Source organism: Klebsiella sp. Lac1 (assembly GCF_009825425.1).
In the GTDB taxonomy this organism is placed as follows: Bacteria; Pseudomonadota; Gammaproteobacteria; order Enterobacterales; family Enterobacteriaceae; genus Klebsiella; species Klebsiella electrica.
Window position 1 is genome coordinate 913,785 of record NZ_VJZJ01000001.1, and the last position, 57,170, is coordinate 970,954.

The window sequence follows — 57,170 nt, forward strand, 5'->3', positions numbered from 1 at the left end:
AGCGGGCCGCGATAAAAACTGTCGAGGCCATCATCGACCAGTTGCTGAAGCGTCGAGGCCAGCGCGGGCTGACGAAACCGGCTACCGGTGACCGGCGGTTGTCCGTTGACCAGAAAGGTCTCCGCAAAACCTGGCAGGTCATGGAGTTCGGCGAGTTTTCCGGCACTGGCGCTGGACTGGGAGGCGGTCACCGGCGTACCGTCCGCGGCATAGCGAATCGCATCCTCCAGCAGGCGCGCCAGCGGCAGCGCTTTTCCGGTCAGGGTCTGCGAGACCTTGAGCGCTTCATCCCAGCCGCTGACGGTCCCGGCGACGGTCAGCGCCGCCTGCGGCCCGCGGTGAGGAATCTGCGCCAGCCCGGCGTAGGCTTGCGGCGTGGCCAGCGAACCTGCCGCACCGCTGGCGTCAATGGCTATCGGTTCGCCCTCCGGCGGCACGATAAGCCAGAAGCCATCGCCGCCCAGGCCGTTCATATGTGGGTAAACCACCGCAATGGTGGCCGCCGCGGCGACCATGGCTTCTATCGCGCTGCCGCCTTCGCGCAGCACGGCAACCGCACTTTGGCTGGCCAGATGGTGCGGGGCGACCGCCATCCCGTGGGCGGATACATTACTCTGCATGGGTTGTCCTCATGATCCAAACGTAATCTCAGCGCTGCAAAAGCTGTTCCACTTTGAGCGTAAAGTTTCATTCGTCGGGGGAGATGGCGCTTTTTTCTTAAACTGGCATGCATTATGAAAGGGCTCACATCATGTATAGTTTGATGAAACAAAAGTTACAGAGGCTGTATGGAACAACTGGATGAACGCTTGAAAGGGCAATATGCCTCATTGTCGCCTCAGGAACAGCGGGTGGCGGATTTTATTTTCGATCACTTCGACGACCTGATTAGCTATAACAGCGCCGAGCTGGCGCAGCTGAGCGGGGTGTCAAAAGCCACGGTGAGCCGCCTGTTTAAGCGGCTGGGCTACGAAAAATATAAGGATATGCGCGATGAGCTGCGCACCTTACGCCAGAGCGGAATGCCGCTGACCGATCATCGCGATGCGGTGCAGGGTAACACCCTGCTGGCGCGGCACTATAAACAGGAGATGGCGAACCTGACGCAGTGGGTCAATGCGCTCGACGCGCAGCAGTTTGCCGAGGCGATTAGCGGGATGGTCAACGCCCGGCGCATTGCGATCATCGGCATGCGCAACTCCTGGCCGGTGGCGCTGCATCTGCGCCAGCAGCTGCTACAGGCGCGCGGGCAGGTACAGGTTCTGCCGCAGCCAGGGCAGAGCTTAAGCGAGGAGCTGGTGGATCTGACGGCGGACGATCTGGTGGTGGTCATGGCCTTTCGCCGCCGTCCGCGCATCATCCGCCCGTTACTGCAGCAGCTCCAGCAGCGGGCTATTCCGGTACTGCTGATCTGCGAACCGCAGGCATACAGCCTGTTTCCGCTGTCCCGCTGGCAGCTGTGCGCCCCTCTGGATAGCGTTTCGGCCTATGACAGCTACAGCTCGGTAAACAGCTTGATCAACCTGCTGGCGAATGCGTTTTTGCACGAAATTCTCGATAAAGGCCGCCCGCGCATCCACGATATCGCCACCCTCTATCAGCAGCTGGACGAGCTTGAGCAACGATAATGGGGCCTCAGGCTGGTGCTTTGCTCTGTTTTGGTGCAATAAGATAGTGGGGAAATGAGCACCGTTTTCCCACTATTCTCCGCTATATCCTGTTTCCCCTCTCTTTTCTTGCACTTTTCTTGATGACCCTCGCATTTTTTGTATCTGGCACATTAGTTGCAGAAGTTTATTTAAAGAATCTTTTGTTTCATACTAACGTAACGGGTAAACATCATGAAAAAACTGCTGATCGCTCTGGCCGGAGCCGCTTGTCTGTTCACGCAAATCACAGCGGCAAAAGCCGACCAGTTGCAGGATATCGAAAAGCGCGGCGTGATTCGCATCGCGGTGCCGCAGGATTTTCCGCCGTTCGGTTCAGTGGGAACCGATCTCCAGCCGCAGGGTTATGACATCGATATGGCGCGTTATCTTGCCAGTCAGATGAAGCTCAAACTGCAGCTGGTACCGGTGACCAGCGCCAACCGGGTGCCTTATCTGCAAACCGATAAAGTTGACCTGGTTATCTCCAGCCTCGGCAAGAACGCCGAGCGCGAGAAGGTGATTGATTTCAGCCGCGCCTATGCGCCGTTCTTCCTCGGCGTGTTTGGCCCGAAAGGGGCGGAGGTCAAAGAGGCGGCGGCGCTGAGCGGCAAAACCATCGGCGTGACTCGCGGTGCGGTGGAAGATATGGTGCTGACCGGTATCGCGCCGAAAGAGGCGCAGATTAAACGCTACGAAGACAACAACACCACGCTGTCGGCGTACCTCTCCGGCCAGGTGCAGTACGTGGCGACCGGGAACCTGGTGGTGGCGGCGATCGCCCGCCAGAATCCGGCGAAAGCGCCGGTGCCGAGCTTTATGCTGAAAGATTCGCCGTGCGTGATTGGTCTGAAAAAGAATGAACCGGCGCTGAAAGCCAAAGTGGATGCGCTGATTGAGCAGGGACTGAAAGACGGCACTCTGAACGGGCTGTCTGAGAAGTGGCTGAAAGCGCCGCTGCCCGCCGACTTTGCCGCATAAGGTCAGTGAATGACGGAACAACTTCATTTTTCTGCGCTCTGGCCGCACTGGCCGGAGCTGCTGGCCGGGCTGTGGGTGACCATTCAGCTAACGGTTATGGCAACGGTCGGCGGTCTGGCTATCGGTATTTTCGGCGCCGCCATTCGCAGCGGGCGGCCATCGTGGTTCAGTCGGATTTGGGGCGGTTATGTGGAGCTTATCCGCAACACGCCGTTCGTGGTCCAGCTGTTTTTTATCGTCTTTGGGCTGCCTAACCTCGGGCTCAAGATGACGGCGGGCGAAGCCGCGCTGCTGGCGATGGTGGTCAACCTGGGCGCCTACAGTACCGAGATAGTCCGCGCCGGGATCCAGGTGACGCCAAAAGGCCAGTGGGAGGCCGGACGCGTGCTGGGGCTGAGCCGCACGCAGACTTTTATCCGGGTGGTGTTGCCGCCTGCGCTACAGCGGATTTACCCGGCGCTGGTCAGTCAGTGCATTATCGTGATGCTGGGATCGTCGGTGGTTTCTCAGGTCTCTTATGAAGAGCTGACCTTTGCCGCCAACCTGATCCAGTCGCGGACGTTTCTGAGCTTTGAGGTCTATCTGGTGACGACGGGGATCTACTTAGCGCTGTCGATAACAATGCGTCAGCTGCTGATGGCGGCAGGGCGGAAATGGTTGGGGGTGCAGGCATGATGGCCACCTTTACTGACTGGGACATTATTCGCAATCTGCTGCTGGCCGGACGCTGGACGGTACTGCTGTCGCTGGTGGCGTTTCTCGGCGGCGCGCTGGTGACGTTGCCGCTGCTGCTGCTGCGCCTGACCGGCGGACGCCAGGTCAAGCGCCTGATCCGCGGTTATATCGAACTGTTTCAGGGGACGCCGCTGCTGATGCAGCTGTTTCTGGCTTTCTTCGGCGTGGCGCTGTTCGGCATCGATGTTTCGCCGTGGACCGCCGCGTCGATGGCGCTGACCTTCTACACCAGCGCCTTTTTACTCGATATCTGGTTCGGCAGCATCCGTGCGTTGCCGAAAGGGCAGTGGGAAGCATCGCGTTGCCTGGGGCTGAATTTTGCCCAGACGCTGTTTCGCGTCATTGCGCCGCAGGCGCTGCGTATCGCCATTGCGCCCACCGTGGGGTTCGCGGTGCAGGTGGTGAAAGGCACCGCGCTGGCGTCGATTATCGGCTTCGTCGAGCTGACCAAAGCCGGCACGATGCTGACCAACGTCACCTATCAGCCATTTAAAGTCTTTGCGCTGGTGGCGCTGGGCTACTTCATTCTGTGTTACCCGCTGTCCCGCTACAGCCGCTATCTGGAGAATAAATTCAATGCCTCTCATCACCATTAATCAGATGCAGAAGTACTACGGCGACAACCACGTGCTGAAAGGTGTCGATCTGGACATCGAGATGGGCGAGGTGATTTCGATTATTGGCCGTAGCGGCTCGGGGAAAAGCACGCTGCTGCGCTGCATCAACGGGCTGGAAGGCTATCAGGACGGCAGCATCAAACTGGGGGGCATGACCATCACCGACCGCGATTCGCAGGCCCGCGAGATCAGCCGTTCCGTCGGGATGGTGTTCCAGAATTTTAACCTGTTTCCGCACATGACCGCGCTGGAGAACGTGATGCTGGCGCCGCGACGGGTGCTGAAAAAAAGCGCCGCCGAATGTCGTGAGCTGGCGCAGCGGATGCTGGAGAAGGTCGGTCTTGGCGATCGGCTGGACTATTATCCTTCCAGCCTCTCCGGCGGCCAGCAGCAGCGGGTGGCGATTGCCCGCGCGCTGGCGATGTCGCCAAAGGTGTTACTGTGTGACGAGATTACCTCGGCGCTGGATCCTGAACTGGTGGGCGAAGTGCTCAAGGTGCTTGAGCAACTGGCCGCCGAGGGCATGACGCTGATTCTCGTCACCCATGAAATGAATTTTGCCCGTGAAGTGGGCGATCGGGTGGTGTTTATGCATCAGGGACGGGTCTGGGAACAGGGCGACAGTAAAACGCTGTTTGCCAACCCGCAGACCAATGAACTGAAGCAGTTTATCTCCTCCGTTCGCGGCCTGAATTAATCAAAGGATTCTAAAATGGATATCGCTCAATTTTCGCAACTCAACCCGCCGCCGCGCCTGCTGATGGGGCCGGGGCCGATTAACGCCGACCCGCGCGTGCTGCGCGCCATGTCGAGCCAGCTGATTGGTCAGTACGATCCGGCGATGACCCACTATATGAATGAGGTCATGGCGCTGTACCGCGGGGTGTTCCGTACCGAAAACCGCTGGACGATGCTGGTGGACGGCACCTCGCGCGCGGGAATCGAAGCGATTCTGGTGTCGGCTATTCGTCCCGGCGATAAGGTGCTGGTGCCGGTATTCGGCCGTTTCGGCCATCTGCTGTGCGAAATCGCCCGCCGCTGTCGCGCCGAGGTTCACACCATTGAGGTCCCGTGGGGCGAAGTCTTCACCCCCGACCAGGTGGAAGACGCCATCAAACGCGTGCGCCCGCGCCTGCTGCTGACGGTGCAGGGCGATACCTCGACCACTATGCTCCAGCCGCTGGCGGAGCTGGGTGATATCTGCCGTCGTCACGAGGTGCTGTTTTACACCGACGCGACCGCCTCGCTGGGCGGTAACCCCCTGGAGACCGATGCCTGGGGGCTGGATGCGGTATCGGCGGGGATGCAGAAATGCCTCGGCGGCCCGTCTGGCACCTCGCCGATTACCCTCAGCGCGCGCATGGAGGCGGTGATTCGCCGCCGCAAATGCGTGGAGGAGGGGATCCGTACCGACGCCCATCTTGATGGCGTGGATGAGATAGTTTACTCCAACTACTTCGACCTCGGTATGGTGATGGACTACTGGGGGCCGGAACGCCTGAATCACCACACCGAAGCCACATCGGCGCTGTTCGGCGCCCGCGAATGCGCGCGCCTGATTCTGCAGGAGGGGCTGGATCAGGGGATTGCCCGGCACAAGCTGCATGGCGATGCGCTGCTCAAAGGCATTCAGGCGATGGGGCTGGAGACCTTCGGCGACCTGAAACATAAGATGAACAACGTGCTCGGCGTCGTGATTCCGCAGGGCGTCAACGGTGACCAGGTCCGCAAGCTGATGCTGGAAGATTTTGGTATTGAGATAGGCACCTCCTTTGGCCCACTGCACGGCAAAGTGTGGCGCATCGGCACTATGGGCTATAACGCGCGGAAAGATTGCGTGCTGACCACGCTCAGCGCTCTGGAGTCGGTACTGAATTACCTGAAATTCTCTACCACCCAGGGGGCGGCGATGCAGGCGGCGTGGGATCACTATGACAGCGAGAGTGCGCGATGAATCAATCAGCACGCCAGCAGGCGGAGATGATGGCGGCCGCGGAGCGGGTGATGGCCCGCGCCGATGCGCTGGCTGCGATCAGCGAAACGGCCGAAGGACTGACCCGGGTGTATCTCTCGCCGCAGCATTTGCAGGCCAATCAGCAGGTGGCGCGCTGGATGACGCAGGCGGGCATGACCGTCTGGCAGGATAGCGTCGGCAACATTTGCGGGCGTTATGAAGGCGAACAGGAGGGAGCACCGGCCATTCTGCTGGGGTCTCATCTGGATACGGTACGCAATGCCGGGCGCTATGACGGCATGCTGGGGGTGCTCACGGCGATTGATGTGGTGGAAAACCTGCATCAGCAGGGGCGTCGTCTGGCGAAAGCGATAGAGATTGTCGGTTTCTGCGATGAGGAGGGGACCCGTTTCGGGATTACGTTGCTGGGCAGCCGCGGCCTGACGGGAAGCTGGCCGGAGAGCTGGCTGACGCAGACCGATGCGCAAGGGATAAGCGTAGCGCAGGCGATGGTGCAGGCCGGGCTTGACCCTGCGCGAGTCAGCCTGGCGGCGCGCCCGACGGCGGATATCGCCGGCTATCTGGAGCTGCACATCGAGCAGGGGCCGCGTCTTGAACAAGCGGAGCTGGCGCTCGGGGTGGTGGAGGCGATCAACGGTGCCCGCCGCCTGAACTGCCGCTTTACCGGCGAAGCGGGCCATGCCGGAACGGTGCCGATGAGCCAGCGTCGGGATGCGCTGGCCGCCGGCGCCGAATGGATGGTGCTCATTGAGGCGACCACCCGGCAGCACGGGGGAGACCTGGTGGCTACGGTGGGGACGCTGCGCTGCGCCCCGGGCGCGGTTAACGTCATTCCCGGCGAGGTGGCGCTGACTCTGGATATTCGCGGCCCGCAGGATGGCCCGCTTGATGCGCTGCTCACCACGCTGCTGGACGCTGCGCAGACGATAGCCGCCCGTCGCCATCTGCACTTTGCCGCCGAAACGTTCTATCACATCGCCGCAACCGCCTGCGATCGGCGGTTACAGACGGTGTTGACGCAAGCCGTCAACGAGGTTCAGGGGCGCTCGCTGTCCCTGCCGAGCGGCGCCGGGCATGATGCGATCGCCATCGCCGAACGTTGGCCGGTAGGCATGTTGTTTGTGCGCTGCAAAGGCGGCATCAGCCACCATCCCGCCGAGTCCGTTACCGCCGACGATGTGGCATTGGCTATTGCGGCATTTCGCCGAGCGACGCAGGCGCTGGCCGAAAAGGCTTAAGTCGTCCCGACTGGCGTATGAGCGGTATCCTCCACGCAGGCGCCGCGCTGAAGGCCGGCGAGCGGCGGCAGCGAAGGGGGATTTTTACCCGAAAATAGCACGAAATGATAAATGTGCGGATGATGAACTCTATACCATCCGCGGCACTGACCCCGTCGCCATGGATTGGTAGTCAGTTGGAATAATTCCGCGGGGTCAGTCTGTTCTTCTTGTCAAGCATCGATGATACCCTTAACCCTCAGATAATTATCATTTTTACTCGCTGAAAATTCCCTGGTCGTTATGTTACCTTGTGAAAAGATTTGCTGCAGACGAGAGACGTGCCGATGCTGAATTCAGAAAAGAATATTAATATAAATGCGCAGTCCTCCCGTTCCTGGATGAACCTTTTCCCCGCATTGCTGGTGATTATCGCCGTTTCCACATTGTGCGTTGTGATTTCAAAACCCTTAGCTTCATGGGACCTCATCTTCACCAACGCCGGGCTGTATATTGATCTGTTAGCCCTATTGTTCCTGGTGTTTATGCTATGGATTTCGGCAAAGGTCAGAATGAGCCATGTCGCGGTGAACTGGGTGCGCAACGGACTGCTGCTCTGGATAGCCGGCGGCACCTTTGATTTCATGGACGAAATATTTGTCCAGCCGAGATGGATGGGCTATTACTGCGAAGATCTGCTCCGCCTCTCCGGCATGCTGATGACGACCATCGGCATCTACAAAATTATCGAGCGTATTAACGTGCTGTATGTCGACGCGCGTTCTCAATCGTTAAAAGACGAGCTGACCCAACTGCCTAACCGGCGCTTTTTCATTGATACCATCCGGGAAAAACAGGGCCACCAGCTGGCGCTGATGATTCTGGACATCGATTTTTTCAAGAAGATCAATGATACCTACGGCCATCTGGTGGGCGATGAGGTGCTTTTCGCCTTGGGTAAACAGCTGGCAAAATTAACCAGCGATAAAATTCTGCCGTCCCGGATTGGTGGCGAAGAGTTCGCCATTATTGTTGACGGGATGTCGGCCGAAGAGGTGCGCGAGCTGGCGCAGTCGATTCTGGAGAATGTCCGCTCGATTCTGATTAATCACGATTATCCGCTGTCGGTAAGCATTGGCGTCGGCATGCGTGAAAAAGATGAACCGCAGGATGTGTTTATTAAGAAGGTGGATGAGGCGCTCTACCAGGCTAAACATAACGGCCGCGGACGCGTGGAGTGGGCCGCATCCTGAGGCCGCTATCCCTGCTGCGCGCTGCGGCAGTGGCGGCGATATTCGGAAGGTGAGCGTTCGGTGTAGCGTTTAAACACCCGGCAAAAATAGTTGCTGTCGACAAAACCGCAGTTGTGGGCAATCTCTTTGACTTTTAAATCGTAGCCCCGCAGCAGTTTTTTGGCCTGCTCCAGCCGCACGCGGGTCAGGTATTCGTTAAAGCCGACGGAACCTGATTTCTGAAAAATGTGCGACAGGTAGTTTGGCGTGATATGAAAACGTTTCGCCACCGATTCGCGGGTTAATGGCTGGCTGAGATTCTCCTCCAGATAATCCTGTACCGCCATAAACAGATCGCGGCTGCGGCTGACCCGCATCTCCAGTCCGACCAGCTGTTCAAGGCAGTGACTCAGCAGCGCCGACACCACAAGCCGTGCGGTGACCGGGTCTGGCTGCAGACATATTTCGTTCAGCGCCAGCAGCAGATAAGAGCCTACGCGCGGCCCCAGGCGGGCGACGCTTTGCTTCTCCGTTCGCAGCTGTTTGCCGTCCCAGCGCTGGATGCAAAACCCCAGTTTTTGCCTGCCGAATAAAATACTTAAGGTCGATGCCGGACCGGTCCACTGCGGACAGGTCCATTTTCCCGCCGGTACATAAAGCACTTGCGATGTTACCAGCCGCATATCGGACAAGGGTAAGCCGTTCTCCCGCAGCTCCCCCTCCAGCACAATTTCCAGACGTGGAAATGCGACCTGATAGGCCAGTTCCGGGAGCGAAATATCCGGTTCCGGGAACCTGACCCGCAGCCTGTCTTTCTGATTGATCAGACGATTTAAAATATCCGGCAGATCTTCAATCATCCTTCACCCCGAGAGCGAACTATTATCCCGTTGAATATAATCTATTTCATACCCGCAGATCTCTTTTAGATAGCCTGATTGAACGCGCAGAGCCGACCTGCGGCCGTCTGCAGCTCAGAGTTTGATGAACATCACACTTTGTCTCCCCGCGTACGGATGTCCAGTTTTTCGTAGGAATCGCCTCATGTATTTCCCCAGGCCGACGATTAGAGTTTATTTCGTGTTATCGAAAGGTTAAGGAAAAAAATATGGAACATCAATCTGCTGTCTATCTGGATGCCCTTGGCGCCAACATCGCCTTATCCGATAAAATGAAACTGGAGCTGGATACGCTTGGCTACACCGTGGTGCATCATCTGGCCGACCCGGCGTGGCTGGCGGCGATGCGCGAGCTCATCGACGTGCTTGTCGAGAGCGAAGGGGACAACCTGGCCATGGAACACCATCAGGAGGCGACTGCAACGCGGATTGCCAATCTGGTGAATAAAGGGGTGATTTGGGAGAAGGTGTGGTCTCATCCGCTGGTGCTGTCGGCCTGCCGCTATATTTTTCAGGGCGACTTTAAAGTGTCCAGTCTGAATGCGCGCGAGGCGCTGGTTAACGGCGGCCACCAGCCGCTACACGCCGACTGGAAAAAACCGCGTCCCGATTTTCCCAAAGTGCATCTGGTGAATACCATTTGGGCGATCGATGATTTAAGCGCTGAGAATGGCGCTCCGCGAATTATTCCCGGCACGCATCTACGTCCGGAGCTGCCCGAAGAGGTCCTGAGCGACCCGGAACTGCCGCACCCGGAGGAGGTGGTATTTGCCGCCCCGGCAGGAAGCGTGATGATTTATAACGCACATACCTGGCACGGCGGAACCTGTAATACCACCGGCAGCAGAAGACGGGTGCTGCACGGTTTATACATCGACCGTCAGGACAATGCGCAGCAGGACCAGCGGCGCTGGTTAAAGCCGGAAACAGCCAGCCGCCTGACGCCGGCGCAAAAATGGCTGCTGGATGTGGAGTAACTTCCCTGGCGCCAGAAACTTGTCGTCCCGGTATCAAGTTGCCCGGTATCAAGTAGCCCCGGTAAGCGCAGCGCCACCGGGGAAAGGTTCCCGGGCGGCGGGATAACCCCTTGCCCGGGCTACATCCGGCATCAATTGTCGGCCTGGTATCAAGTCACCCATATCGAGTAGCCCCGGTAAGCGCAGCGCCACCGGGGAAAGGTTCCCGGGCGGCGGGGTAACCCCTTGCCCGGGCTACATCCGGCATCAATTGTCGGTCTGGTATCAAGTCACCCGGTATCAAGTAGCCCCGGTAAGCGCAGCGCCACCGGGGAAGTTCCCGGGCGGCGGGGTAACCCCTTGCCCGGGCTACATCCGGCATCAATTGTCGGTCCGGTATCAAGTCACCCATATCAAGTAGCCCCGGTAAGCGCAGCGCCACCGGGGAAAGGTTCCCGGGCGAAGGGATAACCCCATTGCCGGGTTACGGTCCGGCACAGATTGTCGGCCCGACATCAATTGTCACCCCGATGGCGCTGCGACGCTGTTCGGGCGACAAAGCGGCTGAGGCTAGCGGTTCTCGCCCCTGGGAGTGGAATAGCCCACTTTATTCTCAGGGGATATCTAAATAGACGATCGGTTTTTTCATGATGCTTTTTACCGCTTCAGCGATATGCTGCGGCTGGAGTAAAAACGTTTTGATGCTGGTTTTAATCGTGCGGTGGCCGCAAAAGCGCTTTGCGTCGTCGATTTCAATATCCGTGACCAGCAGCACGACATCGGCCCGGGCAATATCGTCAGGGGTGATTTTATTCTCAATCCCCAGCGCCCCCTGGGTTTCGATTTTGATCTGCCACTTTTCATGGTGGCCGACTTTTTGTAAACGTTCCGCCGCCATATAGGTATGGGCCACACCGCTCACGCAGGCCGTAACCGCAACGATCTTGAGATCCATAGCATCCTCCGGGCATTAGCCGCCGACAGTTACGCGAAAACCAGCTTGTTCAGCCATGATAGTGAATCGGTTAATTTCTGCTGCCGATGGCGCCTCGACCGTTGCCATCGCCCATCGCTTGCCGAGCAGCGAGTATTTCGGCTCGCCATATTGATGAAACGGCAGCAGATGAATGTCAGGCAGCGCAAACGGTGCCAGGAAGGAGAGAATCTGGCTGAAGTTCTTTTCACACAGGGTAAAGCCAGGAATGAGCGGCACCCTGGGGATGACGTGAACGCCATTTTCCACCAGCCGGCGGAAATTTTCCAGCACCCGAGGGAGATCCATGGCAAGCAGTTTTCTCGCCTGCCCGGGATCGATGATTTTCAGATCAAACAGCACTTCGTCGCACGCCTGGGCAAGAGGATAAATGCGGCTGAAGGCGGCGTCGCCCGCCGTTTCTATCGCCGTGTGGATCCCCCACTGGCGCAAGGTGCATAAGAAGCGGGTGGCAAACCCCGCCTGCATGAGCACCTCTCCGCCCGATAGCGTCACGCCGCCGCCCGAGGCGCGAAAAAAAACCTCATCTTTCAGGACCTCTTTGAGCAACGCTTCCTGAGTAACATCGCGGCCAATCTGCTCCCATGCGCCGGAAGGGCACTCTTCGACGTCCTGCTGGCAGCGCGCGCAGTGGAGGCAGCGGCTTTCCCGACGCACGGTTTCAATTTTGGGCGAGAGGGATTCCGGGTTGGCGCACCACGGGCAGGTGTGCGGGCAGCCTTTAAAAAAGACGATGGTTCTGATCCCCCGGCCATCGTTCAACGAGTAGCGCTGGAGATTGAAAATGCGCGCCCGGTCGGCGCGCGTCTCGATAACGTCACAGTTGATGCGTGGTGCGGTGGATAATGTCATCCTGGATCTCCTTCGATAACTCCACAAAGAAGGCGCTGTAGCCCGCGACGCGTACCACCAGACCGGCGAAATCCTGAGGGCGCTGCTGCGCTTCCCGCAGCGTCTGCGCGTTGACCACGTTAAACTGGATATGCTGAAGCTTCAGGCGGGTGAAAGCCTGTAAGAAATCGGCCAGCTTATTGAGCCCGCTCGCTCCGCTCAGGGTCGCCGGGGTGAACTTAACGTTGAGCAGTGTGCCGTTGGAGAGCAGGTAGTTATCCAGCTTGCTGACCGATTTCAGGACCGCCGTTGGCCCCTGTGAATCCTGGCCGACCATCGGCGACAGCCCGCCATCGGCTAGCTGCTCACCGGCCAGGCGACCGTCCGGGGTCGCGCCAACCACCGAGCCGAGCGGAACGTGCGCCGAGACAGTGTACGAACCGGGGGTGAAATGGCCGCCGCGCGGGTTGCGATACTGCTCCACCTCTTTACAGTAAAAGCGCAGCAGGTCGGCGCTGATATTGTCCACCTCGTCAATATCGTTGCCATATTTTTCAAAGCGATGAACCAGGCGGGCGCGGATTTGCTCGCCTTCCGGCGTCTGGAAATTCGCCTTAAGGACCTGAATCAGCTCGTCATAGCTCATGCGCTGCTGGTCGAAGACCATCCCCTTGAGCGCATGCAGGGAGTCGCTGAGATTGGCGATACCTATTCCCTGAACGCCGGAAAAGTTGTAGCGTGCGCCGCCTTCGGTGATGTCCTTGCCATGCAGCGCGCAGTCCTGAATAAACGAGGAGAGCAGGGGAACAGGTGCCTGATTCCGGTGGCCGAGGTCGCAAATGTTGCTGCCTTCGACCATCAGCTTGATGTAGTAGCGGGTTTTCTCGCGGATCTGCTGAATCAGCCCGTCCCAGCTGATATCGGGATTACCTTCATTCTCCAGCATCACGATCTCCATCACCTTCAGCAGGTTGAACATCGCAATATCGTGCAGCCCGTAGGTGCGCCCGGGGATAGAGAGCTCGACGCAGCCGACGACGGCATAATCCCGCGCATCCTCCAGCGAGACGCCGCGATTGAGAAAGGCCGGAATCACCACTTCGTCGTTGAAAATTTGCGGGATCCCGGTGCCGAGGCGGATCGTTTCCGCCGTTTTGTGCAGGAACGGGCGGTCAGTCAGTTCGTTGACGCGCACCCCGAGATTGGGCTGCGGCAGACGGACGTTCTGGTAGGTATCCAGCGCAAGAAAGGAGAGCACGTTTACCGCGCTGCGCCCGGTCTCGCTCAGGCCGCCGAGCAAGGCGGTGTAGCCCGTAGGGAAGCCGGCAAAGTAGCGGGCGCTGCTGGATGAGCGCAGCAGGACGATATCGTTGCACTTGACCCACAGCGATTCCAGCAGCGTTTTCAGAAACGCGGGATCCTCGCCGCGGGTTAACGACGCCTGATAAAACGGCAGCATATACTGGTCAAAACGGCCAAGCGAAATAGAACTGGCGTTGGACTCGTACTGCAAAATGATGTTCATGTACCAGAACAGCTGACAGGCCTGCCAGAAATTTTCCGGGCGATGCCCGGCGTTATGGCGCGAATGGGCGGCAATCGTCTCCAGCTCCTCGCGTCGCTGCGGATCGTCGCAGCGGCGGGCCATCTCAGCGGCGAGGGTGGCGTAACGCAAAATGTGGCGCTGTGAGGCCGCCAGTAAAATCACCACCGCCCGATAAAAATCGTTCTCCGGATGCTGCCGGGCCAGGTTTTCCATTTCCGCCGCCAGCGCCGCCAGTCCTTTATTCAGCAGAAGCGGATAGTCAATAATGATGTGCCCCTGGCCTTTGTCGGTCTGGTTGACGCTGAAAATCTGCGTGCGCACCGCCGCTTTTACCTCATCGGTCATCTGAGCGTTAATGACATCTTTCATCGAGCGTTTTTCCCAGTACGGGAACAGGGCTTCGCGGTAGATGCGCTTGTCTTCGTCGCTGATGGCGAAGCGATCCTGTGGCCGAGTGGGGAACCGATCCAGCTCGTTAAGCAACCAGTAGGGGTCCATCTCGGGCGAGACGATGCCGGCGCGCGGTTTGATTGTCCGGTTGCCGGCGATCAGTTCGTCATCGCGAATCGAAATCTGTACATGGTCAAGGATCCAGGCGGTGGCCTTCGCCCGACGAATCATCGTCGGCTCACCCTCGGTGCGTTGGTGGCTTTCGGTATAGAGCAGGGCGCGTTCGAGCGATATTTCCCGAGGGTGAGCGAACAGGCTCGCGATTAAGCGTTGGGTACGATTGGTCATGACAAACTCCATATGAACGCCTTTCTCCACGTGCGGGTTGAGGCAATTCGCGACGCGGTTTGCGCACGGACTGCCGGTCACCATGACGCTCGTGGAGCAAGGCGTTGAGTCGCGCGCCGCATCGCCGCGCGCGATGGTATTCAGGCTTTCTGCGAAAGATGACTGTCGATTTTGTTCATAATGGCGTCAGCCCGCTTCACGGCATCGCTGATATTGACGCGAACGATGGTTTTGCCGGCAAAACGCTCTTCACACTTGATGCCGATATCTTTGGTCAGAATCACGATATCGGCGCTGGCGACATCGTCTGCCGACAGCTCATTCTCAATGCCGATGGAGCCCTGGGTCTCCACCTTGACCTGCCAGCCTTTGGCTCTGGCGGCACTCTCCAGCGACTCCGCTGCCATGTAAGTGTGTGCGACTCCGGACGGGCAGGCGGTAACGGCGATAATGCTGGTCATAAAAGACTCCTTCTGACGTTTCAGTTAATTTCGAAATCAAGATCCAGTTCGTCATTGGCTTTGGCTTCTGGCGCTTTCTTCTTCGTGAGAGCTTTAAGCACGATGACGCAGGCGGCGCAGACAAATGCCCCGACCAGCAGGCCGATGATGAACCCGCCTTTACCCTGAACCACCGGCAGGACAATCAGTCCACCCCAGCCGGCGTAGCATTGAACGCCGAGCAGAGCGGTCGTCACGCAACCGCTGGCGGCGCCAATCATGATCGACGGGATAACGCGCAGCGGGTCGGCGGCCGCGAAGGGGATGGCGCCTTCCGATATGCCAACGCAGCCCATGACCAGGGCGGCCTTGCCCGTTTCTCGCTCCTCCGGGGTGAAATATTTGCGACCGATCAGCGTCGCCAGACCCATGCCCAGCGGCGGCACCGCGATCCCGACGGCAGCGATAGCCACCACGGTATACACGCCCTGGGAGACGCAGATCAGCATGAAGGCGTAGGCCACTTTATTGACCGGGCCACCCATGTCGAAGGCCAGCATCAGCCCCATAATGATGGCGAGGAGCACGATGCTGCCCTCGCGCATGCTTTGCAGCCAGGTCGTCAGACTGGCGGTGAGCGCGCCGACAGGCTCTCCCAGCCCCCACATCATGATCCCGGCCGTAATAAAGGTGCCGATAATGGGGATCACAAAAATGGGCATCACGGAGCGCAGTACTTTGTGGACGGGGATTTTCTTCAGGTAGTAAACCACCAGACCGCCGATCATCCCGGCGATCAGGGCACCGAAAAAACCGGCGCCAAAACTGTTGCCGACCCACGCACCAATGGCGCAGGGCGCCAGCGCCGCGCGGTCAGAAATGGAGTAGCCGATATAGGCCGCCAGAAAAGGCACCATCAGGGTCAGTCCGGCGACGCCAATATCAAACAGTTTTTTCAGGTTGGGATCCGTCGCGCTATCGGGCACGGCGCCCTTGCCGTACAGCATGACCGAGACGGCGAGCAGGATCCCCCCGGAGACCACAAAGGGGATCATATGTGAGACGCCGGTCATGAGATGCTGGCGTGTATTTTTTAGTATTTGCACCAGTTCGTTCATTGCTTGCTCCTGAGCGCGGTATCGCTCGTGACAGTATTGTTGCTTCAACAGTAGGAAAATGGCGGGGGAGAAAACAGTAGAGAAAAAGTGCATTTACTGGATATTTGTAAGATGCGCGCGAAATTGCGATCCATCTCAAATCTTAAGTGATATAGGGTCAGATCACGACAAAAAGAGAGATTTGTGATGCGGAACATAAAAAAGATCTCTGTGTACAATTTTCCAGTAATTCACTCTTTTCTCGCGTAGTCCCGGCCGCGTGCTTTCTTTACCGTTGAGGCCATGATGTCTTGCTCAGGAGAAAGCCAATGGCCCAGGTCATTAAATTTCGTTGCGATTTGCCAAATGGCGTCCACGCTCGTCCGGCCAGTGTGGTGGAAACGCTATGCAATACCTTTGTGTCTGCTATTGACTGGTGGAATACGCGCAGCGACCTGCGCGGCAATGCGAAAAGCGCGCTGGCCATTATTGCAACCAACACCATACAGGGCGATGAGTGCCAGTTAATGATCAGCGGTGAGGATGAGCAGCGGGCGTTTGCTGCGCTGTCGGCATTTATTGACGATCAATTTCCGCACTGCGATACGCCGTTGCCGACGGCGGAAAGCATGGAGGTTCAGCCGGTTCCGGAATCGCTGTCGCGGCTGAATCCCCTCCTGTTCCACGGACTGCCGGTGTGTGCCGGGAGCGCAGGGGGCATGCTTATCCATCTGAAATCCTTCGATCTGCGCGACCCGGGCCCGCTGCCAGCTGCCGGGAATGTTGAGCACGAGCAGGCGCTGCTGGATCAAGGTTTGCTGCTGCTGGTTAAAAATATCGAGCTGCGGCTGCTGGATAACGACGGAACCGCCGGCGCCATTCTGGAGGCGCATCGTTCGCTGGCGACGGATGCTTCTCTACGCCAGCATCTGCTTGGCGGGCTGCTGACCGGCCTGAGCTGCGCCCAGGCGATTGTCGCCAGCGGCGAGCACTTCTGCGCTCAGTTCAGTGGCTCCGGCAACCGCTATTTACAGGAGCGAGTGCTGGACGTACGCGATGTCTGCTTCCAGCTCCTGCAGCATATCTACGGCGAATCCCGTTTCCCGGCCCCGGGTAAGCTGACCGTCCCGGCGATTTGTCTTGCCGATGAGTTAACGCCCAGCCAGTTTCTGGAACTGGATAAAACGCGGCTGAAAGGCCTGCTGCTGAGCAGCGGCGGGACCACCTCGCATACCGTGATTCTGGCGCGTTCTTTTAATATTCCGACTCTGGTTGGCGTGGAGATGGCGGCGCTGCAGCCGTGGGTGGGGCAACCGGTATACATCGACGGCAATGCCGGGCTGGTGGCGGTGAACCCTGATGAAGCGGTGACGCGTTACTACCAGCAGGAGGCCTGGGCTGCGGCGCAGTTACGTCATCAGCAGCAGGCGTGGCTTGATAAAGACGGAGTGACAAAAGATGGGCTGCGTCTGGAGGTGGCGGCCAATATTGCCCACTCCGTTGAAGCCGCCGCAGCGTTTGGCAACGGCGCGCAGGCGGTGGGCCTGTTTCGTACCGAAATGCTGTATATGGACCGGCCCGGCGCGCCGTCTGAAGATGAACTTTATAATATTTTTTGCCAGGCGCTGGAACCGGCGAACGGTCGCAGCATGATTATTCGCACGATGGATATCGGGGGCGATAAGCCGGTGGCCTATCTTAATATCCCGGCGGAAAACAACCCCTTCCTCGGCTATCGCGCGGTGCGAATTTACGAAGAGTACCAGACGCTGTTTCGCACGCAGCTCAGGGCCATTCTGCGTGCCTCGGCGCACGGTCCGCTGAAAATTATGATTCCGATGATCTCCTCGATGGAGGAGGTTTTGTGGGTGAAAGAAAGACTGGCCGAAGCCAGGCAATCCCTGCGCGATGAACATATTCCGTTCGATGAGAAAATCCCGTTGGGTATCATGCTGGAAGTGCCGTCGGTGATGTTTATCATCGACCAGTGTTGCGAAGAGATCGATTTTTTCAGTATCGGCAGCAACGACCTGACGCAGTATCTGCTGGCGGTGGATCGCGATAACAGCAAGGTCAAGCGCCACTACAACAGCCTCAATCCGGCTTTTTTGCGCGCGCTGGACTACGCCGTGCAGGCGGTACATCGACAGGGGAAATGGATCGGCCTGTGCGGTGAACTGGGGGCGAAAGGCTCGGTGCTGCCGCTGCTGGTGGGGCTTGGGCTGGATGAACTGAGCATGAGCGCGCCGGCGATCCCGGCGACGAAAGCGCGTCTGGCGCGGCTGGACAGTCGGGCCTGCCGTCAGCTTTTGAACCAGGCCATGCAGTGTCGCACCTCGCTGGAGGTGGAACACGTATTAGCCCAGTTCCGCATGACCCAGCAGGACGCGCCGCTGATTACCACGCAGTGCATTACCTTAAACAGCGACTGGCGCAGTAAAGAAGAGGTGCTGAAAGGCATGACCGATAATCTGCTGCTGGCGGGGCGTTGCCGCTACCCGCGTAAGCTGGAGGCCGACCTCTGGGCGCGTGAAGCGGTATTTTCGACCGGGCTGGGCTTCAGCTTTGCCATTCCGCACAGCAAGTCGGAGCATATTGAGCAGTCCACCATCAGCGTGGCTCGTCTGGCCCGGCCGGTGGCGTGGGGAGATGACGAAGCGCAATTTGTGATTATGCTGACCCTCAATAAGCATGCCGCCGGAGATCAGCATATGCGTATCTTCTCTCGTCTGGCGCGGCGCATTATGCATGAGACGTTTCGTCACGCGCTGGTCACCGCCGACAGCAGCGAGGCCATCGCCGGGTTATTGCAGCGCGAGCTGGAGCTGTAGTTCGCAGCGGAGAATCCCCCGGTTGCGCGGTGCTTACCGGGGCTACGGATCGGCGTCGCCTGCGGTTTTATTGGTTTTGTTGCCCGGGTGAGGCGCTGATGTATCTGGCGTGGCTGACCCGTTGTTTTCGCCGCAGTGCGATGCTTACAAAGCGGAGCTGGTCGGGGAGTCGTCACCGTTCAGGCCGGGCAGGAAGAAAAGAATAAAAGCAGGCATAATGCCTGCTTTTATTCTTTTGTGATGCGTCGTGACACAATGTGGCGGCGCAACGTGGCGTATCGAGAGGGGCTATTTTTTCTTCTTATGGGTCGGGAGCTGGCTGGCGCGGCGTTCTTTGACGTATGACACCAGACTGTAAATCGCCACTCCCAGCAAAATGACCGCGACAACAATGAGAATAATACCAGACATAAGCGATCCTGGGCTTGAGTTGAAAACCATGAACTCTATTAAGTTACGTGTAAGATAGCATCAGGATGTGTCCGAAATATGACTCGCTTTTTTGTTAAAATCGAAAAAAATCAGAATGATAAAATCATACTGACCGGCGCAGCAGCGCCGTTTTGTCGGGCGGGTAACACTCCGTTAAGTGATTTTACAGACGTGGGATCCGCAGGCTGATACCCTGCATTTGAGTAAGAATTGTCTGAGAGTAATGCATGCGTAATCAACATATCGTCGGCCTGGTTGGGCTGACTCTTATCCTGGCTTCATTTGCCGTCGCGGCGGAGCCCGATCGCCAACAAACCCGCGAACGCATCGTCGATCAGGTGCTAAAACCTTGTGAAGGTAAAAAAGCGGGAGACAAAGTGGTGATGGTCGATCGCCGCGGCGGCGAACATGAGGCCATCTGCACGCTGGCGGCGGTACCGCTACCGGAGTAACGCCCGCCGCCGTCGGGTCAGTGATTTCCCGTACCGCCATCCACCCGCAGTTCGCTGCCGGGTACGTAGCTGGACTCATCCGATGCCAGATACAGGGCGGCGTTGGCCAGCTCCTGCGGCGTGCCCATCCGTCCTGGCGGCACCAGGTTTTTGATCTCCTCCTGCAGGTCGCTCAGGGCCTGGGCGCTGAGGCCCAGCTTATCCAGCGCCGGAGTGTGCACGGGACCCGGACTCAGGCCATTCACCCGGATACCGCGCGGCAGCAGCGCCTGTAGCAGGAAGAACGGGCCTTTGAGGTTGAGATTCATCAATCGATCCCACTCCGCTTCGCCCCAGTCGCCGAAGGGGGCGTGGATGACCCAGCACGGCCACCAGCTCAAACGTTAACTCCGGCGATAGCGCGGCGCCGGCTGGCCGTTGCGCGCGCTGCCAAACAGCGCGAGTCGCGCCTGGTCGAAATGACTCCAGAGCGCCAGATCGTGGACCGGCGGCAGGGTGATATTTTCGCCCTGATCAAGCCCGCTGAGCGCCGCGTCTACCAGATCTTCCGTGGTCATCACCGAGCCAGCGGGCAGCGCGTCAAGTGCGACGCCGGAGGTCGGCCACAGGTCCGTCGCGGTTGCCGCCGGGAGTACCGCCTGAATACGCAAACCGCTGTCGGCAAACTCCTCCTGAAGCGCACGGGTAAAGCTCAGCACCCACGCCTTGCTGGCGCTGTAGACGGCGCTGCCCGGTAGCGCATGCAGCGCAAGGATTGAGGCGATATTGATAAGCGTCCCCTGACCGCGAGGGCTGAAGGCGGCCAGCGCGGCATAGCTCAGGCGCAGCAGAGCGGTGGTATTCAGGGTATGAATCATTTGATGCTCGCGCACATCCGTGGTCAGCAATCCTCCCATTTTCGCCGTGCCGGCGTTGTTAATCACCAGCGCGATCGTCGGATCTGCCTGCAGACGCGCTTCAACGGCGCGGATACCGCTCTCTTCGCTCAGGTCTGCCTTTAGCACGTCGGACCGGATGCCATACTGGCTTTGCAACTCTTTGGCGAGAGCCTGCAAACGTTCTTCGCGGCGCGCGACCAGAATCAGGTGATAGCCGCGAGCGGCGAGACGTTCGGCATAGAGGGCGCCGATACCGGATGATGCGCCGGTAATTAAAGCGGTATGAGAAGGGGTCGTCATGGCGTTACCTCAAGTAATAAGGTTTCATTATTAAACCAATTTTAGCATGAGTTAAATAGTTTAATAATGCAACCAATTGACGAGGATTATTTTATTATGAGAAATGATTAAAAGTTAATAATAATTAAAATCAATCTGTTACTTGAAGTCGGGCGGTAATGTCGTCGGGCTGGAGCGTCCGGCCATCGGCGGCCTGCAGCACCAGTTTGCGCAGCGGCTGGCGCGTGAGATTATCAATTAACACGGTGGTGGGTTCGTCGGGCGTCAACAGATATTCGTCAGCCCATTGCGCCAGCGCCACCAGCACAGTTTGCAGGCCGCGTCCCTTTTCGGTAAGCACATACTCCTGCCACGCGCTGCCGTCCGAAGCGGGCTGCATCGTCAGAATACCTTCTTCCACCAGCATTTTTAGCCGCCCGGCGAGCATGTTTTTAGCAATGCCGAGGTGCTTTTGAAATTCGCTGAAGCGCCGGGTGCCCCCCAGGGCATCGCGGACAATGAGTAGCGACCACCAGTCGCCAATGACGTCAAGTGAGCGGGCAATAGGGCAACTGCTGTTTTCCAGACGGGTACGTTTCACGAGAGCTCCTGTGGATTCAGTTGTTTTATTATAAAACTATTTCCCTGGACGGAGAAAAGTTTCTCCCGTTGCGCGAGTTTGCGAGCCGTCGTGCGGAAAAATGTCATCAATTTGTCACAATGTAAGCGATGATAATCACTGACTGAGGATTAAGGGATGCAAAAGAGTCTACTCGCCAGCGTCGTGGCCGGCGCCATATTGTTATCGACGGCAGCCCAGGCAGAGGAACAGACGGCACCGCAGGGCTATCAGCTACAGCAGGTGTTGATCATGAGTCGCCACAACCTGCGCGCGCCGCTGGCCAACAACGGCAGCGTGCTGGAACAGTCGACGCCGAAATCATGGCCGGAGTGGGATGTGCCCGGCGGTCAGCTGACGACCAAGGGCGGCGTGCTTGAGGTCTACATGGGGCACTATATGCGTGAATGGCTGGCGCAGCAGGGGCTGGTCACCCGCGGTGAGTGTCCGCCGGAAAATACGGTTTACGCCTATGCCAACAGTCTGCAACGTACGGTGGCGACCGCGCAGTTCTTTATTACCGGCGCCTTCCCCGGCTGCGGCGTCACGGTGCATCACCAGCCGCAAATGGGCACCATGGACCCGACGTTTAATCCGGTGATTACCGACGATTCCGCCGCCTTCAGCGAAAAAGCCGTACAGGCGATGGAAAAAGAGCGGCAGACCATGCAGCTGGCCGACAGCTACAAGCTGCTTGAAGCGATGACGGACTATCAGAATTCTCCCTCCTGCAAAGAGAAGCAGCCGTGTTCTCTGAGCGATGGCAAAGACACCTTCAGCGCAAAATATCAGCAGGAACCGGGCGTTTCCGGGCCGTTAAAGGTGGGCAATTCGCTGGTTGATGCCTTTACGTTGCAGTATTACGAAGGCTATCCGCTGGATCAGGTGGCGTGGGGCGAGATAAAAACCGACAAACAGTGGCAGGTGCTGTCGAAGCTGAAAAACGGCTATCAGGATAGCCTGTTCACCTCGGCGGAGGTGGCGCGCAACGTGGCTAAACCGCTGGTGCAATATATCGATAAAGCGCTGGTCAGCGATCCCGCTCAGGCGGCGAAAGTGACGCTGCTGGTCGGGCACGATTCGAATATTGCCTCGCTGTTGACGGCGCTGAACTTCAAGCCTTATCAGCTGCATGACCAGTATGAGCGTACCCCGATCGGCGGAAAAATCGTTTTCCAGCGCTGGCATGATAGCGGCGCCAACCGCGATCTGATGAAAATCGAGTATGTATATCAAAGCACGGCGCAGCTGCGCAATGCCGAAACCTTAACCCTGCAATCCCCGCCGCAGCGGGTGACCCTGGCGCTGAACGGCTGTCCGGTGGATGCCAACGGCTTCTGTCCGATGGCGACGTTTAAACAGGTGATGAACGACGCGGCGAAATAGAAAAAACGGACCGACCATGGCTGGCCGGTCCGGGGATGATTTTACTGGCCCGGCCATGCGCCGGGCACACCGGGTTACACGTTTTTGCGCTCGATGGTCTGTTCGCCCCAGAAAAGGGCGTCTTTATCCGTTTTCGCGAAGGCCAAAGACAGCACTTCATCGCTGCCTTCTTCCCAAATTTTTTCTGCTAACTTTTCATCGTAATTGGCTAATTCAAAAATCGCTTCGGCGATCTCTAAAGAGGTATTTCGTAAACTTGCCCATTCGCCCACATGGTGGGCTTTCGCTTCTTGAGTTGGCATGCAAATCCTCCTGCTGAAGGTTAGCCGTGTAGTTTAACTGCCAGTCCTGCGACATGTTCACCCTGATAGCGGGCGATCGCCAGCTCTTCCTGACTTGGCTGACGGGAACCGTCTCCGCCGGCGATAGTGGTTGCGCCATACGGAGTGCCGCCGCGCACCGTTGACACATCAAAAAGCTCCTGGGCGCCGTAGCCGATAGGCACAATCACCATCCCGTGATGGGCAAGCGTTGTCCAGGTAGAGGTAATGGTCTGCTCTTGTCCACCGCCGGTACCGGTAGAACTAAAGACGCTGGCCAGTTTGCCGTACAGTGCGCCCGATGCCCACAGACCGCCGGTCTGATCGAGGAAGGTGCGCATTTGTCCGGACATATTGCCGAAACGGGTGGGGGTACCAAAGATGATAGCATCATACTCTGCCAGTTCCTGCGGCGTGGCGACGGGCGCATTCTGCGTTTTCCCGCCTGCTTTGGCAAACGCCTCAGCTTGCATAGTTTCCGGCACGCGCTTCACGACCACCTCAACGCCGTCGACTTTGTTTGCACCTTCGGCGACGGCATGAGCCATGGTTTCGATGTGTCCATACATTGAATAATAAAGCACCAGAATTTTAGCCATTTGCATCACTCCTCGGTTGCGTTAAAGATCAGTCAAGCGACTGGCTACCTTTAAAGATAAGGCCTCTGGCTAAGAGTGCAAATCTAACAATCATTTATTTGATTTATAACAAAATTGCAAAGAATGCGTTTGTCGCAAAAAGAAACATCTTTATCTGCCCGCTTTTCATCAGCCATAAGAGCCGCTTAGCGCGGCGCGGGCGGCGCTAAATCTGTCGTCGGCGTCAAAATATTACAGAATATTACTATTTACCTGGTAAATGAGTTTCATTCACTACGCTTAACAGTACGCAATACGAAAAATGGTCATGCCAGATGCCGCCGGGTTGCGGCCTCGTATTGTACGCAGCGCAAGATGATGTCTAACCAAGTGGAGGTCAGTGATGGCAAACCATCGTGGCGGTTCCGGCAACTTTGCTGAGGATCGTGAAAGAGCATCAGAAGCAGGTCGTAAGGGTGGCCAGCATAGCGGGGGCAACTTCAAAAACGATCCCGAGCGCGCCTCGGAAGCAGGTAAAAAAGGGGGAAAAAACAGTCACGGCAATCGTCATAGCTGATCCATGCGGCTGACTGTCTTCAATGTGGCTTTACGCTTCCTGGCGCCAGCCACATCCTCCTCGCCGCCGGCATCCGCCGGCGGTTTTTATTGCCCGCTGAGGTTTAAACGGGAGTGACGTCGGGCTGTTGCGCTTCACGCGCGCGGCGGTTAAGCAGCGCGTGAAGTAAAATGGCGCCGAAGGTGGCCGTACCGATCCCGCCAAGGGTAAAACCGCCCAGCGACAGAGCAAAATCTCCGGCCCCGAGTACCAGCGTGACCGCCACCATGATCAGATTGCTGTTCTGACTCAGGTCAACCCGATTCTGGACCCAGATACGGGCACCGGCGACCGCAATCAAGCCAAAGACCACGATCGACGCGCCGCCGATAACCGGCCCGGGAATGGTGTGGATCAACGCGCCAAACTTCGGCGAAAAACCGAGCAGAATCGCCATCGCCGCGGCGGCAACGAACACCAGGGTGGAGTAGACCTTGGTCACCGCCATCACGCCGATATTTTCCGCATAGGTCGTTACGCCGCTGCCGCCAACCGCGCCGGAGAGCATCGTCGCCAGCCCATCGCCAACGAACGCCCGTCCCATATAAGGGTCCATATTGCGTCCGGTCATGCCGGCGACCGCCTTCAGATGACCGAGGTTTTCCGCCACCAGAATCACCGCCACCGGAGCTATCAACATCATCGCCTGACCGTCAAAGGTCGGGGCGGTAAAGTGCGGCAGCCCGAACCACGCTGCCTGGTGCAGTAAGGTAAAATCGAGCGCTTTCCCCAGTCCGAAAACATTCGCCAGCAGCGCATACAGCCCACAGGCGACGATCAGGCCGACGAGAATCAGCAGTCGCTGGATCATCCCGCGGGTAAAGACCGCCACCAGTCCGATACAGAGTACGGTCAGCACCGCCATCCAGCCATCGAAGGCGGAGGCGGAGACGCTGTGTACGGCGATGGGCGCGAGATTGAGGCCAATAGCCATCACCACCGCGCCGGTCACCACCGGCGGCATCAGTCGTTCAATCCAGCGGGTGCCGATTTTCATCACCACCACGCCAATCAGGGTATACACCAGGCCGCAGGCGATAATGCCGCCGAGAGCGACGCTAAGGTGCGGGTTGAGCCCCTGGCCATTAAAGCCGGTGACGGCAATCACTACGCCGATAAAGGCGGCGCTGGAACCCAGATAGCTGGGTACCCGGCCGCCGGTCACCACGAAAAACAGCAGCGTACCGATCCCGGACAGCAAAATCGCCAGGTTAGGATCCAGCCCCATCAGAATCGGCATCAGTACGGTGGCGCCAAACATGGCGACCGCGTGCTGAACGCCCATGACCATCGTTTGCCCTATGGAGAGCCGTTCATCAGGGGCCACCACGCCGGACGCGGCGGAAGGGGAGGTCAACTGCCAGCGAGGAAAATCGAAAAGTGCCATGATGATATCCCGGGTTTGAGGTTAGCAGGCTGGACGCATAAGCGTGTGGTAACCGCGGTCGAACCACATCAGCCCGCGCGGCTCTGGATGTCTGACGATGGCGGCCACTTCGCAGAACAAAATGTCGTGGGTGCCGACGCTGACTATCTGGTTGATACGACAATCGAAACTCACCAGCGCATCCACCAGGCGCGGGCAGCCAGTAAGGCCGGTTTGCCATTCGGCGGCGGCGAAACGTTCCGCCATCGGCGTTTTACCGCCAAAAACGTTGGAGAGCGACTCCTGGCCTGCCGCCAGAGTGTTGACGCACAGCGCCTGATGCTGGTTGAAAGTCGGCCATACCGAGGCGGAACGGTTGAGACAGACCAGCAGCGTGGGGGGCGTATCGGTTACGCTGCAGACCGCGCTGGCGGTATATCCGGCGCGACCCGCCGGGCCATCGGTGGTAATAATGTTGACCGCCGCGCCGACCTGGGCCATGGCGTCACGAAAACTCTGTTTATCCGCTACGGACATAGTGGCTCCTTACGCCAGCTGGCAGGCATCATCAAAGGGCAGGCGCGGCAGGCGGCCATACAGCCGGGTCTCGTCGCCGTAACCGATATTGATCAACAGGTTGCTCTTCCAGCCGCTGTCGGCAAAGAACGCCGCATCGACCTTGTCGCGATCAAATCCCGACATCGGGCCGGTATCCAGCCCAAGCGCGCGGCAGGCGAAAATCAGGTACGCCGCCTGCAAGGAACTGTTGCGAAACGCGGTCTCTTCCGCCAGCTGCGGACTGGAGGTGAACCAGCTGCGGGCATCGCCGTGGGGAAACAGCGTCGGCAGACGATCGTAGAAGGCGCGATCCCAGGCCACGATGGCGGTCACCGGCGCACGCAGGGTTTTTTCGAGGTTGCCGCTGGAGAGCGTCGGGCGCAGCTTCTCCTTGCCTTCCGGCGTGCGGACAAAAACGATTCGCGCCGGGGAGCAGTTGGCGGAGGTCGGGCCCATTTTCATCAGATCGTATATTTCGTGCAGCAGGCTATCGCTGACCGGTTTATCCAGCCAGCCGTTGTGGGTACGGGCGTGAGTAAACAGACTGTCGCGCGCGCTTTGGCTAATGCTTTCGCTCATAGATTCTCCTGATATCAGGCCAGCATGGCGGCCAGCCCGTTGCATAAAATAGGGTTGAAGGTGTCGGCATCGGTCACGTTGCAGGCGTGGCCGCCCCAGGCCATCTCGAAGCGCTGGCTACCCGGTATCGCCGCGTGTAGCGTGCGCGAGCAGGAGGCGGGAACCAGCAGATCGTCATGGGCGCTGACGACCAGGGTCGGGCACGCCACGGCGGACGCCCGGCGAGAAAAGTCGGCCTGCTTCAACGCCTGCAGCCGCTTGAGCAGATTCTCCTTGCCCTGGAAATGGCTGAGCGCAAGCGCATCTTCCGCTTCCAGCCGCGGCATCCGTGCGGCCATCCACTCCGCGGGGTAGAGGAACAAAGGCTGCGCCTCAACCCACGCCTGGGCGCCGCCCGCGTGCAGCAGACGCTCGCGTACCTGAAAACAGCGGCGGGTGTGGGGAGACAGGGTCAGCCAGCCGTTGACCAGCACCAGGCCGCTGACCGCGTCAGGAAAGTCCAGCGCCAGCTGCAGGGCAATCAGCGCCCCAAGGGCGTGCCCCACCAGGGCAAAGCGGGAGACTCCCGCCGCCTGCAGCGCCTGCTTCAGTTCCTGCGCCATGGTTGCCATGCTGTAGTCAGCCGGCAGCGGTCCGGCATTTTCGCCGGTGCCGTTGTGATCATAGCTCACCAGTTGATACCGTTGCTCCAGCGCCGCGCGCTGCGGCAGCCAGTAGCTGCCCGCGCCGCCGAGGCCGGCGCTCAGCACGACCGTCGGTGCGCCCTCAAAGGGCGCCGGAGAGATATTCAGTTTCATAATGCTGCTTTTCCGATATGGGCGACGGTCGCAATCTCGACCAACGCCTCCGGCTTGACCAGTCCGCACTGGATGCAGAAGCGCGCCGGTTTATCGCCAGGAAAAAACTCGGCATAGACTTCGTTAATCGCGGCGTAGTTTTTCCAGTCGGTGATAAAGATGCTGTTGAACGTCACATCCTCCATGCGGCCACCCGCCGTTTCGATCACCGTTTTGATCGTGTCGAGAACGTGGCGGGTTTGCGCCTTTGGGTCGCCGATGTGCACCACGTTATTTTGCTTATCAAACGGCAGCGTGCCGGAGACATACACCACGCCATCGGCCAGCGTTCCGGGGACAAAAGGGGCGATCGGCGTGGTGGTGCCGGGCGGAATAATGACCTGTTTAGGCATAACGTTTCTCCTCCGGGAAAGTGAGCGGCGCGGCCGGGGACAGCGCATCGCAGAAGCTGGCGACATCGCTGACCCAGCCAAAGAAAGTCTCAATATTGAACAGCGCGGCCTGCTGGGCGAAGGCCGGGCCCGCCTGGTGGGTGGCGTCTTCCAGCACGACGCCGAAGTATTCGAGGAAGAAGCCGTCGCGCAGGGTCGATTCCACGCAAACGTTGGTGGCGATGCCGGTAAAGATCAGATGACGGATGCCGCGGCTGCGCAAAATGCTGTCCAGTTGCGTGTTGAAAAAGCCGCTGTAGCGCGGTTTCGGCAGCACCACATCGCCGGGCTGGGGCTGCAGCTCATCGACCAACTGATAATCCCAGCCGCCTTTAGCCAGCAGTTTGCCCTGTAGCTCAGGACGGCGGCGCATGGTCTTCAGGGCATTGGATTTGTGGTAGTTCGGCGAACCCGGGCCGCCGGCTTCCATATACTCCTCGTCCCAGCCGTTCTGGAACCAGACGATCAGCATGCCGGCGGCACGGGCCGCGGCGACGGCGGTGTTAATGTTGTCGATAACCGGTCGGGTGGCGGAGACGTCAAATCCGGCGAGGTCGAGATACCCTCCCTGGCTGGCATAGGCGTTTTGCATATCGACGACGATCAGCGCGCTGTTTTGCGCCGGAAAGGTCAGGGATTCCGGTCGGGCGGAAAGCGTAATCATCAGGCAACCTCGCGGGTAACGGTGGCAATATGGTCGCGGCAGCGCATCAGCGGCTGAATGCGTTCGCCAAAGGCGTCGATGCCGGAAAGAAAATCATCAAACGTGAGCAGGACGCCGTCGGTGCCGGGTACGGAGGCGACGTCGTCGAGCATACGGGCGACGCTAGCGTAGGAGCCCACCAGCGTGCCCATATTGATATTGACCGCCGAGGTCGGATCGGCCATCTGCCGCACGTTGGTATCGCTGCCGGAGCGGGTGTCTTTTTGGCTTTGTTCGGTGAGCCAGGCCAGCGCTTCGTCATCGGCGCCCGCCTTGTAGTGCTCCCATCTGGCGCGGGCCGCTTCGTCGGTTTCATCGGCGATGACCATAAACAGCACATAGGATCCAACATCGCGGCCGGTCTTTTCCGCCGCCTGCATCATGCGCGCGGCGGTCGGGGCAAAGGCGGTCGGCGTATTGACCCCTTTGCCGAAGCAGAAGTTGTAGTCGGCATACTGCGCGGAGAAGGCCATCCCCGCATCGCTCTGTCCGGCGCAGATAACTTTCATCGGCTGCGACGGCTGCGGGCTGACGCGGCAGTCGTTCATGGTGAAGTAGTCGCCTTTAAAGTCGCTGCGTCCGGTCCCCCACAGATCGCGCAGCACCTGCACATATTCGGTGAGATAGTCGTAGCGGCGGGCGAAGTAATCGTCGCCGGGCCAGATACCCATCTGCTCATATTCCGGTTTTTGCCAGCCGGTCACCAGATTGACGCCGAAGCGGCCGCCGGAGATAGAGTCGATGGTGGAGGCCATGCGGGCGACAATGGCCGGCGGCAGCGTGAGCGTCGCGGCGGTGGCGTAGATCTGGATCCGCGAGGTCACCGCCGCCAGACCGGCCATCAAGGTGAAGGATTCGAGGTTATGATCCCAGAACTCGGTTTTGCCGCCGAAGCCGCGCAGTTTGATCATCGACAGGGCGAAGTCAAAATGGTAGTGCTCCGCTTTCTGGACGATCGCTTTATTCAGTTCGAACGTCGGCATGTACTGCGGAGCATGGGTGGATATCAACCAGCCGTTATTACCAATCGGAACGAAGACACCAATTTTCATACGAACCTCTCTGCAATCGTTGAAGAAGAAGGCGCGCGGCGCTGCATCCTGCATCTCCTGGGTCACCTCGCCAGCAAGATAAAGCAAAGGTGATGCCAGTTTTGCAAACCGCAATGTTATTAATGTGTTGCGCGTTAGTTGCCAAAAATGAAGGCGGAAAAAGTGGACTGAATGGTCAAAATGAGTGCACGAAAAAACGGCAGTCATGCGCAATTGGGGTGCATAAGGTCGTGTCGAGGTTGGGCTTTTGCTATGCTGATGGCGTTGAAAGAAGGAGATAACGATGGCAGAGGGCGCTGTAAAAAAAACCGGGAAGCGTTCGCAGGCGGTGAACGCAAAGAAAGAGGCTATCCTGGCCGCTGCGCTGGACGCATTTTCGCAATTTGGTATCCACGGTACGCGGCTGGAGCAGGTGGCTGAGCTGTCCGGGGTATCGAAAACGAATTTACTCTATTACTACCCGTCGAAAGAGGCGTTGTATGTCGCCGTATTGCAGCAGATTCTCACCATCTGGCTGGCGCCGCTGCGGGCCTTTCGCGAAGATATCAGCCCGCTGGTGGCTATCCGCGAATATATTCGTCTCAAGCTGGAGGTGTCGCGCGATTATCCGCAGGCATCGAGGCTGTTTTGTCTGGAGATGCTGCAGGGGGCGCCGCTGCTGATGGGCGAGCTGACCGGCGATCTGAAAGCGCTGGTTGATGAGAAATCGGCGATTGTTTCTGGCTGGGTCGATAGCGGGAAGCTGGCGCCGGTCGACCCTCAGCATCTGATCTTTATGATCTGGGCCACCACGCAACATTACGCCGATTTTGCCACCCAGATTGAGGCGGTCACCGGCGCAACGCTGCGTGACGAGGCGTTTTTTCAACAAACCGTGGAGAACGTCCAGCGGCTGATCATTGAAGGTATCCGGGTGCGTTAACTGGCGGGGGGAAGCGGACAGCTCTGGTCACCCTCTTCACACTGCAGCAGCGAAGCAAGGAACGATTCGCGCTCAACGGTTTTGTCTGCCATACACTGATTGATGAGCATCGGCTGGACGCTGCCGCCCTCGGTGCCGGAAGCGATGAAGGCGCAGTCGGCGTCGCGCAGCGCTATCCACGCCAGCTGCGCTTTTTTCAACAGTGCCTGCTGTTTACCCGAGGCGCGCTTCAGCGCTTCCTGATAGGTCTGATTCAGCTTGCTATCGGCCGCCTGATATTGTGCTGCCGTACACTGATTCAGCTCAGCCTGATTACCGGCGCTGGCGCATTCGTCCGCCAGGGCATGCCCGCTTGCCAGCAGGGCGACAAGGGCAAGTAACGTTCGTTTCATTGGACCACTCCCATAAAAAAGCTTCCGTCGGGGAGCTTTAATTAACCACAGCCGGCGTCCGGTGTCATTAGCTGCCGTAGGTGCCGTCTGCTTTTCCCGGCGGATTTTCCTGGTGGGTTTTCCCGGGGGCGGCGCAGGGCGCCTTGCCTGGGCTACGGGCGGATTTTCCCGGGGTCGGCGCAGAGCGCCTTACCCGGGCTACAGAACGGCAGACGGCTGAAGACAGGTAGCCCGGACAGGTGCGTAGCACCGCCTCCGGGGAACAGCGTTAGCCGATGGTCATCAGGCTGGCGTTGCCGCCTGCCGCCGCGGTATTGACGCTCAGCGAGCGTTCAATGTACAGACGTTCCAGCAGCAGGTTGCTCTCACCGCGGGCGAAACCCTGAACCGAGATAATCGCGCCATCGCGTGCCGCCACCTGCTCGCACAGTTCGCGCAACTGGTCGGAGTCGCCGTGGTAGATAACCGCATCGAACGCCTGAGCGCTCAACATCTCCGGTTTGGCAAAGTGGAGACGTTCGCTGACCTCGCGCGGCAGTTTCTTCGCCAGTTCGCGATGCAGAGCGCTCTCCGGCCACAGGATTTCACAGCCGACCGCGGTGACTGCCGCCAGCTGAATCAGCGCATCCTGCTCGTTATCCGCCACGCACAGCACGCGGTCGCGAGGGATAAAGGTCAGGGTATTGCGCTCGCCGGTCGGCCCCGGCAGCAGACGCTGGGTACCGGCTTGCGCCAGGTCACGATACTGCTGGCACAGCGCCTGCAGTTCAGGGCGACCGGCGGCCCACTGCTGCAGCGCGTTCAGCGGTTTTTCCAGCAGGGTTTTCAGCTGCGCATCCAGCGGGCGTTGCGCATCCTGGCGGGCAAGGGTGGTCCCGACGGCATTTTGCGGACGGCTGGAGAGCAGGCGATACAAATACAGCGGGCCGCCGGCTTTCGGTCCGGTCCCCGACAGACCCTCGCCGCCAAACGGCTGCACGCCGACCACGGCGCCAACCATATTGCGGTTAACGTACAGGTTGCCGACCTTCGCGCTGCCGGTGACCTGCGCGATGGTCTCATCGATGCGGGTATGGACGCCGAGAGTCAGACCGTAGCCGGAGGCATTAATCTGTTCGACCAGTTGATCCAGAGCGTTACGGTTGTAGCGAACCACGTGCAGAACCGGGCCAAAGACCTCTTTTTTTAGCTCATCAAAGCTCTCCAGCTCGATCAGGGTCGGCGGAATGAAGGTCCCGCTGTGCCACTCACGCGCATCCTCGCTGTTTTCCCGTACCGCCTGGAACACCGTGCGTCCTTTGGCGCGCAGGCTCTGAATATGGCGTTCAATATTCTCTTTCGCTTCGGCATCGATGACCGGACCGATGTCGGTCGTCAGGCGGCCAGGGTTGCCCATCCGGCATTCGCCCATCGCACCGCGCAGCATGGTCAGCGTATGGTCTGCTATCTCTTCCTGCAGGCAGAGAATACGCAGGGCGGAACAGCGCTGCCCGGCGCTATCGAACGCGGAAGCCAGCACATCGACCACCACTTGCTCGGTGAGGGCGGAGGAGTCGACGATCATCGCGTTCATCCCGCCCGTTTCGGCGATAAGCGGCGTCGGACGCCCCTGTGCATCCAGACGGCTGGCGATATTGCGTTGCAGCAGGGTGGCGACTTCGGTGGAGCCGGTAAACATCACGCCGCGAACGCGATCGTCGGTGGTCAGCGCGGCGCCGACGGTTTCCCCGCGGCCCGGCAGCAACTGAATCACCCCCGGCGGGACCCCGGCTTCCAGCAGAATCGCCACGCCCTGGGCGGCAATCAGCGGCGTCTGTTCGGCGGGTTTCGCCAGTACGCTGTTACCGGCGGCCAGCGCGGCGGCAATCTGACCGGTGAAAATCGCCAGCGGGAAGTTCCACGGGCTAATACAGACCACTGGGCCCAGCGGACGGTGGGTTTCATTATCGAAATCGTCGCGCACCTGACCGGCGTAGTAGTGGAGGAAATCGACGGCTTCGCGGACTTCGGCGATGGCGTTGCTGAAGGTTTTACCGGCTTCGCGGACCAGAATGCCGATCAGCGTCTGCATCTGGCCTTCCATCAGTATCGCCGCGCGTTCAAGGATCGCCGCACGCTCCTGTGGCGGGGTGGCAAACCAGATAGGCGCGTTATTGACCGCGCTGGTCAGCGCCAGCTCAATCTCTTCCGGGCGGGCTTCACGCACGTGGCCGACGATATCTTTCGGCTCGGCCGGGTTAATCACCGCCTGCAGTTCGCCGGCAATCACCGGATGCTCCAGCGTCGGCAGCGCCTGCCATTTGTGCAACGCGCTGTTCAGCAAAGCGGAGGAGAGGGAGGCCAGACGGTGTTCGTTGGCCAAATCCAGGCCCGCGGAGTTGCTGCGGCCTTTGCCGTACAGATCGCGTGGCAGCGGGATCTTCGGATGCGGCAGACCGGCCTGACCCTCCTGCTGAGCCAGTTTTTCCACGGCGCTGACCGGGTCGGCCACCAGCTCATCCAGCGGCAGCGTACTATCCGCGATACGATTAACAAAGGAGGTGTTGGCGCCGTTTTCCAGCAGGCGACGCACCAGGTATGCCAGCAGCGTTTCGTGAGTCCCGACCGGCGCATAAATCCGGCACGGACGATTCAGTTTACCGTCGGCAACCTTGCCGACCACCTGCTCGTAGAGCGGTTCGCCCATGCCGTGCAGGCACTGGAACTCATACTGGCCGGGATAGTAGTTCTGCCCGGCCAGCTGATAAATGGCGGCCAGGGTGTGGGCGTTGTGGGTGGCGAACTGCGGGTAGATCAGGCTCGGCACCGCCAGCAGCTTTTTCGCGCAGGCGAGGTAGGATACGTCGGTATACACTTTGCGGGTGTAAACCGGGTAGCCTTCGAGGCCGTCCATCTGCGCGCGTTTGATTTCGCTGTCCCAGTAGGCGCCTTTTACCAGGCGGATCATCAGGCGACGGCGGCTGCGGGTGGCAAGATCGATCAGGGAATCAATGACGAACGGGCAGCGTTTCTGATAGGCCTGAATGACGAAGCCGATCCCGTTCCAGCCGGCCAGCTCTGGTTCAAAACACAGCTTTTCCAGCAGATCGAGGGAGATCTCCAGACGATCGGCTTCTTCGGCATCGATGTTAATCCCGATGTCGTACTGCCGTGCCAGCAGAGTCAATGATTTCAGGCGCGGATACAGTTCATCCATCACCCGATCGTATTGCGCGCGGCTATAGCGCGGGTGCAGCGCGGAGAGCTTGATCGAAATCCCCGGCCCTTCATAAATACCGCGGCCGTTAGAGGCTTTGCCAATCGCGTGGATCGCCTGCTGGTAGGAGACCATATAGGCCTGAGCATCGGCGGCGGTGAGGGCGGCTTCGCCCAGCATATCGTAGGAGTAACGGAACCCTTTCTCTTCCAGCTTGCGGGCGTTGGCCAGCGCTTCGGCAATGGTTTCGCCGGTCACGAACTGCTCGCCCATTAAACGCATCGCCATGTCGACGCCTTTGCGAATCAGCGGTTCGCCGCTTTTGCCGATAATCCGGTTCAGCGAGCGCGACAGGCTGGTTTCGTTATGGGTAGAGACCAGTTTGCCGGTAAACAGCAGGCCCCAGGTGGCGGCGTTAACGAACAGCGACGGGCTGCGGCCGATATGCGATTGCCAGTTACCGTTGCTGATTTTGTCGCGGATGAGGGCATCGCGGGTGGCTTTGTCCGGAATACGCAGCAGCGCCTCCGCCAGACACATCAGCGCCACCCCTTCCTGCGAGGAGAGGGAAAACTCTTGCAGCAGGCTCTGCACCATGCCGGCGCGACCGCTGGCGGTTTTTTGATTACGCAGTTTTTCCGCTAGCTGATAAGCCAGCCTGTGCGCCTGTTCTGCCAGCGGCTGCGGCAGACGCGCCTGCTCCAGCAGCATAGGGACGGCGTCGGTCTCCGCCCGGCGGTAAGCGGCAGTAATCGAGGCCCGGGTGACGGACTGCGGCAGGATCTGCTCGGCAAATTCGAGGAATGGCTGCCACGGCTCATCGACCTGGCTGCTGGCGTCATCGCTTTCATTGGCGGTGCCGGTAAGCAGGGTCGGCAGCTCGGGCAGCGTCTGGTCGTTTTCCAGCTTTTCCAGATAGTTGAAAATGGCCTGTTTAATCAGCCAGTGCGGCGAGCGGTCAATACGGCTCGCGGCGAACTTAATGCGTTCACGCGTCGCGTCGTCAAGCTTAACACCCATGGTGGTGGTGCCCATGCTTATCACTCCTGTTATCAATCGTTGTTCTTTTTTTCGGTTACGCGGAAATATCCACTATGTTGCAACTTTGTGCAACCTTGTTAATCGTGACCTGTGTAGCAAGCTGAGAAAGGCGTAAATTGTTAATTGCGGTGATGGATATAACGGAAAATTAACCTTTCTCCGCCGCGGTTTTTTATGCGTCAGTTAACAGTTTTACAAGGTGCAACCAATAAAAATGTGAGAGAGTGCAACCTGTAACGAAATGAAGTTTGGTACGGACAAGAATTAGTGTAAATGCTGTGTTAAATCGTTTGTGAAATGCCGACGCATCCGTCAGGATACGGTCGCCCAATACAACCATTGCGCCATTACCCCGTTCCGGTAGTGGAATAAAATGACAAAGCAGGATGTTGTTGACAAAATAATCTGGAGATTTTACATGGCTATTAGCACCCCCATGTTGGTGACTTTTACTATTTATATATTTGGCATGATATTGATCGGTTTTATTGCCTGGCGATCGACAAAGAACTTTGATGATTATATTCTCGGCGGTCGCAGCCTCGGGCCATTTGTGACGGCGCTCTCCGCGGGGGCCTCTGATATGAGCGGCTGGCTGCTGATGGGATTACCCGGTGCGATATTTCTCTCCGGTATTTCCGAGAGCTGGATTGCCATCGGCCTGACGCTCGGCGCATGGATTAACTGGAAACTGGTCGCCGGCCGCCTGCGCGTTCATACCGAGGTGAATAATAACGCGCTGACCTTGCCGGATTATTTTACCGGCCGCTTTGAAGATAAAAGCCGCGTGCTGCGTATTATTTCGGCGCTGGTTATTTTGCTGTTCTTCACCATTTATTGCGCCTCCGGGATTGTTGCCGGCGCTCGTCTGTTTGAAAGCACCTTTGGCATGAGCTATGAAACGGCGCTGTGGGCCGGTGCGGCGGCGACGATTATTTATACCTTCGTCGGCGGATTCCTCGCCGTCAGCTGGACCGATACCGTGCAGGCCAGCCTGATGATTTTCGCGCTGATTCTGACGCCGGTGATGGTCATTATTTCCGTTGGCGGCTTTGGCGAATCGCTGGAAGTGATCAAGCAGAAGAGCATTGAAAACGTCGATATGCTCAAGGGGCTGAATTTTGTGGCGATTATTTCGCTGATGGGCTGGGGCCTTGGCTACTTTGGCCAGCCGCATATTCTGGCGCGTTTTATGGCCGCGGACTCGCATCACAGTATTGTTCACGCTCGCCGTATCAGCATGACGTGGATGATTCTCTGCCTGGCGGGCGCGGTGGCGGTCGGTTTCTTCGGTATTGCATGGTTCAATAATAACCCGGCGCTGGCCGGGGCGGTGAATCAGAACTCCGAGCGCGTGTTTATCGAACTGGCGCAAATCCTGTTTAACCCTTGGATTGCCGGTATCCTGCTGTCGGCGATTCTGGCGGCGGTGATGTCCACCCTGAGCTGCCAGCTGCTGGTGTGCTCCAGCGCGATTACCGAAGACTTGTATAAAGCGTTTCTGCGTAAAAACGCCGGGCAAAAAGAGCTGGTGTGGATCGGACGGGTGATGGTCCTGGTGGTGGCGCTGGTCGCCATTGCGCTGGCGGCCAACCCGAACAACCGCGTGCTGGGTCTGGTGAGCTACGCCTGGGCCGGTTTCGGTGCGGCGTTTGGTCCGGTCGTTTTGTTCTCGGTAATGTGGTCGCGTATGACGCGTAACGGGGCGCTGGCTGGGATGGTGATCGGCGCGCTGACGGTGATTTTCTGGAAACAGTTCGGTTGGCAGGAGCTGTATGAAATCATCCCTGGCTTTATCTTCGGCAGCCTCGGTATCGTGGTCTTCAGCCTGCTGAGCAAAGCTCCGTCGGCCTCGATGCAGCAACGCTTTGCCGAAGCGGACGCCCATTACCATTCGGCTCCGCCGACGCCGGCTATCGCCGAGTAAACTCAGGACAGGTCAATCCAGCCCGCGTTTCAGCGGGCTTTTTGGTTGCTGATAGCCGGTCAAACGCCCGGCGGCGCTGCTCCCCCTCTTGCTAATTCCATGAAAATACGCTGATATCGGGGGCACAAAAAACAATGAGGATAGCAAAATGACGTTCAGACAGGGTGCGCTGGTGCTGGTGATGGCCGGGTTGCTTGGCGGTTGCGTGGCGCCGGCGAAGAAGAGTGCGCCGGTTCCCACCGCGGCGGTATGCCCGGCAGAGAATGCGATGGTGCAGACCACGCTCTATTTCGGTTTGAGCCGCCCGGCGGGCAAAGATATCACCGCCCAGGAGTGGCAGCAGTTTGTTGACCGCGACGTCACGCCGCGCTTTCGTGAGGGGTTAACGGTGTTTGACGCCCGGGGCCAGTGGTTGGGCAATGATGGCAACGTGGCCCGCGAGCAGAGTAAAGCGCTGATGCTGATTCATGGTAAAGACGGCGACAGTGAAGAGGGGATTGAGGCGTTACGTCACCTCTATAAATCGCGCTTTGCCCAGGAGTCGGTGATGCGCGTTGACCAACCGGTCTGCGTACATTTTTAATGTAAACTGCCTCTGCTGAAAGTGCCGGGTGGCGGCTGACGCCTTACCCGGCACAAACGCAATGGCGTCTCCCCGGTTACAGCACCAGCCCCGCGAAGCTGGCAGAGAGCAGGCTCACCAGCGTGGCGCCGAACACCAGACGCAGACCGAAGCGGGAAACAATATTGCCCTGTTTTTCGTTCAGCCCTTTAATGGCCCCGGCAATAATACCGATCGAAGCAAAGTTGGCAAAAGAGACCAGGAAGACCGACAGGATGCCCAGTCCGCGCGGGGTCATACCGGCAGCAATTTTCTGCAGCTCAATCATCGCCACGAACTCATTGGCCACCAGCTTGGTGGCCATAATACTTCCGGCGTTCAACGCATCGCTGAGCGGAATACCAATCAGCCAGGCCAGCGGATAAAAAACGTAGCCGAGAATTTGCTGGAAGCTCAGACCAAATAGTGTGGCGAACAGGGCATTAATGGCGCTGATCAGGGCAATAAAACCAATCAGCATCGCCAGAATAATCATCGCCACTTTAAAGCCGGCAAGAATATATTCCCCGAGCATTTCGAAGAAGCTTTGTGATTCGTGGAGCTTCTCCAGCTTAATCTCTTCCTCGCTACCCGGGCGCGTCGGGTTAATAATCGACAGCACAATAAAGGTGCTGAACATATTAAGGATCAGCGCCGCGACCACATATTTTGCGTCGAGCATGCTCATATAGGCGCCGACGATGGAGAGCGACACCGTTGACATCGCGGTCGCCGCCATGGTGAACAGCCGGCGGGAGGAGAGGTCGCCCAGCACGCCTTTGTAGGCGATAAAGTTCTCCGACTGGCCGAGAATCAGCGAGCTGACGGCGTTAAAGGACTCCAGTTTCCCCATGCCGTTGACTTTGGAGAGCAGGGTACCTATCACGCGGATGAACACGGGCAGGATGCGCCAGTGCTGGAGAATACCGATCAGCGCCGAAATAAAGACAATCGGGCACAGTACGCCAAGGAAAATAAACGCCATCCCTTTTTCGCTCATGCCGCCAAATACAAAGTTGGTGCCTTCGGCGGCGAAGCCGAGCAGCGAAGTGAAAAATCCTGAGATATTTTTAACTATCCACAGCCCGCTTTCGGCATGCAGAAAAAAGAAAGCCAGCGCAATTTCAATGATAATTAACTGGATAATATAGCGAACGCGGATTTTTTGTCGGTCATAGCTGGCAAGCCAGGCAAGGCCGAGGATAACCGCCAGCGCCAGCAGGAAGTGCAAGAATTGTGTCATGTTGTTCTTTTCGCAGGTCAATAAGGCCGCTATTTAGCCACAGCCGCACTGGCGGGTAAATATCTGCAGTGAAAAAACCGCTTGAGCGTGGTGAAGACAGATAATCCCCTAAGTAATTATTTTATAGCGATTAATTTACAACTCGTCACTGATCTCTCTATATTTCGCTTGTGTTTCTGATTATTGTAATGATAATCACTATCAGAAATATTTACCTATCTTTGCATCCACTGACTGCGATTCACATTGAAGGGTGTTGGCATGTTTGTTCCATTTCTCATTATGTTACGCGAAGGGCTGGAAGCGGCGCTGATTGTCAGCCTGATTGCCAGCTATCTCAAACGCACCCAGCGCGGCAGCTGGATTGGCGTCATGTGGATTGGCGTTATCCTGGCGGCGGCGCTGTGCCTGGGCCTTGGGATCTTTATCAACGAAACCACCGGCGAGTTTCCCCAGCGTGAACAGGAGCTGTTCGAAGGCATCGTGGCGCTGGTGGCGGTATGCATCCTGACCTGGATGGTCTTCTGGATGCGTAAAGTCTCGCGCAACGTGAAACAGCAGCTGGAACAGGCGGTGGATAATGCGCTACAGCGCGGTAATCATCACGGCTGGGCGCTGGTGATGATGGTCTTTTTCGCCGTCGCGCGGGAAGGGCTGGAGTCGGTGTTCTTCCTGCTGGCGGCCTTCCAGCAGGATGTGGGGATCTGGCCGCCGCTCGGGGCGATGCTGGGGCTGGCGACCGCGATTGTCCTCGGCTTCCTGCTTTACTGGGGCGGGATCCGCCTTAACCTCGGGCTGTTTTTCAAATGGACCAGTTTATTCATTCTGCTGGTGGCGGCCGGGCTGGCTGCCGGGGCAATTCGCGCCTTCCATGAAGCCGGACTGTGGAACCACTTCCAGGACGTGGCGTTTGATCTGAGCGGCGTGCTGTCGACCCACACGCTTTTCGGCACGCTGCTGGAAGGGATCTTCGGTTACCAGGAGACGCCTACCGTCAGTGAAGTGGCGGTCTACTTTATCTATTTGATTCCGGCGCTGGTGCTGTTTGCGCTGCCGCCGCGTAGCAATACAGCAACCTCGCGTACCGCTCCGCTTAAGTAGGGCGCCGCAGGACTATGGTTACCACATACTTACCGAAAGGGATGATCATGATAATTCATTTTCGCCGTAATGCGCTGCAGCTTGCCGTCGCAGCGTTGTTCAGCTCTGCTTTCTACGCCCAGGCTGCGGATATCCCGCAGGTAAAAGTGACCGTTAACGACAAGCAGTGTGAGCCGATGAACGTCACCGTGAAAGCGGGGAAAACGCAGTTCATTATTCAGAACCACAGTCAGAAAGCGCTGGAGTGGGAGATTCTTAAAGGCGTGATGGTGGTGGAAGAGCGCGAGAATATTGCGCCGGGCTTTACGCAAAAGCTGACGGCGAATTTGCAGCCGGGCGAATATGACATGACCTGCGGTCTGCTGACCAACCCGAAAGGCAAACTGATTGTCACCGGCGAGGCCACCAAAGATGCGGCGAAAGCCAATGCGGTGTTGAGCCTTGGCGAGGCGATTACCGCCTATAAGGCCTACGTTACGGCGGAAACCGCCCAGCTGGTTAGCGGCACGAAAGCCTTCACCGATGCGGTGAAAGCGGGCGATATTGAAAAAGCGAAAGCGCTGTATGCGCCGACGCGCCAGCACTACGAGCGCATTGAACCGATCGCCGAGCTGTTCTCCGATCTGGACGGCAGCATTGATGCCCGTGAAGACGATTATGAGAAAAAAGCCGAAGACCCGAAATTCACCGGCTTCCACCGTCTGGAAAAAGCCCTGTTTGGCGATAACAGCGTCAAGGGGATGGAAAAGTATGCCGACCAGCTGAACAGCGATGTGCTGGAACTGCAAAAACGCATCAGCGAACTGGCGTTCCCACCGTCGAAAGTGGTGGGCGGCGCGGCGGGCCTGATTGAAGAAGTCGCGGCCAGCAAAATCAGCGGTGAGGAAGATCGCTACAGTCATACCGATCTGTGGGACTTCCAGGCTAATATCGACGGCGCACAGAAAATCGTCGACCTGCTGCGTCCGCAGCTGCAGAAAGAGAACAGCGCGCTGCTGGCGAAAGTGGATGCTAACTTCAAGAAAGTTGACGCGATCCTCAGTAAATACCGCACTAAAGACGGCTTCGAAACCTATGACAAGCTGACGGATGCGGATCGTAATGCGTTGAAAGGGCCAATCACCACGCTGGCGGAAGATCTGGCTCAGCTGCGCGGGATCCTTGGACTGGACTAAGTCGATGGCAGAACACAAACAATTTGACGTGAATGAACCTTCACGTCGTCGGTTATTAAAAGGGATCGGCGCGCTTGGCGGCGCGTTGGCTATCACCGGCGGCTGTCCGGTGGCGCACGCGGCGTCCGGCAACAGCTCTCCGGGGGCGCTGTCGCCGGACGCGCGTGCCGAGGCGCAGCCTTTTTACGGCCAGCACCAGGCCGGCGTGCTGACGCCGCAGCAGGCATCGATGATGCTGGTGGCCTTTGATGTGCTGGCCAGCGATAAAGCTGACCTGGAGCGGCTGTTTCGCCTGCTGACTCAGCGCATTGCCTTTCTGACCAAAGGGGGGCCGGCGCCGGACACGCCAAATCCGCGTCTGCCGCCGATGGACTCGGGGATCCTCGGGCCGTGGATCTCCCCGGATAACCTGACCGTCACCGTTTCGCTGGGCCATTCGCTGTTTGATGAGCGCTATGGATTAGCGGACAAGGCGCCGAAAAAGCTGCAAAAGATGACCCGCTTCCCCAACGATGCGCTGGATGCGGCGCTTTGCCATGGCGATCTGCTGTTGCAAATCTGCGCCAATACTCAGGATACGGTTATCCATGCGCTGCGCGATGTGATTAAACACACGCCGGATTTGCTCAGCGTGCGCTGGAAGCGCGAAGGGTTTATTTCCGATAGCGCCGCGCGCAGTAAAGGCAAAGAGACGCCGGTTAACCTGCTGGGCTTTAAAGATGGCACCGCGAACCCGGTCAGCACCGATAAGGCGCTGATGGATGACGTGGTGTGGGTGACCCCCGACCAGGGCGAGCCGGCATGGGCAACCGGCGGCAGCTATCAGGCAGCGCGTATCATCCAGTTCCACGTGGAGTTCTGGGATCGCACCCCGCTGAAAGAGCAGCAGACCATTTTTGGTCGGGATAAGCACAGCGGCGCGCCGCTGGGCATGCAGCATGAACATGACGTGCCGGATTACAGCCGCGATCCTGACGGCGATATGATTGCCCTGGACAGCCACATTCGGCTGGCGAATCCGCGTACGCCGCAGACGCAGTCCAGTCTGATGATGCGCCGTGGCTACAGTTATTCGCTGGGGGTGACCAACTCCGGGCAGCTGGATATGGGACTGCTGTTTGTCTGCTACCAGCATGACCTGGAGAAGGGATTCCTGACGGTGCAAAAACGCCTTAACGGCGAAGCGCTGGAGGAGTACGTCAAACCTATCGGCGGCGGCTACTTCTTTGTGTTACCGGGCGTTATCGATAGCCAGCACTACCTGGCGCAATCTCTGCTCGAAGCCTGACGTGCCTGCCCGAAAGGGCAGGGCGTTTCTGCTGTTTTTCCATTCTTTTTTTGTATTTCCTGCCTTGTTTCATTTTTCTGTAATCTTATAGTCGGAAACTCTCTGCAGCTGCAATGAGAACTATTTGTTGTCTATATGTAAGAAATAAGTTGCATTAAGAATTATTTTTGATGTACTTATTACAGACGCGGTAGTTCCCGGCAGTGATGTCGTTTCACTATGGAGATCGCGAATGCCCGATTGCTGTAACGGAAAACGTCAAACCTCATACCGTACTCCTCAGCACGGGGGCCGCACTCCCGGCCGTGATTCCTGCTCCCCAGACTTATCCCTATCCACAAGCAAAAATTCGAACCCAGGCAAGGTTACCGGTGCGCGTAGCCGTGACCCTCTGCCAATTCGTCAGGCAAGCAATGGCTTACAAGGAAGCCAAACCTCAATCGTTAGTGCGCATAATCGCGTCGATCGTGGCGCGTGTGATGTAAACCAACAACGCAAGGTGCTATCCATGGGAAGACAAAAAGCAGTGACCAGAGCTCGTCGTGAGGCCAAACGTGTGCTGAGACAGGATTCGCGAAGCCATAAGCAGCGCGAAGAAGAATCGGTCACATCGCTTGTGCAAATGAGTGGCGTAGAAGCAATTGGCATGGCGCGGGATAGCCGCGACGCATCGCCGATTGAAGCGCGCAATGACGCTCAGGCGCATTATTTGAATGCCATCGATAATAAACAGCTGATTTTTGCAACGGGCGAAGCCGGGTGCGGAAAAACCTGGATTAGCGCAGCGAAGGCAGCCGAAGCCCTGATTCATAAAGATGTGGACAGGATTATTGTTACCCGTCCCGTTCTGCAGGCCGACGAAGACCTCGGCTTCTTACCGGGAGATATCGCCGAGAAGTTTGCCCCCTATTTCCGACCGGTGTACGACGTGCTGGTGAAGAGACTGGGCTCTTCCTTTATGCAGTACTGCCTGCGGCCGGAAATCGGCAAGGTGGAAATCGCGCCGTTCGCCTATATGCGCGGACGTACATTTGAAAATGCCGTGGTGATTCTGGACGAGGCCCAGAACGTGACGGCTGCGCAAATGAAAATGTTTTTAACCCGCCTCGGGGAAAACGTGACGGTCATCGTTAACGGCGACATTACCCAGTGTGATTTACCCTCTGGCGTGAAGTCCGGGCTGGTCGATGCGCTGGCGCGTTTTGAGGAAGACGAAATGATCGGTATTGTGCGTTTTACCGCCGATGATTGCGTCCGTTCGATGCTCTGCCAACGAACGCTGAAAGCCTACTACTGATCGCTATCTGGTGTGCAAAGCCTGGGGAAACCCAGGCTTTGCTTATCTGGAGCGCTGGGATCAGCCGATCGCGCCCAGCGCGTCTTCGCTGCCCTGTGTTTTCGGCAGTAAGAATAAGGTGGCGAAAATGTCCAGCAGGTAGAGAAGGGCCAGCAGAGTAATGGCGGCGGTAAACGACCAGTGGCTGACGAACAGCCCAATCACCAGCGGTCCAAAACCACCGACGCCGCGACCAAGGTTAAACAGCACGTTCTGCGCCGTAGCGCGGACCCGTAGCGGATAGGTATCAGAGATAAGCGCGCCGTAGCCGCCAATCATCCCGTTAACAAACATACCCATTACCGCTCCGGTAAACAGCATCAGGGTCGGGTCCCGCAACTGGGCGTAGACAATGACCATCACCACCGCGCCAGCCTGGTAAAGCAGAAAGATCTTCCAGCGGGCGAAACGGTCTGCCAGCACGCCGAACAACCAGATACCGAAAGTCATGCCCACGACGGTGACCGCCGTCCAGAGTCCTGATTTGGTGAGTGAAAAGCCAAAGCTGGAGGAGAGATAGCTGGGCATCCAGATCATCAGGCCGTAGTAGCCAAAATTCTGTACCGAGCACAGGATGAGGATCCCGATACTGGCCTTCGAGGTGGCGCGATCGGCAAACAGCATCCTGAGCCGGGCCGTAAAGGAGACCTCCTGAGTGACCGCGATATCTTTGGTAAATGCGTCAGGCTCCCCCATGCCGCGGCGGATGGCAAATGAGACCAGCGCGGGCAGCAGGCCCACCAGGAACATCCCGCGCCAGCCGATGATATCCAGCAGGAGAGGGGTGATAAAGGCGGCAAGCAGAACGCCAAGCTGCCAGCCGATGCCAACCCATGCCGAGGCGCGGTTGCGCTTATGGGCGGGCCAGACTTCGGCAATCAGCGCCATGCCGATACCGAATTCGCCGCCGAGCCCCATACCGGCAAGGGTGCGATAGGCCAGCAGATCCCAATAGCCCTGGGCAACCGCACAGAGGCCGGTAAAGACCGAGAACATCAGGATCGTGAAGGTCAGGACGCGAATACGGCCCAGACGGTCGCTGAGATGGCCGAAAAAGATCCTGCCCAGTACCGCGCCAATCAGCGTCCAGGTGACGAGGGAGCCGGCCTGAGAGGTGCTGAGCGCCAGCGAAGCGCTGATAGCAGGGAGCATAAAGCCCAGAATCAGCAGATCAAAGCCATCCATTGCGTAGCCGCTGATCGCCGCGACCATCGCTTTCGCCGGCGTTACGCCGCGTTTGTTAAGTGGAGAAGAGAACGTCATGTCCAGACCTTAGAGTGAAAATTGTGCGCCAAGTATAAGTTTGTCGGCGGCCGCAATCTACAGGCAAAGCGGGGCAAAGGGTCAGGGTAGCCCGGACGGGGCAAGAATATCGCCCCGGGAAAAGGCATTTGCGCTGCCGCCGGGGGGAGGGAGCAACAGGCGAAAATACGCGGCGGCGACGAGTTTTCGCAGAAGGTGAGGCGGTACGCGCTTTTGTCTCATCTTTGTTATTGCCTGGGCAGGGCGAACCCCCTTGACAGGGGATTAATCCAGGCGACAGGGAAAGCGCCGGTTAACGCCAGCAAAAGACAACCCGCTATCCGGTGATAATTACTGCATCACATAATCCAATGGCCAGGACTAGATGGTGAGATATTTTCTGGTCCCAAACGGACACAGGATAAAAGCACATTTTTTTATGTGCATACATTTCTCTGTACTTTTAGTCATGCCGCTGCAGCCATGTGGCTTTAAATACTGATGCCATTGCTCCGGCATAAAGGGGGTGATTTTGAAAATATCCAGCTCCTGCTGCCTGCCATTAACAATATATTCGTTATTGTCTATCTCTAGTACACTTCCAGTATTTAAAAAATAATCTCCATGATACCACAGGACGAGCTTTAATGATTTTAGCGACACACAAACGGCCAGACACGTTTTGCTGCGGGGGAAAACTAATACATCGGTAACTTTCCATTCCATATAATATCCTTATATGAATGTGAACAAATGTATTTTTTGAACTGAATATGATTATTGCAGATTTTGAATGGCTGGCAATGAAAAATAATGATGTTTGCTAAACATTACATAATCATACACTGGCTTTCAAAGCTGAGAAATATCAGTTGGTTATCCTGCCTGTGAGCTTTTTTAACAGGCAATAAAATTTTAACTAATGGCCGCTTGATTTTGTCGGAATGGCTTTCTTCCTTTTTATCACTCATATTACGTAGGTTTCTTTTTTACATGGCGAAGTTTTTTTCAGGATATGTATAGATATATATTTTTTCTGCCTGACACAATAAACATAAAGTAAAGACGCGGCTGTGATTGATAAGTATTGATCTACAACAACTTTATGCCGGGAAATGTCATTACTATCACCGATGTGAGTACCTTAACTAAAGGAGTAGGCTATGAAAAAGACCCTGGCTGGATTGATTGCTGTTGTAGGTTTAGTTTCAATGAACGCATCGGCGGCGATGCTGATTTCTAAAGATGAAGCTCATCACTTTAAATATGAATATATCGATAATATTACGGTGGCGGCCTCTGGCGGACAGATTTCATCACCGATGGATCTTCATGAAAAGCTGTCGCAGCTCGCCGATGAGAAAGGTGGTAAATATTATGTCATTATCGCCGCCCGGGAACATGGACCGAATTTTGATGCGATTGCTGAAGTTTTCAAATAATGTTTATTAACTAGTCGCAGATAAATGCTGTTTCTGTAAACGGAGACAGCATTTTCTTATGCTTAATTAAATACAGGCTGATTTCCTCTATATGGACTATAATGATAATGGGAAAGGGTAGGGCGTTTACTCATTGACAGAAAATACGTGATCCTTTGGTGTGAAAATGAATATAAAAAATGATGTTAGCATTAAATATATGATAGTGGCAATGTTGACTTTGTTTTATGTTTCTTTTTGCGTAATTTTCTTTCATATGCAGTATGATAATGTCCAGGAGGTAATGAAAGAATATCTTTATGATGCCAGACTGGAAATACTTAATGAAACCTACACCGATGATAATTTATCACTGGCTTTGAGCTATTTGAATCAACAGCGGAATCCTCGGTCTGCGAAGAGTGATTGTTATTTTCCTTTAGAATATAATTCTGCGTTAAATGTCTGGGGGATTAACGTAGACAAGCGGCAGGGTTTAGCAAACTTATATGGGACATTACAGTCTAAAAATAAGCAGATAAGCTGCGAAACGCTTAATTTTCTACATTTATTTGATGAGATTTATCAGTTTCGCAGAGATGAGCGAGAATCGCATAATCAACTGGTCTATTTCATTCCGAAAGACCGGGCGTATATTTATTTCTCAACTCCAGTATTTAATAAAAACTATACTGAATCGAACATTTTTAAAAATATTGATTACTTCCATACAAAAGATTTTTTGTCTTTGATGAAAAATAAGACGTTATCCTGGACTTATAATGTCAGAACGGATATTTATGATGATTTTAATACCGGGGAGAAAGTGATCTCAGTCGGTAGTATCGTTTACAATTTTAACGATGCACAAGGGGTGGATATAATCGGTTATGTGTTTAAAGATTTTGTTCAGGATGATTTAAAAAGAATCATCTATGACCGAATAAAGCCAGAGTGGCGTAACCATGTGAAGATGATTGTCAGGGACAGACTCAAAAATTCAGAGATGACTTATGGGGTGAGTCGTCTGTTTAGTACAAACGTCAGGCTTAACTTTTCACATAAATATGAGGTGAGTTACGCATATCCCGTTTCTATTATCCTGATTGATAACATTACGACGTTTCTAATTTCATTTGTGGTTTATATCCTTGTACTGCTGTTGATGTTATATATATACCGGATGATGGTGGTATTCAAGGGCGATAGCTATGCAGATCCGTTGACCGGATGTTATAACCGACGTTACTTAGAGTTATACACTACGAATAGCCGTCTCTCAGATAAACGTGTTGGTGTACTGGTACTGGATTGCAATAACTTTAAAACCATTAACGATCAACTTGGCCATGATTCCGGAGATCGCGCATTAGTCTTTCTGGCTCAAACGCTGGTTAAGGTTTTTCGCAAGAATAAGGATAAATTGATCCGTCTGGGAGGCGATGAGTTTTGTGTGCTTATTTTAGAACCTGATAATATCGAGATAGAAAAAGTCATTGCCCGCATTAATGATAAATTACGGGAGTTTGATTCAGATATTATATTTTCTGTTTCATGGGGATATCATGTTTCTGCAGGAGCCAATATTATTGAGGCACTGCGCAGTGCTGATATGAAGCAGTACGAGAATAAGGAATCGATGAAGAAGCAGGCATAGCGCTAGCGGTCTTCATTTATGAATCTTCAATTTATGAATCTGAATGGTTATGCTTGTTATTCTGCGGGGATAACCGTTTGCTAAGGCTAAGTTGAGATGCCAGAGAGCATAATCGTGTCTTCGGACAAGGGATGCGACTGTCCCAGCCTCACCGTGTTTACTGATGCAGTAACGATGATTGCATACTCCTCACTCCCTCACTCCCTCACTCCCTCACTCCCTCACTCCCTCACTCCCTCACTCCCTCGCACATCATTGGTCTGATTTTTTATCATTACCGGACTCCTGCTATTTTGTGGCGCTTCAGCGTCAGCGTCAACGTCAACGTCAACGTCAGTGTCAACGTCCCGGCATCAGCTTCTTTTTCCCTGCGTCATTGATACCGCTCTCTGCATTTGTAGACCTTTTGCTGAGTCTCCTCAGGTACTGCACAGACAGCAGACCTTATCTCTGCGGTGATGAAACAGTCCTTGCCTGAACGCCTTCACTCATACTGTCGGGTATGCCGTTTCTTGCGATCCGGCCTCGTTCAGACGGCAATCTGACCTGATTTATAACTTAAACGGAATTAAAACGGAGATAAATTAGTTTGTTTAATAAATATTACAAACATTATAATTTACAATGTAAATCATTTTGATGGTGCCCTATTCCTGAAGCGAAGTTCATTGAATTATATAGCTATTAAATTTTCTGATGTTGCATGGCTGCTAATAAAAAGATCGGTGAATTATAATTTAATAGATTTAACCTATCGAAACTTTGACTTTGATAGCTCCGTTGATTTTGAGATTTTTCCTGTATCGTTTAGTTTCTGTCTGTATGAGATGCATATGATTGTCATCTGACTTTATTTATAAATATGGTGGATAAATTGACGATAATTTATTTAACTTTACATTGATTAATCCAGCAGAAATTGGGGAATATTCCTATGCTGGCGTTGGCAATTTACTGTAGTGACGAGATTTTTTTCTAAGATTCAGCGCGAATCATATCTGAGAAGATCTGCAGGAAAGTGGTTTATTACGTATTCTGAACAACAGGGGAGGTCATTATTTTATTTAAAGCTGCTAATGATTTTTTATTGATTCAAATCAAGTGATTTTTATAATAAATTGCATAAACAAAGAGTTATCTTTTTTCTGTCTTGTGCCTTTTTAAGAATTTTCCTCAAAAAAATAACGGGGAAAACTTAATATTTAATCATTGTTCGAAAATGCAACAGCGTTTATAAGCTGTGAAGTGATTTGTTTTATCTATCAAAATCCATGTTGATTTGAGTTAAAAACTGTTAGGAAAAATGTTGGTGCTATGATTTAAATAAAGGTGTAAGAAAACAATACTAAACAATTTTGAATGTGTTTGGTCTGTCTGACACGTTGACTTCGTGTGCGTTAAATATACAGAGAGAAGATGAGATATCATATTGTGTCAGATAATTTATATTTTCTCCTGGGAGTTAGAGGACTATTTAACCGGAAGGGGTTGTTTGCATTTATATATTACAGCTGTGAACAGTCTACGCTGGAGCTGATGCGTGATATCAATGGTCATCTGAAACCCGGTGATGTGCTGGTTTGTGCACTGCATGATATTATTCTGCGGCAGAATGTATTGAAGTTGTCATGTGTATTATTTGGCCGGATATTATTTATGCCGTTTTTTACGGTGACTGAAAAAACTACGGGTTCATTACCCTGGGTCCTGAATAGTACTGTAACAGAAGATGCTTTCTTTATTCTCCTGAAGAGAATGGAAACCGCCGCATATCCTAAAAGAAATATTACCGATAAGCATATAGAAACAATCGGATTTCTTACATCGGGTAAAACAATTAATGAACTGGTCATGACGACAGGCTGGACGGCTAAAAAACTCTACTACCAGCGAACGGCATTACTGAAGAAGTGCGGTCTTACCGGAACGACGGATCATGAAGTCCTTCTCTGCAGAGACATATTGACATTATTAAGGAGGCATAACGTAACAAAAGCTAAAGCACCGCCATCTCAACATCATCTGTCACCGGGTGAATATTATTCATAATGATGTAGTAAAGGGACCTGTATGCAAAAAAATACTTTATATAAAGCGATAATTTCCGCATTCGTGATTGTGGGGGGATTGTCAGCCAATGCAAACGCTGCCGACGGTACCATCAACTTTAACGGGACTGTGACCGCAAGCGCCTGTACCACCCTTGTAGGGGCAGCTCCGGCTGGAGGGAGTGCTGGTCTTACCGCAACCGTTAACCTTCCTCCGGTATCAGCCGACACGCTGAATGCCGCGGCCGGTACATATGCCGGGCATACCGCATTCACCATCCAGCTGACCGGATGTCAGGCTGCCGGTTCGCTGAACAGCGTGCGCGCAACATTTTCTACCGCCTCTCCGGCTGCCGGAGACAATACGGTAATGGGCAATACCGCTCCTTCCGGTGCAGCCGACGTGGCCGTGGCGATTCTGACGGCACAAAGTACGCCTATTCATCTGAACGGTGGCACATTACTTGACCCCGGTGCCGCGCTCCCTGCGGCGGCTGGCGCTCCGGGGCCGATCACGCTTAATTATCTGGCGGCATACAAATCCCTCAGCACAGCGGTCACCCCCGGTCCTGTTACAGGCGTTGCCGACTACGTGATTTCCTATTTCTGATAATACGGAATAACTGTTTTATTTGCGATTAAAGCCGGGCGACCGGCTTTTTCCGGATAACGACAGTATCTGGTTTTTACCGCGCTATACCAGGGAATATCATTATATGTATCGTTTTTTATTGCGCTGTATTCACACGGAAGAACCACAGAGTCGGCTATCTCTGATGTCGATGGTTTTCCCGGTGCTTCTCAGTAGTTTCAGCGTCAGTGTTTTTGCCGGAAACGATTTTGAGGAAGCGTTTTTACGGCGCGATAAAAACGGTGTATCTCAGGATGTTTTTATGTACCAGGACCCTGTTATACCCGGGAGGAAACTGACAGATATCGTCATAAACGATCGCGCACGCGCGAAGACAGAAATTGACTTCGTCAGTCATGGTAATAACAAAGTTATCCCCTGTCTTTCATACCGTCAGCTGAAATCCTTTGGCGTCAGAGTCAGCCAGTATTCTGGCTGGATAACCCGCGAAGAGGATACGGCGGGGTCGTCTGAAGCGCAAACCTCCGCACCTTCTCGCTGCGAAGATATTGCGCTGCGAATACCTGCTGCTTTTGTTCAGTATGACCACACACATCAGGTGCTGAACATTACCGTGCCGCAGGAGGCCATGGACAACGAGCGTTTTACCATGATCTCGCCGGATGAATGGGATCACGGTACGCCCAGCCTGCGCTCATCCTACAGCGGCTATTTTTATTCGTCACGGCTGAAGGGGGCATCCGGCCAGGGCTGGACGCTAAATGATACGACCACCGAGAGTGCCTGGTTGAGCCTGAATACAACAGGCAATGCCGGGCCATGGCGTCTCTACAGTATTGATTCGTTTTACCGTAACGACAGGAGTCAGTGGAAATCGAATCACGACAGAGCCTATCTTGCACGCGATATTGCGTTCCTGCGCAGCAGCCTGCAGATGGGGGAAATCTACACCCGTACCTCCGGCACGATGGCGGGGGCGATCCCTCTGCGGGGTATCTCGCTGGCGACCAGTGAGCGCATGTCGCTTGATAACCAGTACAGCTATGCGCCGGTTATCCGGGGAGTGGCGCGCACGAATGCCAGATTGCTGGTACGCCAGCGTGATACGGTGATTTACAGCACGTTGCTGACGCCTGGCGCATTCGCAATTGATGATCTGTATACCGCTCAGGTGGGGGCCGATCTCGACGTCGTGGTGGAGGAGTCTGACGGGCAGATTCAGTCTTTCCGGGTTCCTTACACGGCCCTGCCGGGCATGATCCGTGCCGGCGCCATCCGCTACAGTCTGGCCGCGGGCACCTGGCGCGGTCCGGACGGCGGGACATCCGAACCTGCGCTGTTATCCGGCACTCTGGAATACGGTTTTGAACATTTCACTCTGAATAGTGCCTCTGTGCTGGCTGAAAATTACCAGATGCTCTCTTCGGGGGCGGCATGGAATATTGGCGCGATCGGGGCTTTTTCTGCCGATGTGGCGTATGCCCGCCACATCGAAACCTGGAGAGATAACCGCCAGCGCGAAGGTACGGCCGCCAGGCTGCTGTATGCCCGCCAGTTTGATGTTACCGGGACATCGCTGCAACTGCTGGGTTACCAGTATCAGTCAGAATCTTTCCTGGATGCCAGCGAATTTCTTGCGCGTCAGGGTCAGAACTGGATTGACGGCTATGCTCCGGACACGGCTTCCTGGCAAAAACGCCGACGTAACCGGGTGGAGATGACCGTCAACCAGAATATGAACTCTGTCGGCAATCTGTATATGACCATCAGCCAGGAGAGTTTTTACGGCACGGGCAATAAAAACACCTCGCTGAGTGCCGGAGCGGGTACTACCGTCGGTTCGGCCAGCGTCTCTCTGTCACTGATGCACAATCGTTACGAACGTCTCAGCGATAACCAACTGACTCTTTCCCTCAGTCTGCCGTTATCAGTATTGCTCCCCGGAAGGCACGATGCCGGCTTTCTGAGTTACGGCCTCAGCCGCAACAAAAACAACCAGTACGGTCAGTCGCTGGGGTATGCGGGCAACAGCGCGGGCAGTGACTTCAGCTATGCGGCCAGTCTCCTGCGGGACACTCAGGGCGAATACAGCCAGTCAGGATCTCTGGGCTGGAACGGCAGCAGGGCAAATATCAGCGGAAGCATTAGCCATGGAAGGGATTACCGCCAGTACTCCGCCGGGATGTCCGGAGGGGTGACGCTTTATCGCGGAGGGGTGATTATGTCGCCGCCATTGGGTAACACCGTGGCTATTGTTGAAACCCCTGGAGCGGAAAACATCCGGGTTTCCGGTATCAACAATGCGCGGACCGATTCATCCGGCCGGGCAGTGGTGACCTGGTTGACGCCTTATCGCTACAACCAGATTAACCTCGACACCGGGGAATCTGATGGCGCTGAGTTGCAAGAGTCCTCCCGCAAAGTCGTCCCTTCAGAAGGCGCTGCCGTGCTGCTTCGGTTTGCCACCCGCTCGGGCAGAAGAGCGCTCGTGGAAATACACAGCCGAAAAAGTATTCCGCTGGGCGCTCTGGTGTACAGCGAAAGCGCTCCCGGAGTCAATGAGGCAGAGGAGGCCGGTATCGTGGGCCAGAAAGGACTGGCCTGGCTGACCGGGCTGGATACCCGTGAGGCGCAGGTACTGAACGTTATATGGGGCCAGCGGCCCGCAGAGCAGTGCCAGATTGCGCTTTCCGCACCGACAGAAGCGCAGCTTAAACCAGAAAACTGGCATAAAAAAATCAGAGCGGAGTGTCTCTGATTCTTCACCACCAAACTGCACAAAAAAGAGTAACGCAATGAAATTGTTAAAACTATATTTTACCGGCCTTCTGGCGGTTGTCTTCCTCGTCGGTTCGGCGACAGCCGGCGTCAGGCCGCAACTGACCCGTATTGTTGCGTATGCGCAGGACAGAGAAACCGCGGTAGACGTTATCAATGACAGCCAGGAGACCTATATGGTGCAGGCCTGGCTGGAAGATCTTCGGGGGAATGACCACGATCTTCCGCTGGTGCTGACACCGCCGGTGATGAAGCTTGAGGGTAAAAAACAGGGGAAATTTCGGCTCGTGGTTCTGAGGGGGGCGATTGCGCAAGACAGGGAGTCCGCATACTGGCTATCGCTGCAGGAAATCCCCCCTAAAGCCGGGAGCGCCAATAAGCTGGTTATTGCCGTGCGCAGCAGGCTCAAAGTTTTCGTTCGCCCTGACGGACTGAGCTCTGCCGGCGCTCGCGATGCGATAAAGCAAATTCGCTGGAGTCTTGAGAAAGACGGTAACGATGTCTGGCTGAAAGCAACCAATCCCACGCCGTATTATGTCAGCTTTGCCCGCCTGAGCGTGGGGGCTGGCAAGGGGATTACGCTGGAGGATCGTCATCGTATGCCTCCGCCGTTCGGTAGCGAACGTTACCATCTGCCTGCCTCCGTGAATCCTGACCGCGTGAGCGTGACCTGGAGCGGGATCCATGACTGGGGCGGTGCGGGTGAAGAATACCGGGCGGAGTTGAAGCAATGAGAAGAGCGGGGAAAGAAGAGCAGGTACAGGGGATAAAACACCGCTCCCGCTGCTGGCTGGGCGCTTTCCTGCTCATATTATCAGTCGATGTTTCGGCGCAGTTGCATATCTCACGAAGTTATATGTGGGGGCACCCAGCCAGTGAAGTTTTTCAGCAACCTGTGGGAACCTGCGTTTACTCATATCCGGATAGTATGCCATTTTCGGTACATCGCCCGGTGGTGGTGGATAATTCTATCCCGGATGGAACCATTCTGATGTCGTGGGATTACGCCGATTTGAATACTTCGATTATGTTGAATTGCACCGGGAACGGGACAGAAAGCTCATTTCTGAACATCCTGAATGTGGAGTCATCGATCACTATTGTATCTGCGGATATCGCATTGGCTGGTTTAGGTTTCGGTCTGTCAGGCTCCGGGTCGGGGATTCTGAATACTTCAGTAGGCGGCGTCGGAATTCGTTTCTATGTGCGATCTGACTCGCCGAACCTGGGTAGTGATGGCAACAGTTCCGCGTACATCAGAATGTCTGGATTCGGCAGCAGTGGAACCGAATATGCAGCCAGTGGCGTGGAGTATCCTCTGATTGGTCCGACGACGGGAATGGCCGCGCTGGTACTCAGAATGATGGATTCACGTACTGAAGGTGGTCATACCTTCTGGTATATGCCTTCCAGAAGTGTGTCGCTTTCCCTGCGCGCCGAGCTGATAAAAACCGGTTATGTCACCAGCTATGGTCCTCTCTCGGTCAGCCATCTCTTTAATAGCTGGGTTAATCCTGCGCCGACAGGAATTGGCACCAATCCGGATACGAATTTTCTCTCCGGAAACGGTGTGACGCTGGTCCGACCGACCTGCAAGCTGAGCTCACAGCGTCCCACGGATTATACGGTCAATATGGGGATATGGGATGCCGATACGATTACCCGAGAGGGGGCCCCCGCTTTTGGGGCTGATGTTCCTGTTCCGGTGGAACTGGAGTGCAACGGGATGGCGGAGAATGTCCGGATGCGATTTGAAGATGCGGGCGCGTCGCCACTTCCGGTGGGTAACCTCAGCCTTTACGACGCCGCCGGCGGAAATAAAATTGATGGGCTGGAAATTGAGCTGCGATACAACGGTAACCATATTGATATCAACGGGTCAGCTGTCGATATTGGGAGTTATGGTTCGGGGGCCACTTCTGTCGCGGGGGATAAAATTTTTGCGGCGTCATCCGCAAGTTTTATGCCGATAACCTTCCAGGCACGCTATATCCAGCGAGCGACGATCGCGCGAGCTGGCGTCAATTATACCGGGCCAGTAAGCGGCACCGTAAATCTGTTTATGGTTTATGACTGATGATGCCATCAAGACGATTTTCTGCGCCTTTTCCCGATAAAAGCTGGCCGGGCTGGGTGTCAAACCAGAAACGGTATCATGGAGTTCTAATCAGGGACGCACTCAGGAACAGTGCGTTCCGGCTTTAATCTCAACCGGGGAAGAGGGGGGACTCGCTTCGCTCACTGCGTTTGCGGTCTGTCCAACTGGCTACGCCAGTTGTCGACCCCCGGTCGGGGGTTCTCATCCCCCTCTGGCGGGATGCAATATGCGAAAAAAAAGCTCGTACTTTCGTACGAGCTCTTCTTTAAAGATGGCGGTGAGGGGGGGATTGACTCGCTTCGCTCGCCCCTGCGGGGCAGCCCGCTCACTGCGTTTGCGGTCTGTCCAACTGGCTGCGCCAGTTGTCGACCCCCAGTCGGGGGTTCTCATCCCCCCTGGCGGGATGCAATATGCGAAAAAAAAGCTCGTACTTTCGTACGAGCTCTTCTTTAAATATGGCGGTGAGGGGGGGATTCGAACCCCCGATACGTTGCCGTATACACACTTTCCAGGCGTGCTCCTTCAGCCACTCGGACACCTCACCATATTGTTTCGCTGCTCACCTTGGGTGGGCAACGGGGCGCTACTATAGGGAGTTGCGCTAAAACGGTCAAGCAGTATTTATTCTTTCTTTACCGTTCGGTGAAGCAATGAACACTACTCTGGCCGGATGCCGCCGGGGCGGTGATTTTCACGCGGATAATCAAGCTGTTCGCTACTCTTCAGGACATCCTGAGCTTCAGCGGACGGCAACTGAAGAGCGGGAGGGCTTTGGTATGCACCTTCGCCCACCTCGCGGTAACCGGACGATCCCAACCGCGCGACATCCGGATGCCAGCGCCGCGCTATGCAACGAGACGAGACCCGCTTTCTTTCCGGCCGCTTCTCCCAGACGCTGCTGGATCTGCTGGTGCTGAGTCTGGAGTTGCAGGATCTGGATAACGTGAGCGCTGAGCGCGATCTGTACGCCCGCATGATGAATTACATTCGCCGGCAACTTGTCGATCCTGATTTGAATATCGAGAGTCTGGCACGGGCGCACTACGTCTCCGTCCGCACCGTGACGCGCGCTTTCGCCCGGCACAAAAAAACGCCGATGGCCGTGATCTGGCAGGAAAGGCTGCGGGCGAGTCGCGAGGCCATCGAGCGCGGGAGGGTGAATAGCGTCTCCCAGGCGGCGCTGGATTTCGGCTTCTCCGACTTCTCCCATTTTAGCCATGCCTTCCGTAAAGCCTTCGGCGTCTCGCCCAGCACCCTGTTGCACCGGGATCGGCACGGTTTGCGAGGCTGGACGGTCTCGCGGCGGGCAAGCCGCTACGCATGCATTTATT

The 57,170-nt window shown here is 56.1% G+C and carries 51 protein-coding genes, 1 tRNA gene and 2 pseudogenes (2 of these 54 cut by a window edge); 28 read left to right on the plus strand and 26 right to left on the minus strand.

All coding sequences use genetic code 11. The features are described 5' to 3' along the window. Positions 1-620: the 5' end (the start) of an oxamate amidohydrolase gene (gene hpxW, locus FNY10_RS04315; RefSeq protein WP_160703882.1), read on the minus strand. Its footprint begins 964 nt before the window's first position; the window shows 620 of its 1,584 coding nt (coding positions 1-620); it begins with the start codon at positions 618-620; its stop codon lies off the left edge, out of view. Positions 621-788: 168 nt separating this feature from the next. Between hpxW and hpxU the strand changes: the two genes are divergently transcribed. The 8 genes from hpxU to FNY10_RS04355 all read left to right on the plus strand — a co-directional run bounded on the left by hpxU (position 789) and on the right by FNY10_RS04355 (position 8,424). Next, the gene (gene hpxU / locus FNY10_RS04320) at positions 789-1,628 is read left to right on the plus strand and encodes a MurR/RpiR family transcriptional regulator HpxU (RefSeq protein WP_131048410.1); all 840 of its coding nucleotides are present in this window, start codon (positions 789-791) and stop codon (positions 1,626-1,628) included. 213 nt (positions 1,629-1,841) lie between these two features. Continuing rightward, positions 1,842-2,627, plus strand: coding sequence for a transporter substrate-binding domain-containing protein (locus FNY10_RS04325; protein WP_100684973.1), 786 nt, complete (start codon positions 1,842-1,844; stop codon positions 2,625-2,627). Between the two features lie 9 nt (positions 2,628-2,636). Beyond that, positions 2,637-3,302 (plus strand): amino acid ABC transporter permease, encoded by a 666-nt coding sequence (locus FNY10_RS04330; protein ID WP_100684972.1) that lies wholly within the window; start codon positions 2,637-2,639, stop codon positions 3,300-3,302. After that, on the plus strand, positions 3,302-3,958 hold the full coding sequence (locus FNY10_RS04335; protein WP_160704063.1) for an amino acid ABC transporter permease: 657 nt from the start codon (positions 3,302-3,304) through the stop codon (positions 3,956-3,958). The genes FNY10_RS04330 and FNY10_RS04335 overlap by 1 nt, the downstream gene beginning before the upstream one ends. Further along, positions 3,939-4,676 carry an amino acid ABC transporter ATP-binding protein gene (locus FNY10_RS04340; RefSeq protein ID WP_004860340.1) on the plus strand — a complete coding sequence of 246 codons (738 nt, stop codon included), beginning with the start codon at positions 3,939-3,941 and terminating at the stop codon, positions 4,674-4,676. Before FNY10_RS04335 ends, FNY10_RS04340 begins: the two co-directional genes overlap by 20 nt. A 15-nt stretch (positions 4,677-4,691) precedes the next feature. After that, positions 4,692-5,933 carry a pyridoxal-phosphate-dependent aminotransferase family protein gene (locus FNY10_RS04345; protein ID WP_160703880.1) on the plus strand — a complete coding sequence of 414 codons (1,242 nt, stop codon included), beginning with the start codon at positions 4,692-4,694 and terminating at the stop codon, positions 5,931-5,933. Continuing rightward, a complete protein-coding gene (gene hpxK, locus FNY10_RS04350; protein ID WP_160703878.1) occupies positions 5,930-7,192 on the plus strand; it encodes an allantoate amidohydrolase in 1,263 nt (420 codons plus the stop codon). The genes FNY10_RS04345 and hpxK overlap by 4 nt, the downstream gene beginning before the upstream one ends. A gap of 326 nt (positions 7,193-7,518) precedes the next feature. Next, on the plus strand, positions 7,519-8,424 hold the full coding sequence (locus FNY10_RS04355) for a GGDEF domain-containing protein (protein ID WP_160703876.1): 906 nt from the start codon (positions 7,519-7,521) through the stop codon (positions 8,422-8,424). A 5-nt stretch (positions 8,425-8,429) separates the two neighbouring features. Here FNY10_RS04355 and FNY10_RS04360 read toward each other — a convergent pair whose 3' ends face one another. Next, positions 8,430-9,263 carry a helix-turn-helix transcriptional regulator gene (locus tag FNY10_RS04360; protein WP_131048414.1) on the minus strand — a complete coding sequence of 278 codons (834 nt, stop codon included), beginning with the start codon at positions 9,261-9,263 and terminating at the stop codon, positions 8,430-8,432. Positions 9,264-9,511: 248 nt separating this feature from the next. Here FNY10_RS04360 and FNY10_RS04365 point away from each other — a divergent pair, with 248 nt between their 5' ends. Further along, positions 9,512-10,279 carry a phytanoyl-CoA dioxygenase family protein gene (locus tag FNY10_RS04365; protein WP_131048415.1) on the plus strand — a complete coding sequence of 256 codons (768 nt, stop codon included), beginning with the start codon at positions 9,512-9,514 and terminating at the stop codon, positions 10,277-10,279. A gap of 592 nt (positions 10,280-10,871) precedes the next feature. On the opposite strand, the gene FNY10_RS04370 is transcribed toward FNY10_RS04365, so the two are convergent. The 5 genes from FNY10_RS04370 to FNY10_RS04390 all read right to left on the minus strand — a co-directional run bounded on the left by FNY10_RS04370 (position 10,872) and on the right by FNY10_RS04390 (position 15,925). Then, a complete protein-coding gene (locus FNY10_RS04370; protein WP_131048416.1) occupies positions 10,872-11,213 on the minus strand; it encodes a PTS fructose-like transporter subunit IIB in 342 nt (113 codons plus the stop codon). 15 nt (positions 11,214-11,228) lie between these two features. Next, a complete protein-coding gene (locus FNY10_RS04375; protein ID WP_160703874.1) occupies positions 11,229-12,104 on the minus strand; it encodes a [formate-C-acetyltransferase]-activating enzyme in 876 nt (291 codons plus the stop codon). Beyond that, entirely contained in the window at positions 12,070-14,367 is a 2,298-nt protein-coding gene (locus tag FNY10_RS04380; protein WP_160703872.1) for a formate C-acetyltransferase, read from the minus strand. Before FNY10_RS04380 ends, FNY10_RS04375 begins: the two co-directional genes overlap by 35 nt. A 140-nt stretch (positions 14,368-14,507) precedes the next feature. Further along, positions 14,508-14,828, minus strand: coding sequence for a PTS fructose-like transporter subunit IIB (locus FNY10_RS04385; RefSeq protein ID WP_100685738.1), 321 nt, complete (start codon positions 14,826-14,828; stop codon positions 14,508-14,510). A gap of 20 nt (positions 14,829-14,848) precedes the next feature. Next, positions 14,849-15,925, minus strand: coding sequence for a PTS fructose transporter subunit EIIC (locus tag FNY10_RS04390; protein ID WP_160703870.1), 1,077 nt, complete (start codon positions 15,923-15,925; stop codon positions 14,849-14,851). 308 nt (positions 15,926-16,233) lie between these two features. Between FNY10_RS04390 and ptsP the strand changes: the two genes are divergently transcribed. Then, on the plus strand, positions 16,234-18,735 hold the full coding sequence (ptsP, locus tag FNY10_RS04395; RefSeq protein WP_160703868.1) for a phosphoenolpyruvate--protein phosphotransferase: 2,502 nt from the start codon (positions 16,234-16,236) through the stop codon (positions 18,733-18,735). Positions 18,736-19,023: 288 nt separating this feature from the next. Here the strand turns inward: ptsP and FNY10_RS04400 are convergent, their stop codons facing one another. Then, entirely contained in the window at positions 19,024-19,146 is a 123-nt protein-coding gene (locus FNY10_RS04400) for a small membrane protein (protein WP_004860391.1), read from the minus strand. 248 nt (positions 19,147-19,394) lie between these two features. On the opposite strand from FNY10_RS04400, the gene FNY10_RS04405 reads away from it, so the two are divergent. Then, positions 19,395-19,619, plus strand: coding sequence for a hypothetical protein (locus tag FNY10_RS04405; protein ID WP_100685735.1), 225 nt, complete (start codon positions 19,395-19,397; stop codon positions 19,617-19,619). A gap of 17 nt (positions 19,620-19,636) precedes the next feature. Here FNY10_RS04405 and FNY10_RS04410 read toward each other — a convergent pair. The 3 genes and pseudogenes from FNY10_RS04410 to FNY10_RS04420 form a co-directional block, all read right to left on the minus strand. Continuing rightward, positions 19,637-19,978, minus strand: a pseudogene (locus FNY10_RS04410) (SDR family oxidoreductase); the annotation flags it as partial. A 24-nt stretch (positions 19,979-20,002) separates the two neighbouring features. After that, positions 20,003-20,797: an SDR family NAD(P)-dependent oxidoreductase gene (locus FNY10_RS04415; RefSeq protein ID WP_160703866.1), complete on the minus strand. Its 795-nt coding sequence runs from the start codon at positions 20,795-20,797 to the stop codon at positions 20,003-20,005. Between the two features lie 130 nt (positions 20,798-20,927). Further along, complete coding sequence (locus FNY10_RS04420) at positions 20,928-21,377, minus strand: winged helix-turn-helix transcriptional regulator (RefSeq protein WP_160703864.1); 450 nt, start codon at positions 21,375-21,377, stop codon at positions 20,928-20,930. 156 nt (positions 21,378-21,533) lie between these two features. Here FNY10_RS04420 and agp point away from each other — a divergent pair, with 156 nt between their 5' ends. Next, on the plus strand, positions 21,534-22,781 hold the full coding sequence (gene agp / locus FNY10_RS04425) for a bifunctional glucose-1-phosphatase/inositol phosphatase (RefSeq protein WP_160703862.1): 1,248 nt from the start codon (positions 21,534-21,536) through the stop codon (positions 22,779-22,781). 74 nt (positions 22,782-22,855) lie between these two features. On the opposite strand, the gene FNY10_RS04430 is transcribed toward agp, so the two are convergent. Beyond that, on the minus strand, positions 22,856-23,083 hold the full coding sequence (locus FNY10_RS04430; protein ID WP_131048423.1) for a YccJ family protein: 228 nt from the start codon (positions 23,081-23,083) through the stop codon (positions 22,856-22,858). A 20-nt stretch (positions 23,084-23,103) separates the two neighbouring features. Then, the gene (gene wrbA, locus FNY10_RS04435) at positions 23,104-23,700 is read right to left on the minus strand and encodes an NAD(P)H:quinone oxidoreductase (protein WP_100685730.1); all 597 of its coding nucleotides are present in this window, start codon (positions 23,698-23,700) and stop codon (positions 23,104-23,106) included. A 382-nt stretch (positions 23,701-24,082) separates the two neighbouring features. Here wrbA and FNY10_RS04440 point away from each other — a divergent pair, with 382 nt between their 5' ends. Further along, entirely contained in the window at positions 24,083-24,256 is a 174-nt protein-coding gene (locus FNY10_RS04440; RefSeq protein WP_100685729.1) for a general stress protein, read from the plus strand. Positions 24,257-24,359: 103 nt separating this feature from the next. On the opposite strand, the gene rutG is transcribed toward FNY10_RS04440, so the two are convergent. The 7 genes from rutG to rutA are packed head-to-tail and all read right to left on the minus strand — an operon-like array spanning position 24,360 to position 29,781. After that, entirely contained in the window at positions 24,360-25,682 is a 1,323-nt protein-coding gene (gene rutG, locus FNY10_RS04445) for a pyrimidine utilization transport protein G (protein ID WP_131048424.1), read from the minus strand. A 21-nt stretch (positions 25,683-25,703) separates the two neighbouring features. After that, entirely contained in the window at positions 25,704-26,198 is a 495-nt protein-coding gene (gene rutF, locus FNY10_RS04450; protein ID WP_160703860.1) for an NADH-dependent FMN reductase RutF, read from the minus strand. 9 nt (positions 26,199-26,207) lie between these two features. Next, the gene (locus FNY10_RS04455) at positions 26,208-26,798 is read right to left on the minus strand and encodes a malonic semialdehyde reductase (protein WP_131048426.1); all 591 of its coding nucleotides are present in this window, start codon (positions 26,796-26,798) and stop codon (positions 26,208-26,210) included. 14 nt (positions 26,799-26,812) lie between these two features. Further along, entirely contained in the window at positions 26,813-27,598 is a 786-nt protein-coding gene (gene rutD, locus FNY10_RS04460; protein WP_160704061.1) for a pyrimidine utilization protein D, read from the minus strand. Further along, positions 27,592-27,987 carry a pyrimidine utilization protein C gene (gene rutC, locus FNY10_RS04465; protein ID WP_131048427.1) on the minus strand — a complete coding sequence of 132 codons (396 nt, stop codon included), beginning with the start codon at positions 27,985-27,987 and terminating at the stop codon, positions 27,592-27,594. Before rutC ends, rutD begins: the two co-directional genes overlap by 7 nt. After that, positions 27,980-28,690, minus strand: coding sequence for a pyrimidine utilization protein B (gene rutB / locus FNY10_RS04470; protein ID WP_100685724.1), 711 nt, complete (start codon positions 28,688-28,690; stop codon positions 27,980-27,982). Before rutB ends, rutC begins: the two co-directional genes overlap by 8 nt. Continuing rightward, complete coding sequence (gene rutA, locus FNY10_RS04475) at positions 28,690-29,781, minus strand: pyrimidine utilization protein A (RefSeq protein ID WP_160704059.1); 1,092 nt, start codon at positions 29,779-29,781, stop codon at positions 28,690-28,692. The genes rutB and rutA overlap by 1 nt, the downstream gene beginning before the upstream one ends. Positions 29,782-30,064: 283 nt before the next feature. Between rutA and rutR the strand changes: the two genes are divergently transcribed. Further along, positions 30,065-30,703 carry an HTH-type transcriptional regulator RutR gene (gene rutR, locus FNY10_RS04480; protein WP_131048428.1) on the plus strand — a complete coding sequence of 213 codons (639 nt, stop codon included), beginning with the start codon at positions 30,065-30,067 and terminating at the stop codon, positions 30,701-30,703. On the opposite strand, the gene FNY10_RS04485 is transcribed toward rutR, so the two are convergent. Continuing rightward, positions 30,700-31,095 (minus strand): lysozyme inhibitor LprI family protein, encoded by a 396-nt coding sequence (locus tag FNY10_RS04485; RefSeq protein WP_160703858.1) that lies wholly within the window; start codon positions 31,093-31,095, stop codon positions 30,700-30,702. The two genes, rutR and FNY10_RS04485, sit on opposite strands and share 4 nt — an antisense overlap. Before the next feature lie 268 nt (positions 31,096-31,363). Then, positions 31,364-35,326 carry a trifunctional transcriptional regulator/proline dehydrogenase/L-glutamate gamma-semialdehyde dehydrogenase gene (putA, locus tag FNY10_RS04490; protein ID WP_160703856.1) on the minus strand — a complete coding sequence of 1,321 codons (3,963 nt, stop codon included), beginning with the start codon at positions 35,324-35,326 and terminating at the stop codon, positions 31,364-31,366. A 424-nt stretch (positions 35,327-35,750) separates the two neighbouring features. Here putA and putP point away from each other — a divergent pair, with 424 nt between their 5' ends. Continuing rightward, a complete protein-coding gene (gene putP / locus FNY10_RS04495) occupies positions 35,751-37,259 on the plus strand; it encodes a sodium/proline symporter PutP (RefSeq protein WP_100685719.1) in 1,509 nt (502 codons plus the stop codon). Positions 37,260-37,407: 148 nt separating this feature from the next. After that, complete coding sequence (locus FNY10_RS04500; RefSeq protein WP_100685718.1) at positions 37,408-37,842, plus strand: DUF3574 domain-containing protein; 435 nt, start codon at positions 37,408-37,410, stop codon at positions 37,840-37,842. A 76-nt stretch (positions 37,843-37,918) separates the two neighbouring features. Here the strand turns inward: FNY10_RS04500 and FNY10_RS04505 are convergent, their stop codons facing one another. Then, complete coding sequence (locus tag FNY10_RS04505) at positions 37,919-39,103, minus strand: NupC/NupG family nucleoside CNT transporter (protein WP_141964943.1); 1,185 nt, start codon at positions 39,101-39,103, stop codon at positions 37,919-37,921. Between the two features lie 261 nt (positions 39,104-39,364). On the opposite strand from FNY10_RS04505, the gene efeU reads away from it, so the two are divergent. The 4 genes from efeU to phoH all read left to right on the plus strand — a co-directional run bounded on the left by efeU (position 39,365) and on the right by phoH (position 43,964). Beyond that, a complete protein-coding gene (efeU, locus tag FNY10_RS04510) occupies positions 39,365-40,204 on the plus strand; it encodes an iron uptake transporter permease EfeU (protein WP_160703854.1) in 840 nt (279 codons plus the stop codon). A gap of 47 nt (positions 40,205-40,251) precedes the next feature. Further along, entirely contained in the window at positions 40,252-41,379 is a 1,128-nt protein-coding gene (gene efeO / locus FNY10_RS04515) for an iron uptake system protein EfeO (protein WP_160703852.1), read from the plus strand. Between the two features lie 4 nt (positions 41,380-41,383). Further along, positions 41,384-42,667, plus strand: a complete 1,284-nt coding sequence (gene efeB, locus FNY10_RS04520; RefSeq protein WP_100685714.1) for an iron uptake transporter deferrochelatase/peroxidase subunit — start codon at positions 41,384-41,386, stop codon at positions 42,665-42,667. Between the two features lie 508 nt (positions 42,668-43,175). Further along, a complete protein-coding gene (phoH, locus tag FNY10_RS04525; protein WP_191119242.1) occupies positions 43,176-43,964 on the plus strand; it encodes a phosphate starvation-inducible protein PhoH in 789 nt (262 codons plus the stop codon). A 60-nt stretch (positions 43,965-44,024) separates the two neighbouring features. On the opposite strand, the gene FNY10_RS04530 is transcribed toward phoH, so the two are convergent. Together FNY10_RS04530 and FNY10_RS04535 are read right to left on the minus strand one after the other, a co-directional pair. Continuing rightward, positions 44,025-45,266: an MFS transporter gene (locus FNY10_RS04530; protein WP_160703850.1), complete on the minus strand. Its 1,242-nt coding sequence runs from the start codon at positions 45,264-45,266 to the stop codon at positions 44,025-44,027. Between the two features lie 360 nt (positions 45,267-45,626). Further along, complete coding sequence (locus FNY10_RS04535; RefSeq protein ID WP_131048437.1) at positions 45,627-45,971, minus strand: hypothetical protein; 345 nt, start codon at positions 45,969-45,971, stop codon at positions 45,627-45,629. A 437-nt stretch (positions 45,972-46,408) separates the two neighbouring features. Between FNY10_RS04535 and FNY10_RS04540 the strand changes: the two genes are divergently transcribed. The 7 genes from FNY10_RS04540 (at position 46,409) to FNY10_RS04570 (ending at position 55,818) form a co-directional block, all read left to right on the plus strand. Next, positions 46,409-46,687, plus strand: a complete 279-nt coding sequence (locus FNY10_RS04540) for a DUF1471 domain-containing protein (protein ID WP_100685710.1) — start codon at positions 46,409-46,411, stop codon at positions 46,685-46,687. 283 nt (positions 46,688-46,970) lie between these two features. Beyond that, the gene (locus tag FNY10_RS04545; RefSeq protein ID WP_160703848.1) at positions 46,971-48,323 is read left to right on the plus strand and encodes a GGDEF domain-containing protein; all 1,353 of its coding nucleotides are present in this window, start codon (positions 46,971-46,973) and stop codon (positions 48,321-48,323) included. Between the two features lie 1,536 nt (positions 48,324-49,859). Next, positions 49,860-50,372 carry a hypothetical protein gene (locus tag FNY10_RS04550; RefSeq protein WP_131050017.1) on the plus strand — a complete coding sequence of 171 codons (513 nt, stop codon included), beginning with the start codon at positions 49,860-49,862 and terminating at the stop codon, positions 50,370-50,372. Between the two features lie 21 nt (positions 50,373-50,393). Further along, positions 50,394-50,981: a fimbrial protein gene (locus tag FNY10_RS04555; protein ID WP_160703846.1), complete on the plus strand. Its 588-nt coding sequence runs from the start codon at positions 50,394-50,396 to the stop codon at positions 50,979-50,981. Positions 50,982-51,153: 172 nt separating this feature from the next. After that, positions 51,154-53,721 carry a fimbria/pilus outer membrane usher protein gene (locus tag FNY10_RS04560; RefSeq protein WP_227699400.1) on the plus strand — a complete coding sequence of 856 codons (2,568 nt, stop codon included), beginning with the start codon at positions 51,154-51,156 and terminating at the stop codon, positions 53,719-53,721. 37 nt (positions 53,722-53,758) lie between these two features. After that, the gene (locus tag FNY10_RS04565; RefSeq protein WP_131050014.1) at positions 53,759-54,475 is read left to right on the plus strand and encodes a molecular chaperone; all 717 of its coding nucleotides are present in this window, start codon (positions 53,759-53,761) and stop codon (positions 54,473-54,475) included. After that, positions 54,472-55,818 (plus strand): fimbrial protein, encoded by a 1,347-nt coding sequence (locus FNY10_RS04570; RefSeq protein ID WP_160703842.1) that lies wholly within the window; start codon positions 54,472-54,474, stop codon positions 55,816-55,818. Before FNY10_RS04565 ends, FNY10_RS04570 begins: the two co-directional genes overlap by 4 nt. Positions 55,819-56,295: 477 nt before the next feature. Here FNY10_RS04570 and FNY10_RS04575 read toward each other — a convergent pair. Further along, positions 56,296-56,383, minus strand: a tRNA-Ser gene (locus FNY10_RS04575). Positions 56,384-56,710: 327 nt separating this feature from the next. Between FNY10_RS04575 and FNY10_RS04580 the strand changes: the two are divergent. Next, positions 56,711-57,170 (plus strand): annotated as a pseudogene (locus tag FNY10_RS04580) (helix-turn-helix transcriptional regulator); its annotated part runs 11 nt beyond the window's last position; the annotation flags it as partial.

Coding starts and splice junctions, on each gene's coding strand:
- FNY10_RS04325 (WP_100684973.1), top strand. CDS start 1,842: ATGAAAAAACTGCTGATCGCTCTGGCCGGAGCCGCTTGTCTGTTCACG.
- efeO (WP_160703852.1), top strand. CDS start 40,252: ATGATAATTCATTTTCGCCGTAATGCGCTGCAGCTTGCCGTCGCAGCG.
- FNY10_RS04415 (WP_160703866.1), bottom strand. CDS start 20,797: ATGACGACCCCTTCTCATACCGCTTTAATTACCGGCGCATCATCCGGT.
- efeU (WP_160703854.1), top strand. CDS start 39,365: ATGTTTGTTCCATTTCTCATTATGTTACGCGAAGGGCTGGAAGCGGCG.
- putA (WP_160703856.1), bottom strand. CDS start 35,326: ATGGGCACCACCACCATGGGTGTTAAGCTTGACGACGCGACGCGTGAA.
- FNY10_RS04430 (WP_131048423.1), bottom strand. CDS start 23,083: ATGCCAACTCAAGAAGCGAAAGCCCACCATGTGGGCGAATGGGCAAGT.
- FNY10_RS04570 (WP_160703842.1), top strand. CDS start 54,472: ATGAGAAGAGCGGGGAAAGAAGAGCAGGTACAGGGGATAAAACACCGC.
- FNY10_RS04330 (WP_100684972.1), top strand. CDS start 2,637: ATGACGGAACAACTTCATTTTTCTGCGCTCTGGCCGCACTGGCCGGAG.
- agp (WP_160703862.1), top strand. CDS start 21,534: ATGCAAAAGAGTCTACTCGCCAGCGTCGTGGCCGGCGCCATATTGTTA.
- FNY10_RS04335 (WP_160704063.1), top strand. CDS start 3,302: ATGGCCACCTTTACTGACTGGGACATTATTCGCAATCTGCTGCTGGCC.
- wrbA (WP_100685730.1), bottom strand. CDS start 23,700: ATGGCTAAAATTCTGGTGCTTTATTATTCAATGTATGGACACATCGAA.
- FNY10_RS04390 (WP_160703870.1), bottom strand. CDS start 15,925: ATGAACGAACTGGTGCAAATACTAAAAAATACACGCCAGCATCTCATG.
- rutA (WP_160704059.1), bottom strand. CDS start 29,781: ATGAAAATTGGTGTCTTCGTTCCGATTGGTAATAACGGCTGGTTGATA.
- FNY10_RS04380 (WP_160703872.1), bottom strand. CDS start 14,367: ATGACCAATCGTACCCAACGCTTAATCGCGAGCCTGTTCGCTCACCCT.
- FNY10_RS04455 (WP_131048426.1), bottom strand. CDS start 26,798: ATGAGCGAAAGCATTAGCCAAAGCGCGCGCGACAGTCTGTTTACTCAC.
- FNY10_RS04540 (WP_100685710.1), top strand. CDS start 46,409: ATGAAAAAGACCCTGGCTGGATTGATTGCTGTTGTAGGTTTAGTTTCA.
- FNY10_RS04440 (WP_100685729.1), top strand. CDS start 24,083: ATGGCAAACCATCGTGGCGGTTCCGGCAACTTTGCTGAGGATCGTGAA.
- FNY10_RS04405 (WP_100685735.1), top strand. CDS start 19,395: ATGCGTAATCAACATATCGTCGGCCTGGTTGGGCTGACTCTTATCCTG.
- rutB (WP_100685724.1), bottom strand. CDS start 28,690: ATGATTACGCTTTCCGCCCGACCGGAATCCCTGACCTTTCCGGCGCAA.
- FNY10_RS04365 (WP_131048415.1), top strand. CDS start 9,512: ATGGAACATCAATCTGCTGTCTATCTGGATGCCCTTGGCGCCAACATC.
- FNY10_RS04535 (WP_131048437.1), bottom strand. CDS start 45,971: ATGGAATGGAAAGTTACCGATGTATTAGTTTTCCCCCGCAGCAAAACG.
- FNY10_RS04560 (WP_227699400.1), top strand. CDS start 51,154: ATGGTTTTCCCGGTGCTTCTCAGTAGTTTCAGCGTCAGTGTTTTTGCC.
- putP (WP_100685719.1), top strand. CDS start 35,751: ATGGCTATTAGCACCCCCATGTTGGTGACTTTTACTATTTATATATTT.
- FNY10_RS04400 (WP_004860391.1), bottom strand. CDS start 19,146: ATGTCTGGTATTATTCTCATTGTTGTCGCGGTCATTTTGCTGGGAGTG.
- hpxK (WP_160703878.1), top strand. CDS start 5,930: ATGAATCAATCAGCACGCCAGCAGGCGGAGATGATGGCGGCCGCGGAG.
- rutC (WP_131048427.1), bottom strand. CDS start 27,987: ATGCCTAAACAGGTCATTATTCCGCCCGGCACCACCACGCCGATCGCC.
- FNY10_RS04550 (WP_131050017.1), top strand. CDS start 49,860: ATGCGTGATATCAATGGTCATCTGAAACCCGGTGATGTGCTGGTTTGT.
- FNY10_RS04375 (WP_160703874.1), bottom strand. CDS start 12,104: ATGACATTATCCACCGCACCACGCATCAACTGTGACGTTATCGAGACG.
- rutF (WP_160703860.1), bottom strand. CDS start 26,198: ATGTCCGTAGCGGATAAACAGAGTTTTCGTGACGCCATGGCCCAGGTC.
- FNY10_RS04565 (WP_131050014.1), top strand. CDS start 53,759: ATGAAATTGTTAAAACTATATTTTACCGGCCTTCTGGCGGTTGTCTTC.
- FNY10_RS04545 (WP_160703848.1), top strand. CDS start 46,971: ATGAAAGAATATCTTTATGATGCCAGACTGGAAATACTTAATGAAACC.
- efeB (WP_100685714.1), top strand. CDS start 41,384: ATGGCAGAACACAAACAATTTGACGTGAATGAACCTTCACGTCGTCGG.
- FNY10_RS04505 (WP_141964943.1), bottom strand. CDS start 39,103: ATGACACAATTCTTGCACTTCCTGCTGGCGCTGGCGGTTATCCTCGGC.
- rutG (WP_131048424.1), bottom strand. CDS start 25,682: ATGGCACTTTTCGATTTTCCTCGCTGGCAGTTGACCTCCCCTTCCGCC.
- FNY10_RS04355 (WP_160703876.1), top strand. CDS start 7,519: ATGCTGAATTCAGAAAAGAATATTAATATAAATGCGCAGTCCTCCCGT.
- hpxU (WP_131048410.1), top strand. CDS start 789: ATGGAACAACTGGATGAACGCTTGAAAGGGCAATATGCCTCATTGTCG.
- FNY10_RS04500 (WP_100685718.1), top strand. CDS start 37,408: ATGACGTTCAGACAGGGTGCGCTGGTGCTGGTGATGGCCGGGTTGCTT.
- FNY10_RS04555 (WP_160703846.1), top strand. CDS start 50,394: ATGCAAAAAAATACTTTATATAAAGCGATAATTTCCGCATTCGTGATT.
- FNY10_RS04370 (WP_131048416.1), bottom strand. CDS start 11,213: ATGGATCTCAAGATCGTTGCGGTTACGGCCTGCGTGAGCGGTGTGGCC.
- FNY10_RS04345 (WP_160703880.1), top strand. CDS start 4,692: ATGGATATCGCTCAATTTTCGCAACTCAACCCGCCGCCGCGCCTGCTG.
- phoH (WP_191119242.1), top strand. CDS start 43,176: ATGGGAAGACAAAAAGCAGTGACCAGAGCTCGTCGTGAGGCCAAACGT.
- FNY10_RS04485 (WP_160703858.1), bottom strand. CDS start 31,095: ATGAAACGAACGTTACTTGCCCTTGTCGCCCTGCTGGCAAGCGGGCAT.
- FNY10_RS04340 (WP_004860340.1), top strand. CDS start 3,939: ATGCCTCTCATCACCATTAATCAGATGCAGAAGTACTACGGCGACAAC.
- FNY10_RS04360 (WP_131048414.1), bottom strand. CDS start 9,263: ATGATTGAAGATCTGCCGGATATTTTAAATCGTCTGATCAATCAGAAA.
- FNY10_RS04385 (WP_100685738.1), bottom strand. CDS start 14,828: ATGACCAGCATTATCGCCGTTACCGCCTGCCCGTCCGGAGTCGCACAC.
- rutR (WP_131048428.1), top strand. CDS start 30,065: ATGGCAGAGGGCGCTGTAAAAAAAACCGGGAAGCGTTCGCAGGCGGTG.
- ptsP (WP_160703868.1), top strand. CDS start 16,234: ATGGCCCAGGTCATTAAATTTCGTTGCGATTTGCCAAATGGCGTCCAC.
- FNY10_RS04530 (WP_160703850.1), bottom strand. CDS start 45,266: ATGACGTTCTCTTCTCCACTTAACAAACGCGGCGTAACGCCGGCGAAA.